Raw genomic sequence first — 57,671 nt, 5'->3', positions numbered from 1 at the left:
TGACCCAGGCCGCTCGCACAGCTTCACGCAGACTGGCCGCCGTCACACCGCACGCCGCCGGAGGCGCAGCATGAGCCGAACTCTGGCCGACCGGTATCGGCGGCTGGCCTTCTATCCGCAGGCGCACCGGGACATGTATGCGCAGGAGATGCTCGGGGTGCTGCTCGACGACGCCCGGCCGGGTCAGCGATATCCGAGACTCGCCGATGTCGTTGTGCTGATCTGGTGTGGGCTGCGCGCCAGGGCTACCGCCCTGGCGCATCCTCTGCGCGGCGACTCTTGGCGGTCCTCGACGGGGACGCTCGGTGTTTTGCTGATGATGCTGCTGGCGTTACGCAGTCTGCGTCCGGTCATCCTGCCGCTGGCGGTCTGGACGCAGTTCGGCGATCCGCCGCCGACGTTCGACACCACCGTCGTCGTACTGGCCGTCGGTTGGTCGGCGGCCGCGGTCGCGGCAATGACTGCCCTGAGGCGTACCGCCGCGTACCTGGCCGCAACTGTCGTGTTCGTCCACAGTGTGCTGCTTACGCGCAAACTCCCCAGTCCGAGGAAACTGCGGTGCTGGTGGTCGCGCAATGGACTGCACTGATCCTCGTGGCGCTCGCGGCCTTCGCCACTGCGGCCGCGCTCTTGCACCGCCGCGAAACCCGCATCGAGCTCCTCGACCTCGGACGCCAAGCCCGACGAGCCGCAGTCATTTCACCACCAGCCAACCAAGAAGGCTGACGGCCCATCGCGGCCAAACTCCAACGCCGACGGCGAACCTCAGCTCTCGCTCAGGGCGGCCACGGTTCACATCGACGCCGGATCCCCTGGCGTATCGGCAGCAGGACGCCCGCCGTCGCGACGATGGGGTTTGCCCGACCGCACTCGCGTATGAAGATGACCCAAGCCCCGACAAGGCCCGCCGATGCGGACCGGCCCTCTTCGGTCGCCGAGTTCAGCTCGGCGCGCCTACTCGTTGCCGACGCCGGCAGCCAGGCGCGCTCATTCCGCTGGCCTCGACAATCCATTGATCATTGGATCGCCAGTCGGCTAGGCCGGGCGCGCCACAGCGGGCGATGCGCCCGTGTTCGGCGGCACCCACATGGCTTCCACGGCGGCCGCGAACTCGACTGACGGCCTCCTGACTTGGACCGATAGCCCATCTCGGCTCAGCCGAGCGCGTGCGATCGACTGCCACCGCGACACCACCAGAATGATCCAGCCAGCTACGCCAGCCAGCAGAGCGACCGCGAACGCCCACCAGCTGCTTCGGTGTTCAGCTGGCCCGGCATAGGTTGTGTCCGCTGCGTCAAGGCCGACCACGAGAAACGCCAGCATGAGGCCGATGAGCACAAAGCCGGCCGCCATCCGCAGGTAGCGAAGTGACCTGCAGCGGGCGCAGAAGGCCCACCTCGGGGCGGTGACGACCTTTCGCGTCGCCGCGCGGACGGCAAGGAACACGACGCCGCCAAGCGGGATCAGCGCCCAGGTCCACGGTGCCGGTGCCGATTCGATCGCGACCGAAGCGGTTAACCCAGCCTTCGCTCCGTGGCGCACGCAGATCGTCGGCTGTGAACCGTACGCAAAGCACGCAACGGGGACAGATGTGCGCATCGCAATTCCTAGCCTTCTCAAGCATGAAGTCAAGGTGCCGAAACAGAACGCTTGGCGCCGCACCGCAATAGTGTCCGGTAACACCGCGATAGTGTCCGGTAACTCAGCTCCGAAGGGCCAGCCGTAGAACGAGGCTTACACGCGGGCGGCCCAGTCCCTGCTTTAGAGGCAGGTATTAGGCCCTCCGCCAGTCGCGACCGACCTTGCTGCAACCATAACTGCCGCGCCTGCCGCACTTCGGTAGTCGACATCGCTAGGCGCCGCACTCCCGCTCCGCTCTCCTGGCGATCGAGCGCAGGAGGCGCGCTGATTGCATCGATATTTCGATGGCCTGATCCGCGGATGGCGCGTCTGTGTCAATCTCATACGTTCGGATTTCCACGATGCCCGGTTCGATGCCTGTGACCTGAACCACCTGACCGAAGTCAGTAAGCAGTGCACCGAACAGCGGCTGTTCTAGAGTCGGGCCAGGAATTGCCATACGTGATGTTGCGCGGGGGTCCCGCATTGCCAGCATCAGCTGTTCTGGCAGGTCGGGGGCAGTGTCGAACTGTTGGGTTTCGGCCGGATATGCGACTTGCCAGACCCAGACGACGTCGGGGCCTCCTGCCAATGCGGATGCGTTCCAGCACACTACATCAGGCTGGGGCTCGTACTCGCCCGTCTGATTGGCACTCACAAGCGCTCCGGGATGCGCAGCGGCCAGATGGGCTCCAAGTAGGGTCGCAGCCGTGAGTTTCGCGGCTGGACTTTCTTGCGTCCGGGTTCCCAAGGCACCGGTATCGAATCGACCTTCAGTCATCGTTTGTCGCCCTTTCGCCCGGAGGCCTACTTCACCGAGCACAGCACCGGCGCGGATCGGCATACTGCTGCGATTCCGACCTCGGCTCCTGCTGCTCCGGCCTCGGCTCCTGCTGTCATTCCGCCACCGATCCCACCGATGGTCGTAAGAATGGCGAGCGTCACGGGGTCTTCATCGAATGGCGCGGGAGTCACTCCTTCTTTCGGGTGCTGTCGGAGATAGCGCCGCGTCGCATCCGACCCCTGATTGAGTCGCTTAGCGATTCGTCGTGTCTCGAGGTAGTCCTCCTCCTCTTCGGGGGTAGGCTCATCCTCAGGCTTGATCACGGTATATACCTCGAGCCCGCGAAGCGCTTCGCTGCTATTTACTATAACTATGCTCTCGAGGTCCGTATTAAGTCCTGCGCTCGGAAGATAGAAGGAGGGTCCGGCGACGGCCCGGCGCCCACGTGCAAGCGGGTCAGCGGTGGCGTCCCTGATTCCGTTTGTAAGGCTTTCTAGCGCCTTGTCTAGATTGGCTGCTTTCTTCACGGATTTCACTTCCCACACCCAGACGACGTCGGGCCCGCCCGCTAGCTTCGAGCAGTTCCAGCAGACGAGGTCAGGTCCTGGCCCGTTGCCCAGTAGGTCACCGCTCACCTCGACATTAGCTCCGAACACTTCTCGCAGTCGTTCCATTCGCAGCGCGACCGCGACCAGGTGCGCGCCAGACGAGCCATTATCCTTTTTGCCTGCCGAGGACGGATTGTATTGGACTTCCCCGTCGTCGATCGCCTTGGCGCCGGTGGGGTCGCTCTTGGAAATGGGCGAGTTGTCGGCATAGGAATAGCCGTTAAGGCTCAACGGGTTCGTCGGATCCAAGACCGGGTCCAGGCTGACGAACCTGCCTGTCGCAGGGTCGTACTGACGGAACCCGATGATCGTCAATCCGGTTGCCACGTCCTTGGGTTTGTCGAGGAAGCCGTGGTTGTCGGGCCAAGTGGGTTGCGCGGTGTCGCGGGGTGCGCCGAATGGCGTAAAGGACCGCCATGTGGGCGTAGCGCCGTTGTGGTCGAGAAGCAGTGTCGGGCTGCCGTTGTTGTTGCTGATTTCCAGGTTATAGGCGGCTGCGGCAGTGCCAGTGCGCACTGCGGTAACACCGTTGAGCTTGTAATAGCGGCATGCGGTGACAGCGCTCGTGGCGGTGTTGAGGGTGAGCTGCTGTTCGGGCAGATAGACAGTCACGGTCCCGGGATCACGTTGGACGAGCAGAGCACCATCGGCATCATAGACAAACGTTGAAGTCTTCGTTACGGGATTGTCGGTGACTTTGGCCAGTTGACCACGGTGGTTCCAGGTCAGAGTCTGGCTGCCGTTGGCGACGGTGGTGCGGCTGATCATGTTTCCGGCGGTGTCGTAGTTGTAGCTGGAGTTCTGTGCGTTCGGGCCGGTGGCGGTCACGGCGCGCAGTGTGTTGGGCTGTCCAGTTCCGACCGCGGGATATGCGTATGTGGATTCCGTGTCGGTTGACTGGCCCGGGATCGCGTGCTGGGTCTCTTTGGCACGGTCGCCGAGGTTGGTGTAGGTCCAGCTGGTCCAGTAGGGGTTGATCCCGCCTACGGTGGCGTTGGTCGCGCCGTCAGTGCCCAGGTCTGCTGCGCAGTTGTCGGTTGCGGTCCAGGCGGTGGTGAGCTGGCCGAGCAGGTTGTGGTCGTAGCACTGGGTTTCGACGGTTGCGCTGTTGTTGTTACGGGTGTCTGTGCTGGCCGTGATGAGCCCGGTCGGTCCGTAGTTGTACGTGACGTCGTCGAGGCGGGTGGTGAGGTGGTCGACGTGGGTGTCGGCTAGTCGCAGCATGTGCTGCTCGTAAACGTTGGTGAGGTAGCTGGCGACGCTGTTGGTGCCCATCTGGACCTGGCTGATCAGCCCGTACTGGTTGTAGGTAGTGCTGTGCACGTAGTCGCCGGAGAGGTTGCCCATGCTGTTGGGCATGTCCATGACGTTGTACGTGTAGTTGACCGTCTCGGCCGGCAGTGCTCCAGTGGTCGCCGGGAAGGCGGTGGTTTTGTGCAGGCCGCTACTGGGCGTGTAGGTGTAGCTGAAGGTGTAGGTGTTGGCCAGGGTGGCGATGCCGTTGCCGTTGGCCGGGTCCGCCGGGATGGTCACGCTCTTCGAGGTGAGCGCGTAGCGGTTGGTGTAGCCGCCGATCGTCGTGGTGTAGGCGTAGGTGCCGTCATAGCTGGTGGATGTTGCGAGTTTGCCGATGCCGTTGGTGATCGTTGTCGAGTCGTAGGTCCATGCCGCGAGTTTGGGCGACGCGCTGGTGGGTCCGTCGTACTCGAACGTTTTACGGTTCAGGGCGTCGTAGGCGTAGGAGACCGTGACATTGTTGCTGTCACGGCGGGTGGCGAGGTTGCCGTTCTTGTCGTAGGTCAGGTGGGTGCTGCCCGCGTCCGGGTCGACGGTGTCGCTGACCTGTCCGAGCAGGTTGAAGGTGCTGGTCCAGACGTTGCCGCCGGCGTCGGTGATGGTGGACTGGTTGCCGCGGCGATCATACCCGTAGGTGATCTTGGTGTATGCGCCGCCGGATAGTTGGTTACCCGTGACCGTGGGAGCGCTGTTGTAGCTGTCCTGCTCGATGGTGCGGCCGCGGGCGTCGACGATGGTGGTGATCGGGGTGCCGCCGGTGATGCGGCCGACCGTCACCGGCGGGATGACGGTGGTGCGGTCTCCGCCGTACACAGTCCGGGTGCGCCATTGTTCGATGCCGAGCATCGTCGAGGCGTCGAGGATTTGGCGGCCGCTGCCGTCGTAGGTGTACAGATCCTGGTTGGGCATGTATTGGTCTTGGCCGGTGAGGTCCAGGAAGGTCGTGGACGCGGCGGCGGAGTCGTAATACTGGTGGGTGGCCTTGATGGTCCAGTCGTGACTGTCGTAGTAGGTGTCGTCGATGAGCCGGCCGCCGCTGGGCGACTGGGTTTGGACCTGGCGTACCCGGAGCAGGGCGTCGAACAGCGACACCGAGATGCGGTAAGAGCCGTTTTCGTTAAGTGTCTTAGTGGTGACCGTTGACGGGACGGTGTTGGAGATGCTGTAGGTGAACGCTTTGTTTGCCGGGTTGGTCAGCGTGTTGTTGCCGGGCAGCCACACGCCGGTGAGCCGGCCAAGGGCGTCGTAGCCTTCGTCGATCTCAAGACTATTCTGGTCAATGATCTTGGTGTTGAGCCCTCGGGCCGGGTCGACGGTGGTCGTGGTGAACTGCCCGAGCGGGTTCGTCGTCTTGATGCTGGTGGTCAGGCCGTTGGTCTCGGTGTACTGGGTTGTTGACGCCGGGTTGTCGTTGGCGTCAACAACGGAAATCGGCCGGCCGAAGCTGTCGTAGAGCGTCTTGGTCAGCGTCAGGTATGTGAAAGTTCCGTTGAAGTCGCTGGCCTTCTGTGCCACCGTCCGGTTGCCAGCGGTCGGAATAATGGTCTGAGGCCAGGTGGTGACGAAGCTGGTGACGTCATAAAAGTTGCGCTGATCGGAGACGATATCGGCCGCAGTCAGGCCGGTTGGTTTGGACAGGCCGTTAACGCCGCTGCCGGCACAGGCAACTGCGTCGATTTCGACCTCGGCCGGCAGGCTGACCAGATTGAGGTCCGTGTTTGCCGGAGCATAGGTGGTGGTGGCGCAGGTGGCCTGGCTGGAGTCGGCAAGGTCGCCGTGGTCGTAGACGACCGTCGGCAACCCTGTGGTGGTGTCGTAGGTCGTCTCGGTCTTGGTCGTGCGCCAGGCGGTGGACGGGCCGGAGGTGATCGCGGTGGTCGTGTATGTGGCCACCGTACGGTTCATCTTCGCAGTGACCGCGGACAGTCCGGTGCGGTTGCGGGTCGCGGTCGCCGGGCCAACCCAATAGTCGGTGGCGGTCGCGGAGAGCACCGGACCGCCGTCGCCGTTGTAGGTAATGGTTTCGCGGACCTTGCCGGCTAGTTCGTTGGTGTCGGGGACGCTCGTGGCGGGACCACCGGTGGGCCAGGTCACCGCCGGGGACAAGGTCACGTTCGCGGTGCGGGATCCCGACGGCAGGGTGTCACCGTTCATGCCCTGGTAGAAGTAGGACTCGGTGAGGGTCGTCGGGTCGGAGCCGCCGCCCACGCGGGTCTGCACCCGCGGGTATCCGCGCCATTGCCCGTAGGTGCGGTATTTGGCTTTGGTGACCTCGTTGTCGTCGAAGTGCCAGGCCGGGTTGCCGACGTAGGTGTACTTGGTGACGACGGTAGGGGTGCTGGTGATGACCGGGTCCTGCTCGTCGATCTCGGTCACGACGTACTTGTTGAACCAGTCGAGCTTCTGACTCGAGGCGCCTTGCGGAGTCCAATACACCGGGTAGCACAGGCTGGTGTTGGCCGAAGTTGTGATCGTCACCGGTGCTGTGCACTGCTGGCTGGTGTAGTAGACGAGGATCCGCTCACCGGTCTCGGTGGTGATCTGGCTGATGCGCAGGTGGTTGATGGCCGAAGCGAGGTCGGTCGTGTCGACTCGGTTGGGTTTGTTCGTTCCAGCGAAGGTCACGGCGGGCAAAGTGATGGCGGTTCCGGCATTTCCGGTGTGCTGGATCGATTCGAGCCACAGAGATGGTGTCGTGCCGTCGCCCGGGTTGGGATATTTCTGCGTCAGCGCATAGGTGTCTACCGAGGTGTAACTGGTGCCGTTCCAAATGCTGGTGGTCAGTGTCGTCAGCCTCAGCCGGGACCAAAACGTGGGCGCGTGGACGTTGCAGGTCGCGCCCGGGTTGCAGTTCTGGTCGGCGTAGGGCACGTCAGGCCAATTGCTGGGCGTGCTCGTGATATTGCCCGGCGCGCAGGCAGACACGGATACGATGCAGCGCTCGGACGTCGTGAACTGCACCCGTGCTGAGGCACTGGCCGTGTATGGGTTGGGGTCGACCAGGCCGTAGTCGGCGTGATCGAGAACCCCGCCGCGGGTGTAGATGACGCCGGTGGTCGCGTTGTTCTGACCGTAGTAGTTGGTTTCCGGCGTGTAGTAATAGGCGATCGCGTTGTGGTGGGCGTCGATGACGTAGTCGAGGTTCCACCGCCATGCCATCGTGCACAGATGATCGGTCTTGCTGTAGCACGGGTCGCTGGAATACGGGCTGTATACCGGCTCGGTCCAGGCCGAGTTGGTGGCGGTTTTGCCGGAGGCCCAGCCGGGCAGGTGGTTGAGCCCGAAGAAGAACTGTGTGCCGTCCTGGGTAGTGACTTTCCAATAGTCACCGTCGTACGTGCCGTTGATGCCGGCCGAGGTCAGCTGCTCGACTTTGGCGCCGCCGTCGTTGGACACCTTCCATTTGGTCGGCAGGCTGCTGTCGTAGACGAGGTCACCGGAGTTCCCGCTGAAATTCAGGTGGACGACCGGCCCGGCCCAGCAGTTGTCGCTGGTGTTCTTCGCGGTTCCCTGTGGGTTGTCCTTGCAGGTGACGTAGGACTGTTCGATGTAGCCAGGCGTGTAATCCCATCCGTCGCCGATCCACGAGGACTGGCTGTTGGTCGACACCATCTTTCCGTCGACCGACTGGGCGTCGTAGGCCAAGTTCACGTCGGGGGTCAGGTTGCCGGGCACTGGTGGGACTGGAATCGGGTAGTTGTAGGTGAAGTCACCGGCGTTCCCGCCCCCTGACCATGTGCCGGACGGCTGCATGGGCGTTGCCGTGTAGTCACCGGAGTCGCTCGATGTCGCCGTCTGCGTGGCCAGGACGAGTGTGCTGGCAGTTGTCGCTGTGCCGTCGGCGGCGGCGTGAGCGATTCGGGTGGAGCCGACCGCGTTCGTGGGAAGGGTGATTTGCGCGGTCAGCGTCTGCGTCGTCGAGTCGTTGGTCGTGGGGATCGGCGTCTGCACCTGGCAGGCTGGCACCGTCGGGGTAGTCGCCGCGCAGGCCGGCATGACCGCTAGGCGAAGCCGTCGTCCGGTGTCCGCGCCGTAAGCGCCGACCCAGCTGCCGTAATCCACGGTCACCGTCATCGGGCCTCCCGACAACGTCGCGTCAGACGATGTGAGGGCTGCGACGACGCCGAGCACGCCGGCAGCCTGTGCGTGCTCTCGGCCGGCCACGGTTACGTGGACGGTTCCGGCTTGCCCGGCACGGCCCGCCGCCACAGACACCGGAAGGGTTCCGGCTCTCCGTACGACTCCTTCGGCCGCCAGTTGGACGTCGGCAGCCCCGGCAGCCGGCCACGTCACAGCCGGAGCCTTCCACAGGTTCGCCGCATCATTGCGTGGCTGCGGCACCTGCTTGGCGCGAAACGGCGTACCAACCTTGCGGGAGGAGAACTGCTGCACGGCTGGCGCCGCCGGATCGGCGGCCGCTTGCGCCGGGACTGCTCCTAAGACGACTGCACCGGCCGCCCCAACGATGAGCGTCAGCACCCCCATCGTGAGCCGGCGCAAGAGCGTGGTGTGGTGTGGCCGCCGGACGGCGAACCCTGTTGCGTCGAACACGATCGAAGCCGACCTGGCCATGTCTCTCCCCTGAAGATCGCCGTCGGTGCCGGGCGCACGCTACGCGACCGCCGAGGGCCCACACAAGATCTAGCGCGACCAAGATCAGTCGCATAGGGTGGCCGGTCGCGGAGAACCAGCGGGGGTGCTGCCCAAGATGACAACCCTGTCATTTTGGTGTTCACAGAAGGCATGCGGATTTCCCGGGAACCCTCCACGGGCCGGTCACCGGCGGAGGGACATCCCTGGGCCTTCCTGCCGACGTCGCCCACGGCTGGTCTTCGGCTCCAAAGCGACGAAGGAGGAAACCATGAACCGCCCACCTCGCCATCGGTCCCGGCTCAGACCGGCAACCGCACGTGCCTGCGTGCTGGCCATCACCGCGAGCTGCCTGAGCGCACTGGCTTTGTCAACGCCGTCCGCCGCAGCGGCGGCGACCCTGGCAGCACCGAATCAGCTTCTAACACCAGGCCAGGCGGCCGCCCAGGCAAAGGCCACGGGAAAGCCCGTCGAAATCACCTCCACTACGTCGGAGACTTCGCGGTCCCTGGCCAATCCCGACGGAACCACCACTGTGGATCTCAACACGATACCGGTCAGGGTCCGAAAGAACGGATCATGGACCGCTTTGGACGCAACGCTCCACGCGAACAGCGATGGAACGATCAGTCCCGCCGCTACCACGTCCAGTCTCGCTCTATCCGCAGGTGGCAGCGGCCCGATGGCCACCATGACCACCGCGTCCGGCGCCCGCCTGTCGATCTCTTGGCCCGGAGAGTTGCCGGCCCCAGTTCTGTCAGGCGCAACAGCCACCTACAAGTCCGTGCTGCCGGGCGTCGACCTGCTGTTGACCGCCAACACTGCGGGCGGGTTCTCTGACGTACTCGTAGTGCAGGACGCTGCCGCGGCGGCGAACCCGCAGCTGGCTACCCTGCGGATGCCGATCAGCACGACCGGGCTCACGGTCACCGCTGACGCCGCAGGCAACATAAGAGCGGTCGACGCCGTGGGCACCGTCCAGTTCAACGCCCCTGCGCCGCTGATGTGGGACTCCACGACGCCAACCGGATCAGCACAGACCCTCTCCGCAGAGGCCGACAACCTCGGCGGAGCGCCGGAGGCGTCAACGGCCGACGAACCCGGCGCCGCCGCCATCGTCCATCCATTGGATGTACAGGTGGATGCGGCAGCGATCACTTTGAGGCCGCCCGCCGGATCCCTGACGGCCGCGGATAACCATTATCCGCTCTACATTGACCCATCCTGGGTCTCCACCGGGCCGCGCCCCAGCGGCTGGACCTACGTCGACAGCTATCACGACACGACCAGCTACTACAACAGTTCAGACCGGGCCCGCGCCGGATACACAGCGTTTGTCTCGCCGTACTACAAGGCGCGCACCTTCTGGAAATACACGATCCCGACCGCGATCTGGGGCAAGCACATCAACACTGCCATCCTGCAGACCACGGAGGAGTGGTCTGCCAATTCCAGTGCCTACATGATGGATATCAATCACATCGGCATCTCGAACACCACCATCAGCTCATCGACCACCTGGGCGAACCAGCCGGCTAAAGGTGCGCTGATCGCAACTAAGCTCGCTCCTGGTGACTGGCGCTCCGATGACAGCGAAAGCCCCATTGAAGTCGACTTCGACCTGACCAATGAGATCAAGTCGGCGGCGTCCGGGCGCTGGTCGTACGACACGATCGGCCTGTACAACGAGACCGAGACCGACAAGTACGCCTGGCGCAAGTTCGACAACAATCCGGTGCTGTCGATCACCTACAACTCGGCCCCGAACACTCCTACCTCGCTGAGCACCCAACCGGCAACTGTCTGTGGATCCACCACGAACATCATCGGCAACACCGGCGTCACCCTCTCCGCCGCGATTTCCGACCCTGACGGCACCAACAACCCGCTGACGGCGACTTTCACGATCACCGACACCACCCCCGAGCCAGACGTCGCCACTCCGCTGACCACGGGAGGGGGAAGCGGAACGACCGTCTCAGTTAGCGAGCCATCCGCCTTCTTCGCCGACGGCCACTCTTACACGTGGAACGTGAAGGTCACAGACGGCATCGACACCGCCACGAGCACCAACTGTCAGTTCACCGTCAACCACGCCGCACCCGTCGCACCCACCGTAACGTCGACGAACTTCAACCTCACGTCGACCACCGCAGCCGCTGGCAGCGTCGGCCACTTCAGCATCACCCACGCATCGACCGGGACCAAGCCCGTCAAATACATCTACGGACTTAACCGCACGCCACCCACCACGTCGGTCAACCCGGGATCAGCGCAGACCGGCTGGGCCACAACAACCGCAGACAGCAACGGAGATGCGGCCGACCTTCAGCTGACCGTCAAACACGTCGGGCCGAACGTCTTGTACGTGTACGCCATCGACAGCACCGGAAACGCAGGCGCCCTGCAGAACTACTCGTTCAACGCCGCACCGAAGGCCACCGCCGACGCCTACAGCGACTTCAACGGTGACGCCAAACCCGACCTGCTCGTCGTCGGCACCACCAACAACCCCGGCCTATGGCTCTATCTCGGCACCGACAAGGCCGGCCACATCGACCCCGTCGCCATCCAGGCCGGAGCGTTGGGCACCCGCGGCACCGGCTCTATCAACAAGCCCGCGGACTGGACCGGCGCAACCGTCTCCATTGCCGACATCGATGGTAACGGAACACAAGACATCCTCGTCAAACTCCCTACCGCCAACGCGTTTGGCGACAACGTCGAGGTCCTGCTCGGCGGCGGCGACGGCACCTTCGACGTCACTGACGCCGACAACGTAAAGCCGCTCCAGCTCAACAGCGTCGATGGCACGGATCAGGACCAAACCGTCAACCAGATCATCGTCCTGCCCGACAACCAGGCGGACCTTAGCGCCGGTGGCGCCAACGCCCCCTACCTGAACGACCTCTACGCCGTCGTCAACGACACCCTCTACCTATATCAACCGACCGCACTCGACGGCCTGTCCTACAGCGCGCCAATCCCGCTGAGCAGCGGGTGGGCCAGCCGCCAGATCACCGCCACCCGATCCACCAACGGGCCAGCGCTGTTCGCCCGAAACACCAGCACCAGCACCCTCACCCGCTGGGAAGGCACTCCTTACAACACCACCAGCGGAGCAGGGATTCCGGCAGGCAACGCGACGGGAAGCAGCAGCTACACCATCAGCGGAACATGGTCCACCACAGCCGCACCCTTGGTCATCGGCGCGGACGTCAACCTCGACGGCAACCCCGACCTATGGAACACCACCAACGCCAACCAGACCGGCCTCAACGCGAACATCTACGCCACCGGCACGACGTTCGCGACTGCGGTCACGAACACGGGATTGACCCAGGCCACCCTCGTCGGCGAGTGGGACCTCGGCGAGCGAACCGGCAGCCAAGCCAACGACAACAGCCCCTACAGCAACACCCTCACCATGACCAGCGGAGCATCATTCATCCCGACTGGGCACAACACCAACGACGCTGGGGCCATGAGCTTCACCGGCGCTTCTACCCAGCAAGCCACCACGAGTGTCCCCATCTTGCGGACCGACCAATCGTTCAGCCTGTCCGTCTGGGTCTACCTGACCGACACGTCGACCACCACGGCTCGTACGATCCTCGAGCAGCAAGACACCACGTTCGCCGCGTTCTTCATTCAGAAGCGGTTTAACACCTGGGCCTTCGGCCGTGCCGCATCGCCGAGTACCGGAGGCGTCGTCCTCGCCCAAACGACAACCGCCCCGGTCCGCAACGCCTGGGTGCACCTCGCCGCGACCTATGACGCCACGACCGGCAACATGGCGCTGTACGTCAACGGCGTCTCCGCCGCAACCCACGCCGCATGCGGCTGCAACTGGAACGCCACAGGCGGCGTACTCGTCGGCCGAACCCAATGGGCCCAGACCAACGGCGAATGGTGGCTAGGCAATGCCGACAACATTCAGCTGTACCAAGGTCTGCTGACCCCAGCGCAGATCACAGCTCTGTCCACGCAGTAACTGATAACAGTTCCCGAAGCGGTCGAGGATGATCAACGCAGCCGTTGACCATCCTCGACCGCTTCAGAGAAAGGGCACGTTCCATCTGAGATGACCTGGAAAACCAGGTACGCGCAATCGGACCCGACGCTGCGGTCATCATTGACCTCCGCAGCATCGAAGCCATGACAATCAGCTTCGCCGACGAACTACTCGGACGCTTCTACGATTCGCTGGCAAGTGGCGACGTCAAAGCCGAAGCAGTGCAGATACGCGGCCTTAACGACGAAACCCGGGAAACCGTCGACCTCTGCCTCGAGCGACGCGACAAGATTGCCGTCACCGTCGATGACGGGCGACCAGCCCTCCTCGGCCGGACCGAACCACTGGAAGAGACCTTCCAAGTCGCGCTTGCCCTTGGAGAGTTCAAGGCGAACGACCTCGCAGACGCGCTTTCGATCACCGCGCAGAACGCAAACAACCGGCTCAGACGGCTCGTCGAGGCGGCCGTCGTGCGGCGACGCCAGACCAGCGTCGCCAACCGAGGCGGCAAGGAATTCGTGTACACCGCCGCGCCGATCATGTAGTAGTCACTCCGCTCATCGAGCATGCCTGACACCGAACCCGGCCGTCCTAGCAAAGCTCACGCCAGACAACTTGCGACCAGCACGCCCGGCGCGTACAGCGGCCGCGGCAGCGTCAGCCGCCGTGCGGCTCTGCGCGGACAGCACGCTGATGTAGGTGTCGGCGGTGAAGGCGTAGTTGGTGTGGCCGAGCATCTCCTGCACGACCCGGACGTCGGCGCCTGCAGCGAGGGCGAGGGTAGCCGCGCCGTGACGTAGGTCGTGCAGCCTTATCGGTGGCAGCTTCAGCACCTTGATCAGCTCGGCGAACCGGTGGGTGAGCCAGTCCGGGCGCAATGGTCTTCCGCCGGGCCAGCAGAACACGCTGTCGTCAGCGGCTGGTGACGACCACTCCGACGACCGGTGACGTTCCAGCGCCTGGGCTGTGTCACGGTCGAGGGCGATGGTCCGCGTGCCGGCGTCGGTCTTCGGAAGACTGTCGAGGACCTGGCCGGTGATCTCGACCCGCTGCCGGCACACGGTCACCTCCCGGGATTCCAGGTCGACGTCGATCCACCTCAGGCCGAGCAGTTCCCCGCGCCGCAGGCCCGTCAGCGCGGCCAGATGCCACAACGCGTACAGCGGATCATCCGCGACACCATCAAGGAACTCGGCCAGCTGATCGACGCTCCACACGCCAACCACGGGACGCCACCCGTCCAGCCGCCATGCCTCGACCCGGTTACGCGACCACACCGTCGGTCGCGGCCTGCGCGCCGCAGGTAGAACGAGGCCGAGCGCCGGATTCCGCTGGAGCACCCGCTCACGGACAGCGGTGTTCAAGCTGCGGCGTAACGTGGCCCGGATCCGCTGCAACGTCGCCGGAGCCAGGGACTCGGCGTACCGGTTGACCCGCGTGGCCAAGCCATCGAACAGTTGCTGGATCTTGCCTGTGGTCAGCTCCTGCAGCGGGATGCGGCCGATGCCGGGCGACAGATGTTCGATGACGTGCGACCGGTACGTCTGCCAGGTTGTTGGACGGACGGTGCCCTCGATGGAGGCCAGCCACTCATACAGCCAGTCGCGAACTGTGGCGACTTCGCCGAACCGCTCTTGCAGGTCGTGATCGGCAACCGCTGCCTGCGCGGCCTGTGCGGCGGCGGGTGACACGTAGCCGCCGCGGCGCAACCGGATCCGACGGCCGCGTGGGTCGGTCGCCTGCACCGCGAAGTACCAGGTCCCGTGATCTGGATCTGCCAGCCGCGGGCAACGCCTCCCCCGCCGCCGGCCAGTAGCCGGATCCTTACAGCCACACCGCCGGTAGATGCCCGCCGGTTCCCCGGTCTCCATCGCGGCCATGGTTCTCACCGCCTCGCCGAACCTCTGCGGGGGTGTGACAGAAACACTGACCAGGTGATTCACGCTATGGCGGGCACCTTGGGCTGACCGGAAAGGATCCTGGCAAACCGATGTAGACCGACGTCAGTTAACGCCAGGCCGACCCCGGAGGACGGCGGGACCCGTGTGCTCGCCGTGTGCTCGTATGCGATGTACGGGGAAGGTACGCGGTGGCACAGGGCGGCAGGCGCGCCAACTCCGTCATCTCAACCCTCAGCGAGCGCCGCAACGCCGCATACGCCGATCCGGTGACGAAACCGCAGGTCAAAGCTCCTTTGTTGACAGAAGAGTGCGGCGGTCGTAGAGTCTCAAACAGCGGCTCTTGACAGCCGCGCGGCGGAGCATGGGCTGATCTACGCGGACTCTTAATCCGCGGGTTCGGGGTTCGAGTCCCTGGCGGCGCACCACAGGTTCCATTGCGCGAACCACAGACGAGCCGGTCGAGTTTTCGACCGGCTCTGTTGCTCTTCCGGGACCTTGAAGACCGGGATCAGCCGGGTTCCGTGGAACTGGATCTCGGCGACGTGGCTGGCCTCGTCCGAGGCACGCGCGTGGGCGCAGCTCGACGCTATCAATGAGGCGCGAGCGGCGCTTGTTCGCGCGGCCGGTCACCGCGAGCGCCTCCAGGTAGATGATCTCGACGGAATCGGTGGGTTATTCGCATTCCCGCAGGCCAAGCAGCACTATTACGCCGCCGGAACGTACGTGTACCTCAACGGCCTGCACGCCGACGCCGCCAGGGAGGCCACACAGGCACTGGAGCTGTACGAGTCCGCCGACGCCGAGGGCCGTGCCTTCGCCGACGAGGCCGGCACCCGAGCCGAACTCGCGCTCGCCCGCATCCACGAAGGCCAGCTCGACGGTGCGCGGGACGCCCTCGACCCAGTTCTCGACTACGGCCGTGAACTGCGGATCGGCGGCATCGTCGCGAGCGTCGGCCGAGTCCACACCGCACTACGCGACCGTCGGTACAAGGACTCCACCATCGCCCGCGGCCTGCGCGACGAGATCGAGTCGTTCAGCCAGCGTCCCGCAGCAGCACTGACCGCCTGACGCGCGACTGGATAGAGTCAGCGCGTGTACCCCGTGCGGATCGAGGGCGAGCGGATCGTCCTGCGCGAGTTTGAGGAACGCGACCTCGACGCCTCCATGGCCGTCGTCGGCGACCCAGACGTGACCGACTCGCTCAGTTTCGACACGCGCACCCGCGAAGAACAGGCCGAACGGCTCGCCGCTGACATCGCACGAGCACAGTGCGAGCCACGGCCGGAATAACTACCTCGCCATCGCCGACCGGCCGACCAACGAGCTGATCGGCTTCATCCGCATCGGGCTCGGCGGACACCGCAGCGGCGAGCTGGGCTATGCGCTGCGTAAGGACCGTTGGCGACAGGGATACGCGTACGAAGCAGCCAAGCTCATGCTCGCATTCGGGTTCGAGACACTCGGCCTCCACCGAATTCAAGCAGCGTGCGGACCTGACAATGCCGCGTCTCAAGCGATGTTGCAGCGGCTCGGCTTCGAGCACGAGGGCCGCATGCGTGATCACGTCTTTGCCAATGGTTTGTGGCGGGATTCCCTCTTGTACGCGTTGCTTAATGAAGGACACGATCCGTCGCCTTAGCTTTCCGTTCAATGTGAGCTGGGCTTTTGTCCCTCGAGGTAGGAAATGAGAAGCGGCCATCGCGGCCCTCCGAGTAAGCTTCCCCGCTCACTCGGAGGGCCGCGATGGCCGCTACCAGCAGTATCACCCTGCCCGATGTGGGTGACCAGAGTGAACTTCGACGGTTCCGCAACGACGAGTACGACTGCTTCAGCCGCTGGCCCGATGCGCTGTTCGAGTTGTTCGACGCGGTCAGCTGCCCGATCCTCGATCGCGCACCTGCCCTGGTCGGCACAGCAAGGCGCGGACACTGCAGCGCGTTCGCGGCCCTAGCCGACGGCGTCATTGACGCCGACCAGCCACGTGACACCCTTGCGTCAGCCCGTCCCACCGGCTGGCGCCCCGACTTCGCCGTCGACGCCACGACCTGGCCCCGCTGCGACGCCGAGTGCTGACCCGGCCGCGGCTGCTACTACGTTAGGGCCGCGCGTGTGCTAAGGCGTGCAGTAAGTCACCTTGATAGGGACGCTGAAGCGGAATATTGCAATCCGGGTCGTCCAAGGATTCGAGAACTTGCCGGGCGACCGATGCGACTGCGCGCGCCAGCAGTGGCGGCACCGCGTTCCCGATTTGCTTAAGCATCTGCCACTCGCTGGAGTGGAATACAAAGCCGTCATGGAAGGACTGTAGCCGGGCAGCCTCACGGACCGTGATCCATCGCTCAAAGCGGGGATGCACCCACTCCGACAAATCTCTGTGCATTTGCGCCAGAATCGTGTATGCAGGGCGATCAACCGGAAGCCTCCGCCACTTCTCGGGGCGAAGGCCGTTCCAGACATCCTTTGGTAACGTATCGCCCTTGGCGCCCGGCTTCAGCAGTGCTATCAATTTCTTCCGGCGATCTTGAATCTCTTTAGTGTGATGATTATGTAGTCGGCGCTTGCCTCCTGCAGAGGCGCTCTTTGACGCGGCGCTGTACCAGCGTCCATCGCGGTCTAGGCGCATTTCATCCAAAATCTCGCGGCGCACAGTGGGGCGCGGATATGGCAACGACTCGTAGTGGACAGCTGTCTCTTCTGGAAGGTCTCTTAAAGCATCCCACACAGTTTGTACGGGCTGTTCTTCATTCTTAAGTCCGCCGGCGAGAAAATCCCCAACCGGAATATCGAGACGCTCGCCGTCTCGTACGCCGACAAAAATGGCCCGCTTCCGGACTTGAGGAACACCGTAATCGGATGCCGCGAGTATTTGGACTCCGGAATTGCTGTAGCCCGCCGCCGAGAACGCTTCTAGGACCTCGCGCTTAAATCTGCCCTTTCCGAGGAGAAGCATGTTGGGCACGTTTTCCATAATGAAGATTCGTGGGCGCAGTGTTTTCAGCACCCGGATGAACTGTAAGTAGAGCTCATTCCGTGGATCGTCAAGTACACGAGTGCCAATCTGGCTATACCCCTGGCACGGCGGACCACCGAAGAGCATGTCGATTTCATTGGGCGCCACAGCGGCGAACCGCTCTCTTTCGTTCGACCAGACTTCGGAGTCGGGAGCCAAGAAGTCGTGCACATCGCCTTCAAATAATGCGACTTCTGGAAAATTCGCACGATACGTCTGGGCCGCAAAGCGGTCGAATTCGACTGCCGCCTTCACATCAAAGCCCGCCAGGCGTACGCCCTCACAGAACCCTCCACAGCCAGAAAACAGTGACACTGCTGTATATCTTGCCACTCGCCACTCCTCTTCGACGCTGCCGTAAAACTACAGGTGGGCTCTGACGGAACAGGGACCACCGGTGAATGTGACTTATAGTCTACATAACGTGTCAACATCGAGGGCGATGTGACTTATGTTCCGTGGTCTCATCGTCTACAGCGGGCTAACTTGCTTCCGTGACCGAAGATGAGCCGACGAGCGACCTGCTGGCCGCGTTCGGGCTCGCCGTGCGCAGGGCGCGCACTGAACTTGGCATGTCCCAAGAGCGCTTGGCGGCGATAGCTGGACTGGACCGAACGTATGTTAGCGGCCTGGAACGCGGCAAGCGTAATCCAACGCTGACAACGCAAAAGCGCCTGGCCGCGGCGCTCGGCGTAAGCATCGCGGACCTAGTCATTCGTGCGGAGGAGACCCCCTAGTGCCATTTCGATTTAGCCAGGTCTCGACGCAGGCTCTTCCCAGGGCTGAGCGTTTAGTCGAGGACTTGCGTAGTGCGCCCGTACGGGGAAGGGACACCCAGTTCCGCCTTGCTCAGCAGAACATGTTGGCTTACACGTTCGACTCGAGTGTCCCCGGGTGGGGGCCCCCTGGATTGAACGGAATGCCATTTGCCGAGGTTGCGAAACAGCCCGTTCTAAACGCAATGGATGAAGGCCGCCTGTTCTTTGGTCCGGACTTTATCGTCAAGTCAAATGCTGAGGCGAAGGTAACCGGCGACATCTATGAAGTGGTAACGTCTGCGATTCTCTGGGAGACGGCTGCGCATTGGAACAATTTCATGTGTGGTAACGGCTGGCCGACATCTCCTCGCTATGCAAGGCCGTCAATTTTGCCATCTGCTAGACGACAGATTGCCGTCCTCAACCTGCCGAGGCGTTACGACTGGGTACGACTACTCGTGCCAAATGCGCGCGAGGAGATCGGAAGGATTCGGGAGAAGCTCGCGAAGCAGTCGCTTACGATGCCTACATCTACGCCGGACATCGCAATAGTCGTGTTGCCGGATGAGTCGCAACAAGACCTGTTCTGGCGATCGCCGTTGACTAATTTGTCAAGGCAATCACAGCAGGTCTTGGGCACTGCCCATAGACGAGTTGAGGGGAAGGTCGAGCCAGGAGAGATCATCTTGGCTATGGCACTCAAGAGCAGCCTCCGCTCTGATCGACTTTACCAACCGCTCTATGAGGCGAACGTGATGCAGTTTTTGTTGGAAGGCCATCTCAGAGCTCCACGCGTTGAGTTTGAGGTTCATGCGTTGACCACTGATGGCACGGGGGCAGAACGAATTTATCAAGCTGCGTCAATTCATTCCGCCGGAACAGATCAGGCGCACAGGGCCGTTCGCGAGCTCTACAAACCTGCTAATGCTACCCAGATAGTACAACGGTTTATTCAGTTTTTGAACGGTCGTATGGAGTTGGTGGCGGCCACCCCTGGAGCTCGGGAGGGCATGCAGCTGCCTCGGCCCCGTGGCGTGCCTGAACTGCGCGAAAAATGAACCTCTCGGGTCTGTTGACCACCTAGCACCGCACCACCATGCCCTGAAGGGAGCAAGTATGGGAAGGTCCAGCGAACTTGATGGCGAATCCGGATGGAGCAAGGAAGGAGCGGATTGGTTCAACAGCCTGTCTGTTGAAGAGCTTGTCGACATCAAGTGGTTATCGGATTATGGGGTCCAATGCGAAGAGGATGAACAGAAGCTTGAGAAGCTAAGAGAAAGCTACGAAAAGGCAACGGGCCACAAATGGGACTGATGCAGTGACGGGTGAAGGTGTCGCCTGAGCTGACCGCCGAGAGAGGCAGCGGGGTCCTCCCCGGAGGACCGTGCGGTGCCGCGGAACTTCCACTCCGGCAGTACCGCATCAGTGCTGTGCGAGCCGCCCCGTGGAAACGTCTTCGGGTTCAGCGGACGTTCGCCCGACATGGGGGCGGCGAGTTCACGCCTCTGCAGCGCTGTCGGCGTCCACGCCTATGCGCTTGCGGGTCAGGACCCTGCGTGAGACGACTGCATGATGCACAGCGGACGCGCACTCCCTTGCCGACTGATGCTCCCAGAAGCGCAGCACAAGCCACCCGGCAGCCGTAAGCTGTTGGTCGGTGTCCCGATCGCGCTGCACATTTCTGGCGATTTTCTCCCGCCAGTATTCGGGGTTCGTCTTCGGGGGGACGAAGTGGTCCGGGCATCCGTGCCAGAAGCATCCGTCAATGAATACAGCGATACGTGTTGGACCGAACACCACGTCAGCAGTCCGGCGCATGCCAGGAAGTGGTTTAGCTGCCACGCGGTACCGCAAGCCGGCCGCATGAAGCAGCGAGCGCAGAGCCTTCTCCGGAACGGTGTCGCGGTTGCGGTTGCCCAGCATGCTGCGCCGGTTCGCGGCGGATGAAGCCCACGAACCTTCCGGGGGCGCCCAACTCGCATCTGCTGACGGGTCACTCATGATCTGCCGGATTCTACATCCGTCGCATACGACAGGCTGACCAGATCGACGTTGGGCTGACGGTAGCAGCGATTCTATATATGATCTTTTGTGTATCTATCTAACTGATCGTGACAGGGTGCGCCGCAGGCATTGACGGCGACTAGGCTGTTGGGCTAGGCGCGGCTGCTTGGGCTGGGGCCACGTTACGCTTCAGTGCCTCTTCGTGCAGGGGCCACCGGAAGCGGGTGGCCCGGCGACCTGTGCAACCGACTCGTGTTCGGTAACTGCGGTGCCCGAGTGCTACAGAAAGCGAACGGCTTTATGCTGGTGAAGGCTTCGCCGTGCTTGACCGTCTCGTCGACTCGACAGGTCGTACGGGCAACGGGCCGCCGATGATCAACAGATGGCGGTTCGCGTTCTTGTGACCACGGCGCACCTAGCATGACGAGGCCGTATAGTCGATTGACTATACGGCTTTGATCATTGTGGGGCCAGTGTGAGGCCGCCCCAGCTATCACGGTCAACGCCATCACCAGCACTCTAACCGGGCGGTCCGGCGCGGCAGCGGACTTCATTCGCCCAGCGCCGCCCCCGCTCGTCGACGTCTTCCCAGGTCAGGGACGCTCGCCGGGATCGCTCCCCATCTTTGTCTCGGCCCCACCGGTCCGTCCTGCGGGTGAATCGGCGGACATCTGCGACAACATCACACGATCTGGCAGTCCTTCGAACGACCGGCTTGCCTGAGCCGCCATCGAAGGAGTCTGACATGAAGACCCTGCTCGACACCCCCGGACACGACGACAAGAACCTGTTCAAACGCTGCGGCTGTGTCAACCCGGCAACGGGTCGCCGTAGCGGCAGCCTCTGCCCACAGCTGACCGATCCTGGGCACGGCGCCTGGTACTTCGCCGTCAAACTCCCCACGCAACGCGGCCGACGCCAGCGCCTACGCCGCGGCGGATACGCCACCTGTGCCGAAGCCCGCACCGCACGCGATCAGGTCCTCGACCAACCGTCGGGTCTCGCCGCAGGCAAGGTGTGGACGCTTGAGCGCTGGCCGCGCCAATGGCTGGTCGACATCAGTGACGTCCTGCGACCCACCACCGTCAACAGCTACGCCCAGCACGTTCGCCTCTACCTCGTACCAAACCTCGGGCATTTCGTTCTGGCCGACCTGACCACCCGGCAGGTCCAAAGCGCGCTGAGGTCTTGTCAGGACGACAGCGCCCCGATGGCGAGCTCATCTCGGCCGCGACTATACGGCGGACTCTCGCAACGCTGCGGTCCGCCCTCGGCGCAGCCGTTCGCGACGGACTCATCACCAGCAACGTCGCCGCCGCGGCACGACCACCACGTCCCAGCTCGAGCCATGCCGTGCTCTGGACCGAACGACGCGAACGCAACTGGCGCGTCGACGGTATCCGGCCCACCGTCGCCGTCTGGGACGTCCGCCACGTCGCCGAGTTCTTCACGCACACCCAGCAAGACCCGCACATTCGCCTTGTGGTGGGTCGCTCTCCTATGCGGACTACGTCGCGGCGAACTGGCGGGCCTGCGCTGGTGCGACATCGACGTGGAAGACAAGACACTGACCGTCGCCCGGCAGACCATCTGCATAGCCGGACGCATCCATCGACAGCCACCCAAGAGCGTTACCAGCAAGCGAACCGTCACGCTCGACGACGGGACGATCGCCGTCCTCCAGAAGCATCGAGACCTGCAGGATCAAAAGTCCTTCGCCTGGCGGCACGACAGCGAAGGCCGCGTCTTCACCACGATCGCCGGCCGTCCGATGCGACCCTCCACGATGAGCCACCAGTTCCTCAAGGCCGTCCGAACTAGCGGACTTCCACCCGTCCGCCTGCATGACCTGCGGCACGGAGCGGCAACCTTGGCCTTCGCAGCCCAAGCCGACTTGAAGTACGTCCAGGAGCGGCTCGGCCACTCCAGCCCGGTCACCACCGCCAAGATCTACATCAGCGTGTTGTCCGACATCGACAACCGACAGGCACAGGCGACAGCCCGCATGATTCTCGATGCAGCTCAGCGACGGCCCGAGGCCGGCAGCTCTCAAGCTTGAATCCAGCACGACGGCCGTGTCGGTGGACTACTACTCGCGGGCTATCGGCCTGTGCGCCACCGCTGATGAACGGGCCTCTGCGCACAGGGCGTCGTCGTCAACGGGCCGTTCAATGGTCATGCCGGATGTTTACAACGCCATCGCCTCGTTTCGCCCAATATGTCGCCCGTTTTCGCCCTTATAGATCAGTCCGAGGGCTAGACGGTAGGTCACTGCACCGGCGCGACTCATGATTGCCGACGCGAACGAAAGAACACGGCTGTCAGGTTGGATTTGAAGGGCAGCCTGTTCGGATGCGTCGGTCGTCTCGAGCGGAGCGAGCCATTGTTCTGGAGCAGGAGTGAGTCGAAGACTTAGTCCCTCACCGCCAGGTCCAAGCATGCCTGTCGCAAGTTGCTGTGTATCGGCATCAACTAGTACTAGGTAGAAGTGCCCCGGATGCTGGTGAGCCGAGGCAGGCAAGTTAAGCGTCACGGTCGCCAGAATGGCCTGACCAGCCGTGCCCAGTTTGCTGCAACTCCCGCAGTTTAGCCCAATCTCGGCACAATCCTGGCTCAGCCCGTTCGTCTGGGTCAGGGAAAAGGTGACGTTGACGTCTACGTCGTCCGCCCCGAACGGCGGCTGGTTGGCGATGGTGTAGGTCGCTTGCCACGCGGCGAGCACGATGACGATTGAAAACACGGCCGCAAGGACTCGTCGACGCGGATGCCATTTCATTGCCGTTCGCATTCATACTCCCCGAGCTGATGGGCCGCACCTGTTCGGCACCATCATCGCCGAAGTACCGCTGCTGGACATGCGCACCTTCCACGCACTGCTCGCCGTCGCCTCCTGGACCGCCGAATACGGCAACCTCGACAACCCCGAAGACTGGGCCTACCTGTCCCAATACTCGCCGTACCACAACGTCCAACCCGGCCAGAAATATCCACCGCTGCTACTGATCACCTCCACCCGCGACGACCGCGTCCACCCCGGCCACGCCCGCAAAATGGCTGCCCGCCTCACCGAACACGGCTACGACGTCACCTACTACGAAAACACCGACGGCGGCCACGCCGCCGCGGCCGACCACCAGCAACAAGCACACAACGACGCCCTCAAGATCCAATTCCTGTGGCAGACCCTCGCAACCCAGGGGTGAACGCGGTAGGAGCGCTTCGCAGATCCCGGTCACACCGGAGGCTTAGTGCGTTATTCATGAGACGAGCGTCGATGTGGGATGCGCGCGCTTCCACTCCTCGAAATGCAGCAAGGCGAGCCAGTGGCCCTCCACGAACGCCACATGCTCGGAGCTCACCCCTCGGCCGCCATGCGATCGGCGCGTCGGGTCGGCACCCATCAACAACAGCAGCGTGGTCATGTCGGCGTGGAACTCTGCACCGGTTTGCCGAACCGCATCGATCTCGACGTCCAGCGCGTGGTGCAGCAGGGTCAGGCCGTCATGCTCCTCGTGCACATCCGCGCCGGCCTTGAGCAGCTCATAGAGTTCCTTGGACAAGCCCATCTCGACGGCCTGATGGGCCGGACTGACGTCCACCGCCTTGCTCCTCGCTGTGACTCATCGGGCTGACGTCGAGCGAGAGCCGACAGCCGCAGTGATCAAGATGTAACCTGTCGCATGTGGACACAACGGCCGGTCGCGCGTAGATCACCGGGGTTGTGTGGACCACCGTAACAAGCGGAGACCGGCCGTTGCGCGTCGAGAATATGACCGGCCTCGCCTCCGATCAAGTAGACCACCTCGTCGAGCAGTTGACCGATGGCGGAGTGTGGCGGGCGCACCGCCATCGCGCCCTGGACCCGCACCGATCGGTGCTCGTCGTCCTGCTGTACCTACGCCACAATCTTCCCCAGCGCCTGCTTGCCGAGCTGTTCGGCTGTTCCCAGCCCACGATCTCCCGTCTGATCACAATGCTGATCCCGATCCTCACCGACGTGTTATCGCCGCTGGCTGAACGGGTCGCCGAACGCGAGCTGCGTTCCACGGTGCGCGTCGACGGGTTCCTCGCGCCGATCGGCGACCGGCGCGCCAACACGTACACGTCTGGCATGTACTCCGGGAAACGACATCGCTGCGGGTTCAACATCCAGGTCGTCGCCTCCTGGCGCGGCCGACTGATCATGACCGGTGACCCGATGCCCGGCGCGATGCACGACGCCCGCGCCTGGCGAGAATCCGGCCTGGCCGCGCGATTCGCAGGCCGTCTGCATGCCGACGGCGGACCGGGCGGATTCGCCGACACCGCTTACACCGGCACGGGCCTGCTCGTCCCCGAACGGCGCACCGGCCAAGACCTGCTCGGCGTCCACGCTCGCGAGTTCAACAAGCTGATCGCCTCCCAGCGAGCCTGCGTGGAACGGTGCATCGCCCACCTCAAGAACTGGCGAATCCTCGCCACCGGCTACCGCCGACTGACCGCCAACTTCGCAGCGACGCTCGCCGCGATCACGAACCTGGAGATCTACCGGACATCGACGTTCGCCTCATGAATTATTCACTTAGCCGCGCCAACGGAGGCCGAGCCAGGGACCCGTATCGCAATCGGTGCTGCTGCTGGAAACCCGTACAACTGCAAGCGCTGAAAATCACCAAGCGCTCCCGCAAAGGATCAACGCCTGCCCCGACATGGATCACGTGCGTACAACCGTGACGCGACGTCATTGCCACTGCTCATTCAGGCGACGCAGACGCTCGTCAAGCGCCAGGACCTCCTCAGGAACCGGCTCCGGGAAACAGGGCACCGCTTCGGCGATCTCCTCGACCGCTTCCTCGCCTATCTCCCGCGCAACCGCATTCCACAGATCCATACGGACCCGGGACAGGCGCGGGCCCACGAGCCACTCGGTCATGAACCGGTCAAGCGTTTGAGCATCGGCGGTGCCGCTGCCGATATGTGAGCCGATCCGGTCCAGTGAGATCACGATGTTCTCCAAGTCCCGGGCGGCCTCGATTGCGCGCGTCAAGGGAATGGAGACGAACCGCTCGGCACTGTCAGCTTCCATACGGGCAGGACATCATAGTCCCTCCGGCGCGTGCGAGGCAGGGCAAGCCACTGCCGCGGGTTTGCGTTCTTGCCACTGTCGGCTGGGTTTAGTTAAGTGCCTCCGTGGACGCGGAATACGGGCTGACCGATGAGCGGCTGTGCTGGCTGGCGGTGCGTGACCAGATCGGTGCCAAGACGCGTCCGTCCATCTTTCTGCGCATCTTCGGCGCTGGCCGTCTCGGCGTGGTCGCGGACATGGCCCAGGACCTCGCCGACGATCGGCATCAGGCGTACGCCTTCGCCGTTGACGACGCCGCTCGGGAACTTGGCCCCGACGACCGCCGGATTCTGCGTAAGCACGGTGTCGTGCCGGACTCGTTCATGGCACGCGTACAGGAGCTCTACGAGGTCGAACGGCGGCGTCAGCGCTAAGGCAGGATCGCGCCCGTCCGCGAAACCTGCGGCCGCACACATATCGTGTCGCCGAGTCGATCTGGTGGGGAAATTGCTCGCACGCCGGAGGCCCGGCGTCAATCGATGACGTCTGTACAGGGCTTGCATAGTAGTGTACTGGTCGTCGCGGACGAGGAAGATCACGAGTGCCCACGGGGCACCAAGATTTGAGCCGGTCGATGACGACCGGCTCTTCTGCTTTCCGGAGATCTTCTAGACCGGGCGCAAACCTGATCCGCGCGTCGGCGAGGCTCCCTCTGGCCGGCGCGGATCACAGTTCGCGGCCGGGAGGCGTTCTCGTGATGGAGCACTCCCCCCGGCCGTTGAGCTCTTCATCGGCGACCTGCCGCGATGAGCAAGCCTGTCAGAAGGTTCGTCCCCTGGCCGAGTAGTCGTTGCCCCAGATCTTGGGATTTTCTCCCAGCGGGTTCGTGGACATACGCCCTGCAGCCATGTTCGCGGCGAAGCTGTTGAGCGTGGACGTCGCCGCCGAGACGACCGCCTTCAGACAGTCGTTGTTGGGTGTGCTCGAATAGCCGAAGCAACCGTTGATCACCTGCATGGTGTTCGCCATCGTGCCGGATTGGCCGCACATCACTGCTTGTACTTCGCTGTCGGAGCATGCGCCGTTCCCACCGCTCCCGACGAGGCCGAAGCTCGTCGCGATGGCGATGTACGCACCGGATCCGTCGCCGCCGCCTTCCAGTTCTTGTGCCGCTTCGACAACATCTTCGGCGTTCACGTACTCGCAGTCGTTGCCGCTGCAGAACTCGATGTCGACGCAGTCCTCGCCGGTGGCGCACATGGCGACGTCATAGGAGTCGGACAAAGCTCGGCTGTATCCGTTGCATCCCTCGTACTTCTCGGAGCTTTCGCAGGTGAGATACAGCGCCCTGATGGTGTCCCAGCCGCTGCTGGAGAGGTCGAATTCCTCCATGGTGTCGATGACGTCGCGGGTGAATTCGAAGGGGTCGTCGGATGCCCCGGTGATCGGTACGCCGTTGAGGTAGATGCCGTCGTCGGCGATGACGAGTTCGTTGCCTCCCTTCATCTTGATGGTCGTGTCGGAGCTGGTGAGTCCCTCGTCGCCGCGGCATGTTCCCATCGCCCCGCAACTTCCGAGGTTGTCGCCGCTGCTGTTGGTGCAGGCGTATCCGCCGGCTTGGCAGCTGGCGCTGATGTCCATGCCGCTGGCGCTGCATCCGGAGACGCCCGCGCTGCATTGGGTTTCATATAGTCCGCTCGGATCGGACTTGGCCAGCGGGCTGTTCGACGCGTACGCGTACCCGTTGAGTTGTTGGGGGCTGAGGTAGTTGGCGATCGGGTCCGCGGAGATGAACCGGCCGGCGGCCGGGTTGTATTCGCGGGCGCCGACGGTGGTGAGCGCGATGTCGGTGTTGTCGATGCCGCCGATGAAGCCGTGCTGGTCGGGCCAGGCTGTGGCGCTGGGTGACCGCAGGTTGCCGAACGGGTCGTAGCGGCGCACGGTGGCGGTGAGGGTGTCGCCGTTGACGATCCATTGGCCGCTGCCGTGGTGGTCGGCGGCCAGCCATTGGATGTCGCCCTTGCCGACGCGCAGGCCGACGACCCCGGTGCCGTGGTCGTAGTACCGGGTGGCTTCCACGGCGGCGGTGGCGGCGGTGTAGGTCAGCTCGTAGCCGGCCACCCAGGCTGTCAGGTCGCCGTTGGGGTCGGCTCGCAGCAGCCGGTTGCCGTCGGCGCCGTCGAAGAACTTCGTTGTTCCCTCGGTGCTGGCGATCGTCGCGACCCGTCCGTCCGGTGTCCAGCTCAGCGTGTCGACGTCGGTGCCGCGCTGAATTCTGGTGGTGTTACCGGCGGCGTCGTAGGTGAACGCTGCCGATCCTCCCCCACCGGAGGCGGGCGTCACGGTGGTCACCTGGTGCGGGTTGTCCGTGCCGGCCTTGGGGTAGGCGTACTGGTTCTTGACCGAGCCGCTGGGGCTCCATTTCGTCTCGGCGATCCGGTTGCCGGTCAGGTCGTATTCGTAGGTTGACCAGTACGCACCTGGTCCCCCGACGGCGGTCGACGACGGAGTCGAGGCGCAGGCGCTCGTACCGGCTTGTGCCCAGGCCTGGGTCAGCCGCTGCAGGTGGTCGTACTGGAAGCACTGCGTCTCCGGGTCGAGGGCCGGGGAGCTGTGCTCGGGGTTGTCGGTGATGGACCGGACGTTGCCCGAGTCGTCGTACTTGTAGGACAGGGCCGCGACTCCGTTGTTGCCGCTGGTCTCGGAACCGGCGGAGTCCTTGTCGAAGTAGAACTCGCTGAGCCGGCCGGTGCCCTCCTCGTAGATCCAGGTCTGCCAGGCTTGCCCGGTTGTGCCGCCGACGGCGTCGGGGTCGCCGAGCTTGCGCTGCAGCAGCTGCCCGTACGGGGAGTAGACGGCCGCGTCCACGTAGACATGGCCCTCGCCGAAGTCGTCGCCGCTGCCGGTCACCCGGGTCGGCTGGCCCATCGCGTCGTAGTAGTAGTTCATGCTTTCCTCGGCGAGCCCACCGGCCGCGCTGGCGGTCGACGTCAGCGGCGCGCCGTTCGCGTAGTAGGTGAAGGACTCCCAGTAGGTCCCCGCCAAGGCCCCGGCTGCCGCCGGCAGGTAGGTGTAGATCTGCTGCGGCTTGCCGTCGAGGGTGTATTTACGGACTTCGGTCTTCCAGGCCTGGCCGTCGATCCAGTGCGTCGAGGCGTACGCGTAACCGGTGCCGCGGGTGGTGCCGTCGTAGGTCCGTTCGATCGTCAGTTTGCCGGTGTTCGCGGCACCCTGCCAGACCTTGGTCGGCCGGCCGATCTTGTCGTACGCGTACGAAAGCTGAGCGCCGTTGCCGTCGGTCGTGGAGGTGAGCTGTCCACCTGCGTTGTACGCCCGCCGGGTGATCCCGGTGTCCGGGTCGTCGACGGCCGTCTGCCGTCCCTGCAGGTCGTACTCGAATCGCCAGATGTTTTTGGCCGGATCGGTGACCTGCCGGAGGTCCCCTCTCGGCGCGTACGCGTAGGTGGTCGGGTCGAAGTCGCCGGTCGCCCCACGGTCGTGGTACTGCCGCAGTTCGACGGTTCGTCCCTGGGCGTCGGTCAGCGTCGCGGTCGACGTCCCGCCCTCCGGCGCGATCGTCGTGGTCATCCACTGTGCGGTGTTTCCGCCGTAGCGGTAGCTGGTGCGCCACTGTTCAATGCCTTTGACCAGGAAGATCTTGTCGCTGACCCGGCCGGCCGTGTCGTAGGCGTACTCGGTGCGGGACACGTCGTTGGTGGCTGAGATCCACACCAGTTTGCCGGTCGGACCGGACTGGTTGTTGAACACCGGCCCCGACTCGACCTTCGCCCGGCCGTACGAGTCGTAGACGGTCTGCGAGATCAGCCGGCCGCCGTAGGTTTGGGCCTGCGTCTGGCGTTCCCGGGACAGCGAGTCGTAGAGCGTGATCGAGGTCAGGTAGGTCTCATCCGGCAGCAGTGCCTTCGTGGTGACCGCCGACGGTTCGGTCTGCGAGACCTTGTAGCTGAACAGTTTCGTCGCACCGACGGTCTGCGGATCCCGGCCGGGCGTCCAGACCGCGGTCGTGCGGCCGAGCGGATCGTAGGTCAGCGTGCTCACACCCGTGTTCGGCGCGACCGTCTTCGTCACCGCACCCCAGGCGGGTTCCATGGTGGTGGTCGTGACATGGCCGACGGCGTTGGTGACCGTGGTCTGCGTGACCGGTCCGGCCCCGGCCGGCGTGTACACCGTCTTGGTGACGGCTCCGAGAGCGTCGGTCTTGGTGAGGGCCCGGCCGAGCGCGTCGAACGTCGAGGTGCCCATGGTGGCGTACACAGCGGCGCCATCGCTCCACGAGTCGAGGGTCTCGGCTTTGGTCATCAGACCCTTGGCCGGCGCGACCGTGTAGGAGGTGTTGCCGTCGTAGTAGGCGCGTATCGAACTGATCAGGTCCGCCGGAAGGTTCGGTGTCGCGGTGCAGGTCACCGACACCACCTGCTGGGTCGCCACCGCGCCGTAGAGCCACGCTGTCGCGTTGTCGGCGTACGTGGTTCGCTGGCATTTCTCGTCGCCGGTCACGGCGAGATCGCCGGTGTCGTCGACGGTCACGACCCGCCCGTGGGCGTCGAACGTGTTCTGGCTGCGGGTCTTGCGCCAGGACGAACCCGCCAGCAAGGTCCGCGTGTCGGTTCGCGCGGCGCCGGTCAGGAACGCCTCGACCTTTCCTCCCTCATAGGTACGCACAGCGGTGCGTGAATGCCAGTACCAGGTCGTCGTCGAGCCGATGATGGTGGTGTCGTCGTAGGACGCCGTCTCCCACACCATTCCGGCCAGTGACCGATGATCCACTGCCGTGTTGCCTTGCGAATCGGTCACGCTCACCGACCGGGTGCCGCTGGGCTGCTTGTCCCCGTCGAAGCCACGGAAGTATCGCGTACGCGAACGCTGCTGCGGGCCGACGTCGGCCGGGTCGCCGACGCGGGTGGTGACTTCGGCGTACCCGCGCCACTGGTTCCAGTCGCGGTCGTCTTTCGGCACGAACTCGGCGTCGTTCCAGCCCCACAACGCCGAGGTGCCGCCACCGGCCGTCGAGTAGTCGTAGAAGCGCCACACCACCGGGCCACCGCCGACGGCGTCGGCCTCGGCGATGGACCGGACGACGTACTTGTGGAAGTACGCGTCGACCGGCTCGCGCAACCCCTCCGGGGTGTACTTGACCGGGTAGCACCGGCGGCTGTTCGCGTGGTGGTCGGCGGGGATGTCGCCGGGGCCGCAGTCCGGCTCCGAGTAGTTGATCGTGGTGACCCCGCCGGTCTCGTTCTTGATCGAGGTCAGCCGGGGCCGCCAGATCGCCGGCCACGCCTCGCCGAGGTCGACGCGGTTCTCGTAGAACGTGCCGCCGAACTCGACCGGCGGCTCGCTCGCGGTGCCGCCGACGTGGCCGCTATGCCGGACCGCGGCCAGCCACAGCACGACCTGTTCCTCGTCGCCGTAGTCCTTGAACTTGTGGGTCAGCGCCCACGAGTCCACCTTGCGGAAACTCGTGCCGTTGGCGACGTAGGTGGCCACGCCGGTCAGCCGCTTGGTCGAGAAGAACGCGGGCGAGTACGTCTCACAGTCGGTACTCGACTCGCAGTTCAGATCCCATGGCGTGTCCGGCCAGTTCGCCTTCTTTGGCTTGTTACTGACGTCGCGGCAGTCGGACAGGCAGCGGTCGGCCGTCGTGAACTCGACCTTCGCCGTGGGACCGGCAGTCGATCCGTCCCGCAGGCCGTACTCGATCTTCAGCAGCCACGCTTCCCGGACGTACGTGGCGGTGGAGTCGGTCGCCACCGCCGGGGCGTACCGGCCGGTGGTCGTGCCGTAGGTGTACCGCAGCAGATTGCCGTGCACGTCGACGCTGTAGTCCAGCATCCACCGGTACGCCTGGTCGCACCGCGAACCCTCGAAGTCGCCGGACTTGTAGCACGCCTCACCGGAGTGATTGCCGAACACCGGCACGGTCAGCCGGCTCGACGCGGTCGACGCGAAGTAATGCTTCATCCCGTCGGTGGTAGTCACCACCCACCGCTCGGTCGACGCCGCTCCCGAGCCGGCCACACTGCCCACCCGCTCGATACGCCAATTGGCATCGGCGGCGGAGCGCCACTTTCCGGTCTCGTCGTCGCGCACCAGGGAGCCGCTGGTGCCGTTGAGCGAGATCGTCAGCGACGGCGAGTCGCCTTCCCAGCACAGGTCGCCAGTCGGGTCGTCGCCCTGATTGCCGTCCTCCTCCGATTCGGCGCCACACGACACATAGGTGCGTTCGATGAAGCTCGGCGAGTAGCTCCAGCCGTCGCCGATCCAGGACGCCTGGTTGTTGGTCCCCGACGTCCGTCCGTCGTGCGACGCCGACGAGTACGCCAGACTCACCCCGGGCGTCGGCCCGGCTGCCGGTGGAATCCGCATGCCGTAGCTGTAGGTGAACCCACCCGACGAGCCGCCATGGGTCCACGCACCGGTGTGCGGCAGATCGGTGGCACTCCAGTCGCCGCTGCCCGACGCACCGACCGCGTTGGCGGCACTGCCGGTCCAGTTGGCCGCGCCGTCCTGGAAGGCCGACGCGGTACCGGACACCGGTTCCACCGCGGTGGAGTCGAACGGCTGCGGACTGCGGGAGAACCCGTCCTCCGCGGCGGCCGGGGATCCGGTCACGATCAACGTCGCGACCAGCACCGCAGCGATCGGCCCGGCGCTGAATCTGGTGAACCTGCTGGTGAACATGGGTCGGCTCCTCATCAGTCCACGCACATCGGGATCGGGGCGGCGGGCGAGATCTGCTCGATCACGTGAGCGGGAAGAACTCCCTGCCAGACGAGGACGTCGTCGATGGCGCCCTGCAGACGCTGCGATCGCGCACCGGCCGCGGTGCCGGTCGCGCCGATCACCAGCGGTCCGGTCGCGTTCCACGGGCTCGCCGGACGGGACTTGGTGCCGACGAGGCCCCCGCTGACGTAGAGCCGCATCTGGGCTGCGGCGATGTCGTACACCCCGACCAGGTGATACCAGGTGCCCACGACCGGCGCCGGCCCGCCGTACAGCGCCCGCCAGGTGGTGTCGGCGGTGTCGGAGTTCATCATCAGGAACCCGAACTTCTGCTCGCTTGCGCTGTATCGCAGCCGCATGCCGGTCGCCTGCTGCCCGGCGGCCGACACCACGGTCTGATCCACCGCCACTGTGGTGAGCCGCACCCAGGCCGAGACTGTGAACGAGTCGTCCGTGGCGAACACCGGTCCGGCGGTCGCCGCCGACCCCGATCCCGACAGCTCCAGCGCGTTGTCCGGCTCGCACTTCGCCCCGTCGGTGGATCGCGTCTGGCCTTCCAGTACGACGTTGTGACTCTTGCCGGACGTGTCGGTGCCCATACCTCCGCTCAGGCGCCACCGGCCGGTCAGCTCCGCCGGCGGGTACCCCATCATCGATGCGAGATCATCGGCGTCGATCGGACCACGCCAGAGGCGTACGTCCTGCAGAGAGCCTTGGAAGTGCCCGCTTCGGACCGTCATGCCGTTAGACACGGACTTTCCGCAGCCGATCAAGAGACCCGCGGTCGTAGGGGCCATCGCGCCGCTCGAGAACTGCGAAGCGAGCTTGCCGTCGAGGTACAAGCTGCGGATCTGCTTGCCATCGTCGTAACTCACCGCCACGTGGTGCCATGTGCCCGGCAGGACGTTGCCGAAGAGTGCGAGGTACGGCGTGTGGCTGGCATTGAAGTACTTCAGGCCGAACTGCACTGCGCCGGAGCCTGCCGAACGCGTGTGAAGGTCGAAACCCGCGTTGTAGGCGTCGTTGACGGTCGATAGCAGCGTGTCCATGTTCGTCGTGTCAGCCTTGACCCAGGTGGCAGCTGACCAGGACTTCTCCACCGGCATCGCGAGGCTCGGCGACTCGAGGCAGGACTGCCCGTCGAGTACCACCGCACCCTGCGGCCGCTGGTATCGGTCGAAGCCGACCGTGACACCAGCGGGAATGGTCAGCGTTCGGCTGTAGCGGGACGAGTCGGTACCGCCGTTGCGGAACTCCCACCTGGCCAACTCCGCCGCCTCGGGAAGGTCGCGCATTGCCTGGTGCTGTCCGGTGCTGCTGAGCACTCCCTGCCAGATACCGAGACCGTCGATCGCGCCGTCCAGATAGTTCGACGTGGTTCCGGCCGACGTGCGTAGACAGCCCACCCCGAAGGTGCTGGCACCGTTCCAGGGGGTGAAGGCGATCTCCCGGTGGGAGGAACCGATGGAGGACACGCCGACGGTCGCCTCGAGATATTGCGCGTCGGCGTCAGGGTCGAAGGTCGCCGTCAGGTGCACCCACTGGCCGAGTGGCGCGGGATTGTTGACGCCGACTCCTTGCACCTCGTCGCTGGCACCACTGCTTGTTCCCAACAGGAAGTAGAACCTGTTGTCCGTGGCGTCGTACTCGATCTCGAACGCCGAGTGCAGCGAATTGCCCTGCGAGAGGATCTTCGTGTACGGCGTGGGCGCGGAATCGACCCGCACCCACAGCGCCACGCTGAAGGCCGCGTCGGTACGCACCGGCGCGGCACCGGTCAGGCAGGAACCGCCGTCGAGTTCCAGGGCGGAGTTCGCCCGGCCATCCCGATCCGGGCCGTACGCCCTCGTCCCTGCGGCCGCCGTCAGGCTGGAGGTGCTGAGCAGGGCGTCGTTGTACGCGTCGCCTTCGAAACGCCACATGCCCTTGGGAAACGCCACTACGTCGTTGCCGACGAAGAAGGTGTAGGTGGTTTCCATCGAGCGGTTGCCCGCGTTGTCCACGGCGCGGACGTAGAGCACGTGCCGTCCGGCCGAGGCGACTCTGGTGATCGTGGGCGACGACGCCGCCGTGGTCGAGCCGTACGTCGATGTGTTCCACGAGTATTCGTAGGCTTGTAGCCCAGACGACACACTGTTGACGACGGGATCCGAGGAGGCGAGCGTGAGCGTCACGGTCGAGCCTTCGGCGTAGGGAGCGGCCGGGGTGGCGGTCACCGTCGGCTTGGTCGGCACGGTCGCGTCCACCTTGAAGTAGCAGGGGTCGGTCCAGCCGGAGTTGACCGCGGACGACTGGCGTGCCTCGGAGCGAGCCGCGTAGGTGTACGCCCCGTCGGCCAGCGAGCTGGTCAGCGGCCAGCTGACCGGGGAGTACGCCGCGACCGGGTCCGGCGTCCGGTAGGTGTACAGGTCGGTGTCGGAGCCCTGCTTACGGACACGGATCCGCGAGTACACCGATTCGGACTCCGACGACTTGGCCCGCAGGCCGATGGTCGGCTTCCGGGAGAGCACCCATTGCGTCGCCGCCGTGCTCGGGACGCAGCCGTCGCCGTCGATGGTCAACCGATCCGGCTTCGGCGGATAGATGTAGTAGGTGACCTCCAGGCGTACGGACTTGGTCTGGATACGCCGCCAGGCGTTGCGGTCGCCTTCGCTGGAGGACCGGAAGCCGAACGAGATCGTGGCGTTGTTCTCGTCGGCGGCCGACTGCACCCGCTTTTTGACGTTGGAGCCGTCGAAGGACACCCATTCGTTGGCGGTGCCCGAACATCCGCCGGAGGCGTTCGACGACGGCACGTCCTTGGTCTGCAACTGGCTGCCGTACAGCCAGTCGACGCCGTTCCAGGAGACGCCGTTGGAGATCTGCTTGGTCCGCCACAACTGCAGCCCGTACGTGCCGCAGCCACCGGTGTGGGTCTGCAGGCCCTTCACTACAGCCTTGTCGATGTACTTGCCTTTGAGCGTGCCGATGTTCAGCGTGATCACCGACCGCCACAGGCCGCAGCCGTCACCGCAGTCGCTCCAGGTGTTGTAACCCACCCGCATGCCCCCCGATCGGGGCCAGCTCGTGTCACCGGTCCAGCCTTTGCTCGGCGCGCCCGCGTACACGTTGGCCCAGGCCTTGCGCGTGGAGGTGAACGGCGGGTCGATGTAGACCGGGTAGGTGAGCGAGCCGTCGGCGAGCATCCGGGTGTCGGGCTTCAAGGTGATGCCGGTCTTGGTCACGTCGACCGCGACGGCGCCGATCCGGCTGGGGTCGTCCGTCGTGGCCTCGGCCGCGGTGGTCGACTCCTCGGTGGCCTCGGCGGCCGAGAACGTCGCCACCGTCGAGCCGGTCTGCGATGAGTCCCACATGATGCCCTGGCCGGCTTCGAATACCACGTCACCGGCGGTGTCGACGACGTCGATCCGGCCGGTCTCCGGATCCTCGACCACCGACAGGCCGTCGGTCTGCACCCCGACGGTGATCTCGGAGAGGATCGGATCGTCGGCCGCCTCGGGCGTCTTGATCACCAGGACCCACGAGAAGCCGACCGCCTCGGCCTGCACCGCGAGATCCACGCCCGGCCGGACCTCCGGGTAGGTCGCCACCGATCCGGTGAGGACCGGTGCCGGCAGCGCGCCGAGCGGCCAGGTCAGCGACAGCGAACCCCGGCCGGGATCGGTCGCGGTAACAAACGTGTTCTGACCTCCGGCGCCCGCTGTTATCGCGATGACCGTCGCGGCTGAGGCCGCGGAGCCGTTCGCCTGCGCGACGAACGTCGGGTCGATGTCCACCCATGCGCCCGTGGCGTTCTTCACCCAGTACGGCTCCACCGCGACCTGGGCATCCATCAGGCCCGTGGGGGTGGCGAACACCTGGCGGTCGATGTCGCGCAGGCTCATCACCTCGACGTTCACCCCACAAGCCAAGGCATATTGGTACGCCGTGAATTCGTCGTCGGCGGCCGGTGGGCCGTCGAACGCCGGGCACGGAACCGCCGGGAGCTCTTCATCGCCGGGATCGGCCGACACCGGCGACGGAATGGCGACCAGCGTCGCAAGCACCATCGCCGCCGCGGCGGCCGCGGCTTGCCAGGAACGAAGCCAGGTATGCACATGTGACGGGGCAGACACGGGGGCACCTCACAAGACCGTCGGCCGTCAGTGGTGACGCCAGCGGCGGACGCCGCAGGACCGCCTCAAGCTAGGTCGCACCGCTTGCAGGGGAATAGAAGAAATCTTGAATCCGCTGGCTATGCGGATCCACGGGAGGCTCGCATCGCCTCACGTAGCCGTCCGAACGGTGAGAGTGTGTCGTGGTGGGGATGGATGGTCGGCTCATCACCCTGTGGCCGGGTGTGCCGACGGGTCCATCGATTCGGAGTGGAAGAGCGCACGCTCCGTGCGATCGTCCGAACCGCACTCCGAGACTCCGCTCACAGAGTTGAGCATTCCTGCCGGAAATCGGCCAGCCATCCTCGTGCGCTCAGTTGATTCCCGTCGATGACTTCCAAGGCGAAGCATGGATTGCGGACAGCCGAAAGAGTCGAGCGGCGGGGACGCATGATCAATCTCAAGTACCGGTCGAATCGTCGTTTGCACTGGACACGCCGGATCTATCGCAGAGCCAATTCCGTGATCAGTCCAATCGCATTCTCGTTCACAATGGACGACTTCACCGTCGTCGAACGTGCGCTGACGCCCCAGGCCGGGGACCGGATCCTGACCCTGGCGTCTGCCGGTGACACCCCGCTCAACCTTCTGCGGTTTCAGCCGGCCGAGATCATCGCCGTCGACATCGCGCCGCCCCAGCTGCACCTCACGAAGCTCAAGATCGCTGGTGCGAGGGAGCTGACGCTGTCCGACTTTCGCCGCCTGATCGGGGTGTCCCCGCCGGGCGACGCCGAGGTGATCTACCAGAAGGTGCGAGGGTTGCTCGAGCCTCAGACGCAGTCGTTCTGGGACGATCACCTGGATCTTCTCCGGCGCGGCATCATCTGGCAGGGCTCGGTCCGGCGGATGTCCACCTTCTGGGGCCCGCTGGCCCGTCTTCGGGTGCGTTTGTTCCGGCCCGGTCTGACGGTGGCGGACAACCCCTATCTGGCACCGCTCTTGCTGGGCAGCATGCCGCCGGAGGAGCATCTGCCGCCGTATCTGACGGAGTCCGGCTATCCGCTCATCCAGCGCCACCTCGACCGGTTGACTGTGGTCCACAGCGATATCCGGGAGTTCCTGCGGCAGCAGCCGGCCTCGACCATCGACGTGTTCGCCCTGTCCAACGTGACCGACTGGCTGCCCCGTGGGCAGCAGTCGGACTTCCTGGAACTGATCGTTCGGGCGGCTCGTCCCGGTGCGCGTGTGCTGATCTGCGGGCATCGCCGAGTCGCCGAGGTTCCGGCGCATCTGCGCGGGCAGTTGGTCCCCGATCGCGATCTTGAGACCGAAGTGCGCCGGGCCGACCGGGTGGGCTATTTCCGCAGGATATGCGTTCTTCGCGTACAGCCGGGAGCTGAGCAGGACGAACGGAGGGGCCGTGGATAGGTTCGAGGTCACCAGCAGAGTGCCGCACGCTCAGCGCGGCGCCGTACTGGACCTGGTGCACGACATCCTGGTTCGTGAGCACGCGCTGTCGCCGCGCACGTGGAAGGAGCTCACGGAGGCGTACGACGCGGGCAACGTCTGCCTGGCGCTGTCGCATGACGAGGTCGTGGGCTGGGTGTTGTGTCTGCCGCGCGGCCGCAGAGCGCAGGAACTCGCCGGGGCCTACGTCGCGCCGGAACTGCGCGGCAGCAGGATCACCAGCGCGTTGCTGCGGGAGGCGCTGGGCCGGCGGCTCTTCACCGTCTGCGTCACCAGTGATCCCAAGCTGACCAAGTATCTGCGGTGGTGGGGCTTCCAGACGTGCAGCCCGCGACGCCTGGTCAAGATCACCGGATGGAGCATGCTGCGGGACCGCATATCTCCGTCGCGGTTGCGCTTCGGCCGGTCCTACGTGCGCGTCGCCGCTCTGCAGTTGCTGGTGTTCGATCGAGCCGTCTCCGGCCGGTGGCTGCCCACGGCGAAGCCGCCATCTTCCCGGCCGAGGCAGAAGGGCAGGCAAGGTTGAGCACGTCAGAGGCGTACTTGTCCTCCCCGGACTACGACGCGGACATCGCCGCCACAGCGTCGATGTGGTCGGGGCCCGGCGTTCTGGAGACGGCCGGCACGTTCGTGCTGCTGACCTACTTCACGATTCCCTGCCTGCTCGCGGTTCAGCCGGCCGGAGCCGGTTCCATTCGCACGGCGATCGACGGGCACCGGGAGCGCGCCTTCCTCGAAGGCCTCGTGGGCCTCGGCGTCACGGGTGGGCCCAGCGGCATCGCCAGGGCCGACGTCCGGGCCGGATTGGAGCGGCTGCGTACGCGACATGTGGGTTATGCCGGGATGCGCGCGGAGTACATGGACTTCGTGGGCGCGCTGCTGGCGATCGCTCCGTTGCGTACGCGGGCTCTGCTCGGTGAACCGGTGGAAGCGTCGGCCGTACGCCGCTATCTGCGGTACATGACGCACGCAATGGCCCTGCTGGGCATCGGGCTGACGGACGTGTCGTCGCTGGGGCGTACCGCGGAGCGATTCACCGTCTCGTCTTCGGGCCGGTCCGCACTGGGCGACGATCTCCTCCGGCATTACCGCGAGCGTCACCAGGCGTACTTCGGCGCGACTGTCGATGCGCTGTTCCCGGCGACGCGGGAGATCGTGGTCGCGGCTTTGGCGGACGCACATGCCTGAGCAGACCGGCGAATGGCTGGACGACGAGCACCTTGAGGCGATCAGGATGTGCGCCCTGGACGAGGTCGCCGCCTGGTCGGACGCCATGGCGCCGCAGCTGAAGCAGATCATCGAACAGCAGCTGGCCGCGACGGGCAAACGCCTGCGCGCCCGTCTGACGCTCGCCTTCGCCGACGGGCTCGGTGGGGACCTCACGCGGGCGTACGCACCGGGCGCGAGTGCCGAGATGTATCACCTCGCCGCCCTGATCCTGGACGACATCGAGGACAACTCGGCGTTTCGGCGCGGAGCGCCGGCTGTGCACACGACGACGGCGACGAGCACGGCGATCAACGTCGCGGCGACGATCCGGTCGCTGGCCTACCATCCGGTGCATCGGAGCACCCGGCTGACCGTGCCGGAGAAGTACGCCATCCACCAGCGGCTGGACCGTGCCGCAACCCACCTCGTACTCGGGCAGAGCATCGACATCGGCTGGCACAACGACTGGTACGCGTCGCCCGACGAGTTCCCCTACGACGACATGGTGATGTGGAAGACGGGTGTGCTGTTCGAATTCGGCGCCTGGGCCGGGACGTTCGTCGCTCAGGACAGCCCGGCGATATGCGATTTCGCAGCGCGCTTCGGCCTGCGGGCGGGCACCGTCTACCAGATGGCCGACGACTACCTCGACCTGCTCGCGCCTGCGCCCGGCGGCGATGTGACGGGCGAGGACCTGCGGGACGGCAAGATGACCCTCGCGGTACGCGAACTGGTGGCGGCGCTGCGTACTCGCGGCGATCATCGGCTCGCCCGTGAGGTCGTCGACTGCCTTTCGGCCGGCAACACCGGGGGCGTCGACACGGCGTGGTTGCAGGAGCTCTTCCACACACATCAGGTCGCGGACGCGGTCCACCGCAAGGTGCGCGCCGCCGTTGCGGATCTCCGCGACATGAGTGGTGCCGTCGACGGCCGGTTGCGTGGCCATCTCAACGCATTCATCGACTTGCTCGTGCCCTCGGCCGCGAGCGCTCCCACGGTGTAGGCATGGAGGTTTCGATGGGCTCTTCCGAAGCCGGAAATCCGTGGCGGCGAGTCTCCGGCGTACGCCAGGTCGTGCCGCTGACCGTTCTTGTGTGCCATGCCATGTGGCATTGGATCGCGCGGCCCTACAAGGCCGGTCGGCCGGCGAGGCGGTTCAGCGGGCTGTGGTCGCGTATGCGTTCGTCGGCCGGCTCCGCCGTCTACGACACCGTGATCAACCACTTCATCAAGGGCTACGCCGAACTCACGCACAGTCGACCCAGACCGGAGACCGGCGCTCTCGTCATCCTGTTGTATCGCCTCATGGCGGCGTTCGACGACGAGTACGAGCGCCGCATCCAGGTCGGCGGGTCGATGGGATTCGACGACGTCTTCGCCGCGGACCAGGTCCAGGATCACCTCAAGGCGCTGTCGGCGTTTCTGGCCGCGTACGAGGAACGGCAGGCGATCCGCCAATTCTTGGAGACCTACACGGCCGAGAACTACGACCGGTACCTCGCGCTCACTCGATCGGCGGACAGTGACGTCTCCGCGGAGAGTCACCTGGCGATGATCGAGCTCGACTCGGGCGGTTTCCTCGTCTGCACGGCCCAGGTCATCGCGATCTTCAACGGACACCGTGTCAGTCCCGAGGTGCTGGCGCAGTTCGCACACCTCGGTGTGGTGGGGAAGCTCGCCGATGACATGGTCGACGTCTGGGCCGACATGCGGGAAGGGTCCGCCAACGCGCTGGCGGGAATGGTGCGCTCCACACCGGACGAGGCGCGGATCCTGTCGGACCAGGCGCTGCACCGCCGACGCGCCTCCTATCGCTGGTGGAAGAAGCACTGCCCGGCATCGTTCGCGCGCTTCACGGAGGTGCTCGCGCATCATCGCGACGAGGTGACGTCGCGCTCGCTCGGGCTGGCAGGTGATCTCATGCTCCTGCCGGCGGCGTGGGGTGGGCCCGAGACCCGCAAGGCGCAGAGCGAGCGGGCGGAGATCCGCGTATGAAGCTCTGGTGGGTCTTGCGCAACGTCTTCCCCGGCCCACTCGTGCGGCTGGTGTTCCGTCCCGCCCTGCACGGCGCCGCAGGTCTTCCATCGGGCGGCGCCATTCTCGTCGTCAATCACCTGTCGCGAACAGATCCGGGCTTCCTGCAGCTGGCGATCAATCGCCAGCTCGTGTTCGCCGTCAACGAACGCTTCTTCCGCCAGCCGGGCGTGACGGGATGGCTGCTGCGGCGTTTTCTTCTCCGCTGCGAGTCGGTCTCCGTCCAGCCGGGCGGCGCGACCGCGGCGCAGAGCTTGATCGATGCCGCGACCGCCACGGTCCGGTCCGGCCGCCTCTTCTGTGTGTTCCCGGAGGGAGGCATCTCGCGCGACGGCCACCTGCACAAGGGGCACACAGGTCTCGGGCGGGTGATCTTGGCTACGGGCGCAGCCACCATCCCGATCGCGATGCTCAACACCGACGACATCCTGCCGCCGGGCCGATGGCGGCCGAAGTTCAGGCGAGTGCATATTCGCGTCGGGCGGTCCATCGACTTCGACGATCACGGATCGTCGTCTCCGGACGACGCACGATCGGTCACGGATCGCGTGATGCGCGAGATCGAGGAGTTGTCCGGCCGGGCGTACGTGGATCGTTATGTTCACTGAGGAGCGCCGGCCGGCCGCCGACGCGTTCTGGCGGCGGCTGGCGGGACCCCGCGTCCTCCTGCGGTCGGGCTCCTTCGGCGTCCGCGTCGCTCGCCACGCCGTCCGCCGGCCGTATCGGCGGGGGCTGCCGAGCGGCGACGACCGTCTGATCCGCCGGCGTATCCGCGCCGCGGTCTACGACTCGGTCGTTCACCTGCTCCTCGACGCGTACGCCGAGATCGAAGGCGTGTCCCTGCAGCGGCGAACCGGCCCGATCCTGGTCCGCCTCAACCGGATGTTGGCCGCGTTCGACGACGCGTTCGAGTCGAGGCTCGGAGCCGGCTCCTCGCTGAGCTTTCCCGACGTCTTCGCCGACCATGTCGTGCAGGAGCGGATGCACGAGGCGATCGCCTACCTGGTCGATTACCCGGAGGGCCCGGGGATCCGCGAGTACCTGAACGAATGGGTGAACTCCCAGTACGCGGCGTATGTGGCGCTGGCGACGCGGGAGCGTGTGCACGAGAGTCTCGATGATCAGCTGGAGCTGGCCCGGGTCGACTCCGGCGGACTTGCCACCTGCTTCGCCAACTGCGTCGGTCTGGTGCAGGGGGCGCGGCCCAGCGCGGCTCTCATCGATCAGTTCACGAGTCTCGGCCTGCTCGGCAAGGTCGCGGATGACGTCGTGGACTTCTGGGACGATCTCCGGAGCGATCGCATCAATATCGTGCGCGGAATCCTCCACCGATCCCCGGCGGAGGAGGCGCTCGTCCTTCGCCGCGCCGGTTCCATGGACAGCACCGCCATCAGCTGGTGGCGACATCACTGCCCGGCGACGTATGTGGCGCTCTCCGCTTTCCTGGCCGACTACCGCCGGTGCACGACTGCCCCGTCGATGACGATTGCCGCCGACCTCATGCTGCTGCCGGCGAGATGGGGCCGCACGGTGATCCGCGCCGCGCCGGTGGGTCTTCGCAACTGACAGTCACAGCACACCTGCGAATCGGCAGTACGCCGAAACGCTCGCAGCCATCGCCTACGGTGTACCCCGCATACCGCCCGCAGTTCCGGGCGGGAAGGGGGCGTCTTGCGGTTCGGTGTCTTGGGACCGGTAGTGGCGTACGGCCTCGGCGGCGCTGTCGAGCTGGGACCCGCCCGTCAGCGCACAGTGCTGGCAGTGCTTCTGGCCGAGCCGCAGGCCCCGGTCACCTCTGAGCAACTCGTCGACCGGGTGTGGGGCGATCGGCCGCCCCAGCGGGCCCGGCTGACGCTGCACAGCTACTTGTCGCGACTGCGGGGCGTCCTCGCAGCGTCCGGCGGCCCCGCAGTCGTCCGCCGAGCAGGCGGTTACCTGCTGGACGTCGAGCCCTCGACCGTGGACCTGCACTGCTTCCGTGATCTTGTTACGGCGGCCCGGGCTGCAGACGATGCCACCGCGATGGGTCTGTGGCGCGACGCGCTCGCACTGTGGCGGGGCACGCCCTTCGACGACGTGGACAGCGATTGGCTCCAGGCCATCTCAGCCTCCCTGGAGCTCGAGCGGTGGGCGATGATCCTCGACCGCAACGACGCCCTGCTGCGCAGCGGTCACCACACGACGGTGCTGGCCGAGCTGGCCGCGGCGATGGACGACCACCCGCTGGACGAACGGCTCGCCGGACAATTCATGCTGGCGCTCTACAGCGGCGGCCGTCAGGCCGACGCGCTCGCACATTACCGATCACTCCGTCAGCGGCTGGTCGAGGAGGTGGGCAGCGAGCCCAGTCCCGCACTGCGCGAACTGCACCGTCAGATCCTGCGGCAAGAGCCCCAGATCGCCGTCACGACAACATCCGAGCAGCGGACCGCACAGACCGTTACCGGCCCGGTCATCGCCGCGCCGAGCCAGTTGCCGGCCGACGTCCCCGGCTTCACCGCGCGAGACGTGGAGCTGGCGACGTTGACTCGGCTCGCCGCTGAGGTGCCGGCCGCACCGCTGGCCACCATCGTCGGCCCGGGTGGCGTGGGAAAGACCGCGCTCGCTGTCCACTGGGGGCACGCCCATCGGGCTGGATTCCCGGGTGGGCAGTTGTATGTGAACCTGCGCGGCTTCGACGAACGCGAACCGGTGACGCCCTGGGAAGCGCTGGGGCGGCTGCTCATGGCTTTGGGGTGGCGGCGGGACGCGGTGCCCGACGACGTCGACGCGGCCGCCGAGTTGTTCCGAGCGTCGACCGCCGACCGCGGCGTCCTGGTGATCCTGGACAACGCGGGCAGCGCGGAACAGGTCCGGCCGCTGCTACCCGGAAGTGGCTGCTTCACCATCGTGACGAGCCGGGACCGGCTCACCGGGCTCGTCGCGCTCAACGACGCCCGGCCGGTACGCGTGGGTGCGCTCGGCGGCGAGGCCGCCACCGAGCTGCTGTCCCGCATCCTAGGCCCGGAGCGCGTCGCGGCTGATCCGCAGGCGACCGAACGGCTCGCCGGCCTGTGCGGGCAGCTTCCGCTCGCGCTGCGGATCGCGGCCGCGCACATCGTCGGCGACCCCGATGTCGCGATCGGCGATTACGTGGACGAGCTGGAACGCCGCGACCGCCTCGACGTCCTGCTCATCGACGGCGATCCCACGGCGGCGGTGGCGGCCAACCTCGATCTGTCCTACCGGACGCTCACCGCGCACGCTCGCGATCTGTACTGCCGCATCGGCGCGCTGCCCGGCGAAGACTTCTCGCAGGATCTGCTGACGGCGGTGTCGGGACTGTCTGAGGAGGACACATCGCAGGCGCTGCGCTACCTGGTCGCCGGTCACCTTGTCGAGCAACACCGATCCCGCCGCTACCGTATGCACGACCTGGTGCGGCTGCACGCGGCGCGCTCGGCACGGCGAGATCTGCCGGAGCCCGACCGCGATGCGCTGATCACCGGGTTCATCGAGTGGCACCACGACCGCGCCTATCTACCGATCGAGGACGAGGAGTCCAACGTCTTCCTGGCGTGCGAAGCGCTGCGCGACCATCCCAAGTTGTGGCGGCTCGTGGTGCCGTTGCGCAACACCCTCAACGAGTGGCGCTCGGTTGCCCGGGTCCGCGAGTTCCTCGACGTGGCAGGACGTTTGGCGGAACAGCACGGCGACGGCCCCGGCTTGTTCCGCATGACGGCGATGACGGCGTCCGCCCTGCGGTCGGAGGGTGACAGCACCGCCGCCGTCGAGGTGGGCACGAGGGCCGTCGCCCTGGCCGGCGACCTCAGCGACCGGGAGAAGGTCACCGCCCACGGCAACCTCGGCATATTCCTGTTCGACCACGGGGACTTCATCGGCTCCGCCAAGGCGTTCGCGGAGGCAGTGGGCCGCGCCGCAGCGTCGGGGAACACGCGGTCGCAACTCATCTTCGTCAGCAGTCTGATCCAGGTCCTGGTCCGGCTCGGCCGGATCGAGGAGGCGGAGAAGTATCTGCGAGACGCCGAGGCACTACGGGCGGACGCGCTGACCTCGGAGGAGCAACACGTCCGGCTCTGGCTGTCCGCCGCGGAGATCCAAGTCTTCCGGGGCGAGTTCGACGCGGCGATGAACGCGGCCGACACGGCACTCGCCATCGCCCGCGAGGGCTCGTACGGACACCTGGACATGTGGTGCATGCAAGTACGCGCTCAGATTCAGCTTCACGCCGGGCGGCCGGAACCGGCCCGGCGGGCATTCGAGGAGGAGCTGGCGGACGCCAGGGACCGCAATATGCATTCCTTCGAGCCGGAGATCTTGCGTGACCTCGCCGAGGTCCTCGTCGACCTGGGCGAACACCATCGAGCCCGAGACCTGGTCGCCGAGGCTCGCGCGAAGTGGCCGAAGATCGCCCGGAGCCATGAACCCTTCGCAGATCTCGTGCTCGCCGGTGCCCACAACGGGTTGGGCGAGTTCGAGGTCGCCGCCGGTCACGCGCAGGCGGCGGTCGACGCGTACCGGACGATGCCGTGGCCGGCCCGGCTCGAACTGGCTCTGCTCGCGCTTGCGGACGCCCACGCGGGCCTCGGCGACACCGAAGCCGCACAGCGGAGCCGCGCTGAGGCCGATCAGCTGGCGACAGTGATCAACCGGCCACGAAGGGAACGGTTTCGGAAGCTGCGACCAGATCGCCTGTCAAGGCGCTGACGGCTCACCGGCGGCAGGATCAGCCGAACTCAGCTCAGCTGGTGGCCGATGGTGCTGTCGACGTGCTCCGGGATCTCGCCCTCATGGCGATCCCCGGTGGTGGGGGTCCCGGACGGTTCGAACATGAGGATCGCCCCGCCGGGTGAGGACGGTTTGTGTTCGGTGCCCTTGGGCACCACGAACGTGTCGCCCTTGCGCAGAATCACCGTGGTCTCGTTGCCGTCGGCGTCGCGGAGGGCGACGTCGAACCGGCCGTCGAGCACGAGGAAGAACTCGTCGGTGTCGTCGTGGACGTGCCAGACATGCTCGCCTTCGGTGTGCGCGATCCGTACGTCGTAGTCGTTGACTCTGGCCACGATCCGGGGGCTGTAGACCTCGTCGAAGGTGGCCAGTGCCTCGGTCAGGTTCACGGGTTTCGTCTGCATGGCACCGATTCTCTGACGGTCCGAACGGGGATTTCTTGTACGATCTTGGCCCCCTGCGCGCAAGCACGTCTGGCTGAACCGGTGGAGCGGTGTCAGCCGAAGGGGGCAGCTCTTGAGGGGGACGTCGCGAATCGAGGCCCGTTGTTAGGATCCGAGCACTCTTCGGCTAGGGAACACGGGGATTTCAGACGTGGGATATACGTTTCGTGAAGCCGCTTTCGTCACCGCCGCGGCAGTCCTGATTCACGCGGGCAGCCCACCGGCGACCGCCACGAGCCCGTCCTTGAAGGTGACGACGCTGGGCCGGGACGGCGTCGCCGTCGCCACGACCGTGACGCTCGTCAACATGACGAGCCACGACTGGTATCAGGTGGCCAGCGACACGACCAAAGTGCTGCCCGCCGGCCGCTACGCCGCGCTGGTCGACATCTGGAACACCAGGGACTCCACCGACACCATGGCCGCGACGATCGTCTCGGTGACCGCCCCGAAGTCGATTGTGATCGACGCGCGGGCCGGCGTACCGCTGCGGGTCCGGCTGGACAACAGCCCGGACTCCACGACTTACTCCCAGCGGTTCAGCGCGCAGGTCTGCGTCGCCGGAAGCAGCATGGGCGCCGGCGGGTGGAACGTGCCGGGCAGGTTCTTCGTCATCCCGAACACCTCCACCGAGCTGCGCTTCGCGTACATGTCCACGTGGACGCGTTCGGACGACGCGGAGGCTTACATCGTCAACGGCGAGACCGCCGGGCTGCCCCGATACGGCATCATGAGGTCCACGTCTTCGCTCGCGACGCTCAACGCGCAGGTACGCAAGGGCCCGTCGGGCGCGGCGTACAACACGCTGGCGCTGCAGCCCAATCAGGACAACGGTTTGAGCTGTTCGAGCTCGCTCTACCTCAGCCTGAAGAACGCGCCCGCGCCGTACACGATGATCACCCATGTCTCGCCGGGGCAGTGGCTCGTCCGCAGTGAGTCCGACATCGACTTCTGGTGGGACCGGCGTACGTTCACCGCCGGGCAGCAGGTCACCGACGTCTTCAACCGCGCCGCCTGGGGCCCGGCCCACATCGTGCCCGCCGTAGCGGGCAAGAACATCACCTTCGACGGCCAGCACATGTTCACCGACTGGTATCAGCTGGGCTCGCAGGCGAGTGAGAAGACGGTGTCGACGCTCACCCTCAACGGCGCGACCGTCGCGACGCGTACGAGCACGTCGTGGGGGGACGACAGTCCTCAGCAGTTCTTCCCCATCACGACGGCGGGCTGGTACACGCTGACCTCCACGGCGACGCGTTACCACCCCGACTTCACCTACCCGGCCGACCTGTTGTCGCCGAAGGTGACCACCAGCTTCCGGTTCTACGCCAAGCCGGGCACTTCGACGATCGCGCCGGTGCTGCTGACCCGGTTCCTCCCGGGCGGGCTCGACCTGTACAACCACGCCGCGCCGTCGAGCACCACGCCGGTTTCGCTCAACTTCGACCGGCAGCGGTGGCTGATGGACTTCCCGTTCCCGACGGCGACCGTGAAGACGGTCACGGCCTGGGCGTCGTCCGACGACGGGACGACGTGGCGGGCGGTTCCCGTCACCGTCTCCGGGGGCAGGTGGTCGCTGTCGGTGCCCAACCCCGCGTCCGGCTACGTGAGCCTGCGGGCGCAGGTCGCCGACGGTGCGGGCAACATCGGGACGACGACGATCTACCGGGCGTACGGCATCGGTTAGTCGAGGCGGGCGGCGGGTCCCGGCGCGGGCGATCGCATCGCGTCGGCCGCCGCCTGTCCGGCCGGCACGTCGGGGATCCGGGCCAGCCGGCTCGGCCACCAGATGTGCCGGCCCAGGTCCAGGTTCAGCGCGGTGACCAGGACCGAGCGGACGACGATGGTGTCCAGCAGGACGCCGAAGGCGACGGCGAAGCCGATCTCGGCGAACGCGGTCAGCGGCAGGGTGGCCAGGACGGCGAAGGTGCCGGCCAGCACCAGTCCGGCTGAGGTGATCACCCCGCCCGTCGCGGACAGCCCGACGAGGGCGCCTCGCCGGGTGCCGTGCCGCGCCGACTCCTCGCGTACGCGGGTCATCAGGAAGATGTTGTAGTCGATGCCCAGTGCGACGAGGAAGACGAAGACGAACAACGGCAGCGACGTGTCGGCGCCGTCGAATCCGAAGACGTGCCGGAACACCAGCGCGCTAGCACCGAGGGCGGCTCCGAAGGACAGCACGACGGTGGCGATGAGCAGGATCGGTCCGATCACCGCTCGGAGCAGCATCATCAGGATCAGGAAGACGACGAGCAGCACGATCGGGATGATCAGGTTCCGGTCCCGTTCGGCGGCTCGCTGCACGTCGAGGTTGATCGCGGTGTTGCCCCCGACCAGTGCGTTTGCTCCGGGGACGGCGTGCACCGCGTCGCGTACGCGGTCGACCGTCGTGTACGCCGCCGAGCTGTCGGCCGGATCGGTCAGCGTTCCTTCGAGGTACGCGGTGCCGTCGCGTACCACCGGCGGGGTGACGCTGGCAGGATCGATGCCGGTCGTGCCGGCGAGCGCTGTGCGTACCGCATCTGCTTGAGCGGCGGAGCTGACCACGACGACCGGGTTGCCGGCGCCCGCCGCGAAGTGGCGGGAGACGATCTCCTCGCCCGCGACCGAGTCCGGGTTGCCGCGGAAGGATTGGGCGTTGGTCAGACCTGTGGCGTCGAGTTGCACGATGCCGAGGGTGAGCGCGGCGAGCACGAGGGTCGTGACGATCCAGGTGAGCCGGGCCCGGTGGGCGATGCCCGCGCCGATCTTCGCCCAGAATCCGGTCGTGGTGGGTTCGCGGGAGCCGAAGGCCGGCCGCTTCGGCCAGAAGACCCAGCGGCCCACGGTCGTGAGCAGCGCCGGGAGCAGGGTGAGCATGACGGCGAGGCCCACGAGGATGCCGATCGCGGCGACCGGTCCGAGGCCGCGGGTCGCGTTCGTCTCGGCGAACATCAGGCACAGCATGCCGACGACCACGGTCGAGGCGCTGGCGATGATCGCCGGTCCGGCGCGGTGCAGCGCGACCGCCATCGCCTCGTGCCGGTCGGAGTGTTTGCGCAGCTCTTCCCGGTATCGGGCGACCAGGAGCAGCGCGTAGTCGGTGCCCGCGCCGAACACGAGGACGGTCAGGATGCCCGCGCTCTGCGCGTTCACGGTGAGGCCGGCGTTCTTGGCCAGCAGGTAGATCACCGCTTGGGCGACGGTCAGCGCGACTCCGGCGGAGATCACCGGCAACAGCCACAGGACCGGGCTGCGATAGGTCAGCAGCAGGATGATCACGACGACTCCGATCGTGCCGTAGAGCAGCGTGGAGTCGATGCCTTCGAAGGCTTTGCTGGAATCGGCGGCGATGCCGGCCGGGCCGGTCACGTAGACCGCCATGCCGTTCGCGCCGTCGCGGGCCGTCGCGGTGATCGCCTCGACCGCGGTGCCGGCCTTGTTCCAGCCTTCCTCGCCCAAGTTGAGCGGGATGATGATCTCGGCGGCCTGGCCGTCCCGCGCGGGGATCGGCCCGACGACCTTGCCGTCCAGGTCGCTCAAACCGGCCCAGGTCTGGGCGTCGCCAACGATCTTCTGCTGGTCGGCGGGTGTCAGCCCGGCCGGTCGCTCGTAGACGACCACCGCCGGGATGGTGTTCGGCGAGGCGAACGCGGCCTGCGCGTCCAGCGCCTTGGTGGACTCGGCGCTGCCGGGCAGCCAGGACTTGGCCTCGTTCTGCTCGACGTCGGTCAGCTTGCCCGCCAGTGGTCCGGCCACCGCGACGACGATGAGCCAGAAGATGATGAAGGCGTACTTCGCCCGGCGATGCGTGATCAAGCCGACGATGGATCTCGTCATGGCTCCCCCGTTGAGGCGCTCAGCCCCTTCCGCCGAGGCTACGCCGCCGAGAGCGGTGATCTTGGGTAGAGTCGGGTCTATGGCCCAAAAGCATGTCGCCGGTGGCGTGGTACACGAGGTTCCGGACGATTTGCGAACAGTCCTGGTCGCCGATGACGCGGCGTTGACCGCCTGGGAAGGGCTCACGCCGCTGGCCCGCAACGAGTGGATCTGCTGGACCATCAGCGTGAAGAAGCAGGAGACGAGAGAAGACCACGTCCGCCGGGTGGTGTCCGAGCTCAAAGAGGGCATACGCCGGCCTTGCTGCTGGATGGGCTGCGTTCACCGCACCGACAAGCCCGTCAGTCCGTCGGTGCAGTACGTGCTCAGCAGGCGGTCGAAGAAGTGAATGTCCGGGCCGGTGTTTGCCTCCGCCAATCCTGGACATGTAGTGTCCAGATATGCGGATGAGCGAGGGCGTCGAGTGGGCGCTGCACAGCTGCCTCAACCTGACCTGGCTCCCCGCCGGGCAGGCGATCCCGGTGGCCAAGCTCGCGGCGTTCTACGACTTGCCGGCCGCGTACTTGAACAAGCAGCTGCAGGCGCTGGCCCGGGCGGGGATCGTCACCTCGACCCCCGGTCCGCGCGGCGGCTTCCAGCTGGCCCGCAGCCCCGAGACGATCACCCTGCTCGACGTGGTCGTCGCGATCGAGGGGCCAGACGAGGCGTTCCGCTGCGAACAGCTGCTCAAGCAGGGTCCGGGCGCCGACCCCCGGGTCGACTACCGGCAGGCCTGCCTGGTGGCACAGGCGATGAGCCGCGCCGACCTGGCCTGGCGCAAGGAGTTGGCCGGCCAGACGCTCGCGGGTCTGCAGGCCCAGGTCGAGCGCCGCTATCCGGCCACGCCCGACAACACCCGGAACAGGTTCGCCGCGCTGCGCGCCTGACTTCAGCCCGCTGCGACGGGCTCACTCTTGGAGGTAATTCTAGATGTCCGATATCCAGGAAAAGATCAACCATGTCGTACGCGGACCGGTGTGGCGACCGGGCGTGGCCGGGTTCGACGAGGCTCGCCTGCCCTGGAACCGGGCCGTCGAGCAGCCGGTGGACGCCGTCGTCGAAGCCGCCGACCCGGCCGACGTCGCCGCCCTCGTCCGCTACGCCGGCACGAACGGGCTCACCGTCGCCCCCCAGCCCAACGGGCACGGCGCGACCGGACGCACCGACGGGACGATCTTGCTGCGTACGCGGAAGCTGGACGCGCTCGACATCGATCCGGTGAACCGCCGGGCCCGGATCGGCGCCGGCGTGTCCTCCGGACGGCTGCAGCAGGCGGCGGCCGCGTACGGGTTGACCGGGTTGCCCGGCAGCTCCCCCGTCGTCAGCGTCACCGGCGTCGCCCTCGGCGGCGGGCTGAGCTGGTTCGGGCGTACGCACGGCTGGGTCGCCGACAGCGTACGCGCGCTCGACGTCGTGGACGCCGAAGGCCGGGAACGGCACGTCACCGCCGACAGCGATCCCGACCTGTTCTGGGCGCTGCGCGGTGCGGGTGGCGACTTTGCCGTCGTCACCGCACTCGAACTCGACCTGCACCCCGCACCGCACCTCTACGGCGGGCGCATGATGTGGACCGGCGAACACGCGTTCGCCGTGCTTTCGGCGTATCAGCAGATCGTGGACAATGCGCCCGATGAGCTGACGCTGTGGTTCACCCTGGTCCACTTTCCCGGCGCGGACCCGATGGTCACCGTGGACGCCACCTACCTCGGCCCGGAGGCCGAAGCGCGCGACCTACTCGCGGAGCTGGACCGGCTGCCGCAGCCGATCGCAGACAGCCGACGCGTCATGGCGGTCGACGAACTGGGCGGCATCACCGGCGAACCGACCGAACCCAGCGCCGGACTGTCCCACGCGGAGCTGCTCACCACGCTCGACGACGCGCTGCTGGCCGAACCGATCGCACCGCTGCTCAGCGTCCAGGTACGCCACCTCGGCGGCGCGTTCGCCCGGCCGTCCGACAGCCCGCACGGGCCGCTGACCGAACCGTTCGCGCTGTACCTGTTCGGGATTCCGCGCGATCCCGAAGGCGTGCTCGCCAAGCAGGCCGCGCTGGCGGCGTCGCTTCCCACCAGCGGCCGCAAGCCGTTCACCTTCCTCAACCCGGCCGAGACCGTCGCCGACGCGTTCGCACCCGAGGTCGTCGAGCGGTTGCGGCGGATCAAGAGCAACGTGGATCCGGGCGGGGTGTTCCGCTCGAACTTCCCGGTCTGACGGCCATGCCGGATCAGGGTTCCGGGTCGAATCTTGAGCGAAGATTCGGCCGGAAACCCTGATCCAGCGCGGCCAACGGCGATCCGGCCCGATCAAGCGCGAACGGGTGCGGGCCGCCGGACGAACGCCGCCCGCAGGCGGGAGCCGTTGATCGGCACGGCCGCCGCGGCGAGCACGACGGCGCAGCTCGCCTGGAGCACGACGAACCAGATCGGCAGCGCGCCGACGAAGACGTCGACAGCGACGATCGCGGGCGGCACGATGACCGAGATGATGCGCATACGCAGGTAGGCCCAGCGGGCGCCGCGCACTGCGAAGCCGCTGAACACGTAGGTGACGATCGCGCTCGCCAGCACGGCGATCGAACGGCCCCACATGAACCCGGTCACCGCGTGCCCGGTCGCGGACAGCAGGGCGACCAGGCCGAGGACGGCGGCGGCGAGCAGGCCGTAGACGGCGACGAGGATCCGGGCGGGGCGCAGAAGCGTGGTGAAATCCATGCCGACGACGCTAGGAAGGTCAAGATCGCCGCGGTATGCGTCGAAGCCCACGAGACGGTGGGTCTAGACCCACTGTCCGGTAGATCATGATCGTGACACGCTGTGAACATGCAGCTAGTGCGAGGCTTCGGGCGGTCGTGTGCGGTCGTCGCGGTCACCCTGCTGGTGCCGGCGACGTGGGCGACGGCGATCGCGGTCATGGTCTGGTGGCGCAACCCGTGGACGTGGTTCGCCCCGGTCATGCTGGCGGTCGCGGGCACGGCGGGCCTGTCCGGCCCGGTCTGCCGCTGGACACGGGCGCTGGTCGCCCGCTGGTCAGGCGTCGTCATCCCCGCCGGGCACCGCAAGGCTCCGCCGATCGTGCAGATGGCCAACGGCTACTGGTGGAACGGATTCACCTACGCGCGCAGCAGCCGTCAGGCCCAGCAGGAGCAGGAGCTGCGGCTGCGCTGGCGCGACCCGGCCACCTGGCGGGACGTGCGGTTCACGCTTCTGGCCCCGGTCACCGCCGGGATCGCCGCGCTGGTCCCGGTGCTCGGCCTGGTCATGCTGGTCGTCGGGCTGATCTCCGTGAGCACCATCGGATACGCCGCCGCAGCGCTCGGACTGGCGACGACGGTGGCCGCGGCACCCCACGCCTGGAAGGCGCTCCAGCCGACCGCCGTACGCTTCCTCGGCCCCTCGCCGTCCATGGCGCTCGCGGATCGGGTGCGGGAGCTGACGACCCAGCGAGCCGACGTCACCGTCGCGCAGGCCGCCGAGATCCGCCGCATCGAACGCGACCTGCACGACGGCGCTCAAGCGCGCCTGGTCGGACTCGGGCTGTCGCTGGCCACGGCGGAAAAGCTCATGGAACGAGATCCGGAACAGGCCAAGGAGTTGATGCGGCAGGCGCGGGCAGGCGCGGCAGCATCGCTGTCCGAGCTGCGGGAACTGGTCAAAGGCATCAGCCCGCCGGTGCTGACCGAACGCGGCCTCGTCGACGCCGTCCGCGCGCTCGCCCTCGACTGCCCGCTGAAGGTCACTGTGGACGCCGACAGCGCACTGCGGATGGATCCGCCGGTCGAAGCTGCCGTGTACTTCGGAGTCTCCGAAGTGCTCACCAACGCCGTCCGGCACTCCGGAGCGACGAAGGCCCGGGTTTCGCTGGCCCGCCGCGAAGCCGACCTCGTCGTCGAGATCACCGACGACGGCCACGGCGGGGCCGACCTGCGTGCCGACGGCGGCCTGGCCGGACTGCGCCGACGCCTCGCCGTCTTCGACGGCACCCTCGACCTGGACAGCCCGGTCGGCGGACCGACCCGTGTGACGATGGTGGTGCCATGCGCGTCCTGGTAGCCGAAGACCTCTACCTGCTCCGCGACGGAGTCGTACGCCTCATCGAGGCGTACGGGCACGAGGTCGTCGCGACCGCCACCACCGGCCCGCAAACCCTCGACGCCCTCCGGCATTGGCGCCCCGACGTCTCCGTCGTCGACGTACGCATGCCCCCGACCCAGACCGACGAAGGCCTACGCGCCGTCCTCGCCGCCCGCGCCGAGATGCCGGGCCTGCCCGTGCTCATCCTGTCCCAGCACGTCGAGCAGCTGTACGCCCGCGAACTCCTCGCCGACGGCCAAGGCGCGGTCGGCTACCTGCTCAAGGAAAGCGTGTTCGACGCCGACCAGTTCATCGACGCACTCGTCCGAGTCGCCGCCGGTGGCACAGCCATGGACCCCGCCGTCATCGCCAAACTCCTGACCCGGCGACAGGACAAACACGGTCTCGACCGGCTCACCGACCGCGAACGCGAAGTACTCGCCCTGATGGCCGAAGGACTGTCCAACCAAGCCATCGGCAGACGGCTGTTCCTCAGCGACAGCGCGGTCAGCAAATACACCACGTCGCTGTTCGCCAAGCTCGACATCGGCGACGACACCGACACCAACCGCCGCGTCATCGCGGTCCTGGCGTACCTGAACCGGGACACCGCCTGACGGCGACACGACACCCGCCGCCGGGCCGCCGCGCAACCAGAGTGTGGGGAATCCGTCCAAGGTTTCCCCACACTCCGGCCGGCCGAGGCTCAGGCGCTGACCTCCTCCTCGACCCTGGCCGGTGCCACTAGGGCCGACTTGCGCGCCCGGCGTCCGGGCATCCACCAGTTGGCCTTGCCGAACAGTTCCATCACCGCCGGGACGAGGACCATCCGGACGATGGTGGCGTCGATGAGCACCGCGACCGCCATGCCCAGACCTCCCTGCTTGAGGGAGACGTCGGGGCCGAGGAGGGAGGTCGTGAAGATGGCGATCATGATGGCGGCTGCCGCGGTGATGACCTTGGCCGTCCGGGCCAGCCCTCGGGCGACCGCAACCCGCGTGTCGCCGGTGCGCTCGTACTCCTCCCGGATCCGCGAGATCAGGAAGACCTCGTAGTCCATGGAAAGGCCGAACAGGAGCGGGAACATCGTCACGGGGATGAAGGTCGTGACTGGCATCTCGGTGGGGAATCCGAGGGCCGGTCCGAACCATCCCCACTGGACGACGGCGACGATCACGCCATACGCGGCCGCGATCGACAGCACGTTCATCACCGCGGCCTGCAGCGCGATCGTGACCGAGCGAACCAGCGCGATCAGCAGGATCAGCGAGAGGACGATGACGATCGCGATCATAGGTATCAACCGGGAGCTGACTCCGTCGGCGTAGTCGATGGTCGCGGCGTTCGGGCCGCCGAGGTAGACCTCCTTGCCACCGGATGCCTGGGGCAGGACATCTTCGCGGAGCCTGTGCACCAGCTCGGCGGTTGCCTCATCCTGGTAGCCGGTCGTCGGGAAGGCCATGAAGAGGACGGCCTGCCCGTCGTTGCTGACCTGGGGCTGAGTTGCGTAAGCGATGCCTTCGGTCTGGCCGACCGCCGCAATGACAGGCCGCAGATCAGCGCCGGAGGAGTCGACCTCCGCGGCGAAGATCAGAGGTGCGCCGTAGCCCGGTCCGAAGCCTTCGGAGATGATCTCGTGGGAGGTGTAGCTGCTCCGGTCGTGGGGCTGGACACTGGCGTCGGGCATGCTCAGGCGCATCGAGAGCACGGGTGCGGCCAGCACCAGCATGACCGTTCCGGCCAGGAGTGCGGCGGCAAGCGGCCAGCGCTGCACCACGCCCGCCCACCGCTCGGCCAGGGTGCGGCGATCGACCGAGGGGGCGCCGGCGGCCGCGCGCCGACGAGAGGAGCGGCGAGGCAGCCGCAACGAATTGATCTTGTAGCCGATGAAGCCGAGGAACGCGGGCAGCAGGGTCACCGCGGCAATCACCGTGACCAGCACGGCCGTCGAGGTGGCGACCGCCAGACCGGTCATCATCTGGTCGCCCATGACGACCAGACCCAGCAACGCGATCACCACGGTCGTGCCGGCGAACAGCACAGCGTGGCCCGCGGTGGTGATGGCCTTGACGATGGCGCCCTCGGGCTCGTCGCCGTCCTCCAAGGCGTCCTTGTAGCGGGTCACGATGAACAATGCGTAGTCGATGCCGACACCGAGCCCGATCATCGCAGCGAAGATCACCGCGAAGTCCGGCGCGGGAACCAAATGCCCCACAAGTTTCATCAGCGCGACTCCGCCGAGGAGTGCCAGCAGCGCGGTCACGATCGGCAGACCCATCGCCACCAGCGAGCCGAAGGCGATGAACAAGATCACGGCCGCGGCCAGGACTCCGATGCTCTCGGCCGGCCCCTGCGGGGGCGTCTCGGCCTTTTCTGCCTTCTCTCCGCCCAGACCCAGCGTGATGCCGTCGGCGGAGGCGGCCTTGACCGTGTCCACCAGAGGCTTGACGTCGGCCTTCGCCGCATCTGGGTCGGTCAGCGGGATGGTCGTACGGGCGATACGACGATCCTGTGTCACCAGTTTCTCGTCCTCGTATGGCGAGATGATCGGCCCGGTGAGCGAAGACGCGTCCAGGTCGGCGATGACCTTTTCGATCTTTTGCCGGACGGCCGGATCGTCGATTCCCTTCTCCGCCTTGATCGCGAGAGTGAGCGTGTCGCCTTGCCGCTCGGGGAAGTGCTTCGCTATCAGCGCCTGAGCCTTGGCGGAATCGGAGTCGCCACCGGAGTAGTCGTTGTCCGCGGCCGCACCGAAAGTGAAACCCACGAACGCCGCGACGATCACGCCGACGATCCAGGCCGACACCACAAGGCGGCGGCGTCGATAACAGAACCGGGCCAGCCTTGCCAGAGCTCCATCCGTACGGGGAGCCTCGGTCATCATCTTCTCCTACTTCGTACTGGGTGTATTGGAACGCTGCCGCTGCTTGACGGCGCAGGAAATCGCAGGCCCGGCGGGCTGACGAACGGTGTGGGTGGGATCAGCAGCCATGACGCCTGTCACGCGGCGCTTCTCGACCTGGGTGAGGATGATCAATCACAAGCTGATCGTCATGCCGACGCGGCTGCCGTCGCCTCCGACAGCGGATGGCGACGCGTACGCAATTGGGCGTAGTCGGCTGCTGCCCTGCTACGCCGACCGGCGTAGGGAACCGCGCAGCTGCGCGGAGCATTGCCCGGGCTGCGAGAACCTAAGATCACGACATGGAACACCGCACCGTGTCGTTGAGCCCGCGGCTGGTGGCACAGGACGTCGCGCTAGCGCTCTTCATCACCGTGATGCAGGTGCAGGGCACCGTTGCCAAAGTCGCCCTCGAGGGCGCGCCGCGTCCGCTCGCCGACCTGGGTTACCTCGGGTACGCGCTGCTGGTGGTCAGTGGCCTGGCCGTTG

At 66.0% G+C, this 57,671-nt stretch carries 44 protein-coding genes, 1 tRNA gene and 1 pseudogene (2 of these 46 running past the window's edge); 31 read left to right on the top strand and 15 right to left on the bottom strand.

The window, feature by feature from the left end; all coding sequences use genetic code 11:
• The 3 genes in view from AB0H43_RS13120 to AB0H43_RS13110 are tightly spaced (each overlapping or abutting the next) and all read left to right on the top strand, a layout consistent with a single transcriptional unit that may run on beyond the window.
• Positions 1–74, top strand: partial view of a PadR family transcriptional regulator gene (locus AB0H43_RS13120; RefSeq protein WP_359999520.1) — the 3' end only. 274 nt of this gene lie to the left of the window's left edge; 74 of the gene's 348 nt are visible here — the last part of the coding sequence; its start codon lies beyond the left edge, outside the window; its stop codon occupies positions 72–74.
• Entirely contained in the window at positions 71–589 is a 519-nt protein-coding gene (locus AB0H43_RS13115; RefSeq protein ID WP_359999519.1) for a hypothetical protein, read from the top strand. The genes AB0H43_RS13120 and AB0H43_RS13115 overlap by 4 nt, the downstream gene beginning before the upstream one ends.
• On the top strand, positions 559–726 hold the full coding sequence (locus AB0H43_RS13110; protein WP_359999518.1) for a hypothetical protein: 168 nt from the start codon (positions 559–561) through the stop codon (positions 724–726). Before AB0H43_RS13115 ends, AB0H43_RS13110 begins: the two co-directional genes overlap by 31 nt.
• A 309-nt stretch (positions 727–1,035) precedes the next feature.
• On the opposite strand, the gene AB0H43_RS13105 is transcribed toward AB0H43_RS13110, so the two are convergent.
• The 3 genes from AB0H43_RS13105 to AB0H43_RS13095 all read right to left on the bottom strand — a co-directional run bounded on the left by AB0H43_RS13105 (position 1,036) and on the right by AB0H43_RS13095 (position 8,859).
• The gene (locus AB0H43_RS13105) at positions 1,036–1,599 is read right to left on the bottom strand and encodes a hypothetical protein (protein ID WP_359999517.1); all 564 of its coding nucleotides are present in this window, start codon (positions 1,597–1,599) and stop codon (positions 1,036–1,038) included.
• 253 nt (positions 1,600–1,852) lie between these two features.
• Positions 1,853–2,278 (bottom strand): hypothetical protein, encoded by a 426-nt coding sequence (locus AB0H43_RS13100; RefSeq protein ID WP_359999516.1) that lies wholly within the window; start codon positions 2,276–2,278, stop codon positions 1,853–1,855.
• A gap of 149 nt (positions 2,279–2,427) precedes the next feature.
• The gene (locus tag AB0H43_RS13095) at positions 2,428–8,859 is read right to left on the bottom strand and encodes an RHS repeat-associated core domain-containing protein (protein WP_359999515.1); all 6,432 of its coding nucleotides are present in this window, start codon (positions 8,857–8,859) and stop codon (positions 2,428–2,430) included.
• A 367-nt stretch (positions 8,860–9,226) separates the two neighbouring features.
• Between AB0H43_RS13095 and AB0H43_RS13090 the strand changes: the two genes are divergently transcribed.
• Both AB0H43_RS13090 and AB0H43_RS13085 read left to right on the top strand, forming a co-directional pair.
• Positions 9,227–12,892: a LamG-like jellyroll fold domain-containing protein gene (locus AB0H43_RS13090; protein ID WP_359999514.1), complete on the top strand. Its 3,666-nt coding sequence runs from the start codon at positions 9,227–9,229 to the stop codon at positions 12,890–12,892.
• A gap of 164 nt (positions 12,893–13,056) precedes the next feature.
• Positions 13,057–13,458 carry a hypothetical protein gene (locus AB0H43_RS13085; RefSeq protein WP_359999513.1) on the top strand — a complete coding sequence of 134 codons (402 nt, stop codon included), beginning with the start codon at positions 13,057–13,059 and terminating at the stop codon, positions 13,456–13,458.
• A 12-nt stretch (positions 13,459–13,470) separates the two neighbouring features.
• On the opposite strand, the gene AB0H43_RS13080 is transcribed toward AB0H43_RS13085, so the two are convergent.
• Positions 13,471–14,658, bottom strand: a complete 1,188-nt coding sequence (locus AB0H43_RS13080; RefSeq protein WP_359999512.1) for a site-specific integrase — start codon at positions 14,656–14,658, stop codon at positions 13,471–13,473.
• A gap of 505 nt (positions 14,659–15,163) precedes the next feature.
• On the opposite strand from AB0H43_RS13080, the gene AB0H43_RS13075 reads away from it, so the two are divergent.
• From AB0H43_RS13075 to AB0H43_RS13060, 4 genes and pseudogenes are all read left to right on the top strand, one after another.
• Positions 15,164–15,239 (top strand) — tRNA-Lys (locus AB0H43_RS13075).
• 70 nt (positions 15,240–15,309) lie between these two features.
• Positions 15,310–15,885 carry a hypothetical protein gene (locus AB0H43_RS13070; RefSeq protein ID WP_359999511.1) on the top strand — a complete coding sequence of 192 codons (576 nt, stop codon included), beginning with the start codon at positions 15,310–15,312 and terminating at the stop codon, positions 15,883–15,885.
• Between the two features lie 24 nt (positions 15,886–15,909).
• A pseudogene (locus AB0H43_RS13065) lies at positions 15,910–16,456 on the top strand (GNAT family protein).
• Between the two features lie 137 nt (positions 16,457–16,593).
• Complete coding sequence (locus tag AB0H43_RS13060) at positions 16,594–16,890, top strand: hypothetical protein (protein ID WP_359999510.1); 297 nt, start codon at positions 16,594–16,596, stop codon at positions 16,888–16,890.
• A 22-nt stretch (positions 16,891–16,912) separates the two neighbouring features.
• On the opposite strand, the gene AB0H43_RS13055 is transcribed toward AB0H43_RS13060, so the two are convergent.
• Positions 16,913–18,160 carry a DNA cytosine methyltransferase gene (locus tag AB0H43_RS13055; protein WP_359999508.1) on the bottom strand — a complete coding sequence of 416 codons (1,248 nt, stop codon included), beginning with the start codon at positions 18,158–18,160 and terminating at the stop codon, positions 16,913–16,915.
• 161 nt (positions 18,161–18,321) lie between these two features.
• Here AB0H43_RS13055 and AB0H43_RS13050 point away from each other — a divergent pair, with 161 nt between their 5' ends.
• The 3 genes from AB0H43_RS13050 (at position 18,322) to AB0H43_RS13040 (ending at position 19,899) form a co-directional block, all read left to right on the top strand.
• Positions 18,322–18,564, top strand: coding sequence for a helix-turn-helix transcriptional regulator (locus tag AB0H43_RS13050; protein WP_359999506.1), 243 nt, complete (start codon positions 18,322–18,324; stop codon positions 18,562–18,564).
• Between the two features lie 182 nt (positions 18,565–18,746).
• Positions 18,747–19,643, top strand: coding sequence for a Cfr10I/Bse634I family restriction endonuclease (locus AB0H43_RS13045; RefSeq protein ID WP_359999505.1), 897 nt, complete (start codon positions 18,747–18,749; stop codon positions 19,641–19,643).
• A gap of 58 nt (positions 19,644–19,701) precedes the next feature.
• Positions 19,702–19,899 carry a hypothetical protein gene (locus AB0H43_RS13040; protein ID WP_359999504.1) on the top strand — a complete coding sequence of 66 codons (198 nt, stop codon included), beginning with the start codon at positions 19,702–19,704 and terminating at the stop codon, positions 19,897–19,899.
• A gap of 183 nt (positions 19,900–20,082) precedes the next feature.
• Here the strand turns inward: AB0H43_RS13040 and AB0H43_RS13035 are convergent, their stop codons facing one another.
• Positions 20,083–20,586 carry a very short patch repair endonuclease gene (locus AB0H43_RS13035; protein WP_359999503.1) on the bottom strand — a complete coding sequence of 168 codons (504 nt, stop codon included), beginning with the start codon at positions 20,584–20,586 and terminating at the stop codon, positions 20,083–20,085.
• A 748-nt stretch (positions 20,587–21,334) separates the two neighbouring features.
• Here AB0H43_RS13035 and AB0H43_RS13030 point away from each other — a divergent pair.
• On the top strand, positions 21,335–22,648 hold the full coding sequence (locus AB0H43_RS13030) for a site-specific integrase (protein ID WP_359999502.1): 1,314 nt from the start codon (positions 21,335–21,337) through the stop codon (positions 22,646–22,648).
• 129 nt (positions 22,649–22,777) lie between these two features.
• Here AB0H43_RS13030 and AB0H43_RS13025 read toward each other — a convergent pair whose 3' ends face one another.
• The gene (locus AB0H43_RS13025; protein WP_359999501.1) at positions 22,778–23,311 is read right to left on the bottom strand and encodes a hypothetical protein; all 534 of its coding nucleotides are present in this window, start codon (positions 23,309–23,311) and stop codon (positions 22,778–22,780) included.
• Position 23,312: 1 nt separating this feature from the next.
• Between AB0H43_RS13025 and AB0H43_RS13020 the strand changes: the two genes are divergently transcribed.
• Positions 23,313–23,792 (top strand): prolyl oligopeptidase family serine peptidase, encoded by a 480-nt coding sequence (locus AB0H43_RS13020; protein WP_359999500.1) that lies wholly within the window; start codon positions 23,313–23,315, stop codon positions 23,790–23,792.
• A 54-nt stretch (positions 23,793–23,846) separates the two neighbouring features.
• On the opposite strand, the gene AB0H43_RS13015 is transcribed toward AB0H43_RS13020, so the two are convergent.
• The gene (locus AB0H43_RS13015; RefSeq protein ID WP_359999431.1) at positions 23,847–24,188 is read right to left on the bottom strand and encodes an ankyrin repeat domain-containing protein; all 342 of its coding nucleotides are present in this window, start codon (positions 24,186–24,188) and stop codon (positions 23,847–23,849) included.
• Positions 24,189–24,343: 155 nt separating this feature from the next.
• Between AB0H43_RS13015 and AB0H43_RS13010 the strand changes: the two genes are divergently transcribed.
• Complete coding sequence (locus tag AB0H43_RS13010) at positions 24,344–25,141, top strand: transposase family protein (protein WP_359999430.1); 798 nt, start codon at positions 24,344–24,346, stop codon at positions 25,139–25,141.
• A 168-nt stretch (positions 25,142–25,309) separates the two neighbouring features.
• Here the strand turns inward: AB0H43_RS13010 and AB0H43_RS13005 are convergent, their stop codons facing one another.
• Entirely contained in the window at positions 25,310–25,654 is a 345-nt protein-coding gene (locus AB0H43_RS13005) for a hypothetical protein (RefSeq protein ID WP_359999499.1), read from the bottom strand.
• Between the two features lie 104 nt (positions 25,655–25,758).
• On the opposite strand from AB0H43_RS13005, the gene AB0H43_RS13000 reads away from it, so the two are divergent.
• A complete protein-coding gene (locus tag AB0H43_RS13000; RefSeq protein ID WP_359999498.1) occupies positions 25,759–26,067 on the top strand; it encodes a hypothetical protein in 309 nt (102 codons plus the stop codon).
• 385 nt (positions 26,068–26,452) lie between these two features.
• On the opposite strand, the gene AB0H43_RS12995 is transcribed toward AB0H43_RS13000, so the two are convergent.
• Entirely contained in the window at positions 26,453–32,335 is a 5,883-nt protein-coding gene (locus AB0H43_RS12995; RefSeq protein ID WP_359999497.1) for an RHS repeat-associated core domain-containing protein, read from the bottom strand.
• A 14-nt stretch (positions 32,336–32,349) separates the two neighbouring features.
• On the bottom strand, positions 32,350–36,492 hold the full coding sequence (locus tag AB0H43_RS12990; protein ID WP_359999495.1) for a LamG-like jellyroll fold domain-containing protein: 4,143 nt from the start codon (positions 36,490–36,492) through the stop codon (positions 32,350–32,352).
• Positions 36,493–36,861: 369 nt separating this feature from the next.
• Here AB0H43_RS12990 and AB0H43_RS12985 point away from each other — a divergent pair, with 369 nt between their 5' ends.
• The 8 genes from AB0H43_RS12985 to AB0H43_RS12950 all read left to right on the top strand — a co-directional run bounded on the left by AB0H43_RS12985 (position 36,862) and on the right by AB0H43_RS12950 (position 45,888).
• Positions 36,862–37,899, top strand: a complete 1,038-nt coding sequence (locus tag AB0H43_RS12985) for a DUF3419 family protein (protein WP_359999494.1) — start codon at positions 36,862–36,864, stop codon at positions 37,897–37,899.
• Positions 37,892–38,464 (top strand): GNAT family N-acetyltransferase, encoded by a 573-nt coding sequence (locus AB0H43_RS12980; RefSeq protein ID WP_359999493.1) that lies wholly within the window; start codon positions 37,892–37,894, stop codon positions 38,462–38,464. Before AB0H43_RS12985 ends, AB0H43_RS12980 begins: the two co-directional genes overlap by 8 nt.
• Positions 38,461–39,126, top strand: coding sequence for a hypothetical protein (locus tag AB0H43_RS12975; protein ID WP_359999492.1), 666 nt, complete (start codon positions 38,461–38,463; stop codon positions 39,124–39,126). The genes AB0H43_RS12980 and AB0H43_RS12975 overlap by 4 nt, the downstream gene beginning before the upstream one ends.
• Positions 39,119–40,150, top strand: a complete 1,032-nt coding sequence (locus tag AB0H43_RS12970) for a polyprenyl synthetase family protein (RefSeq protein WP_359999490.1) — start codon at positions 39,119–39,121, stop codon at positions 40,148–40,150. Before AB0H43_RS12975 ends, AB0H43_RS12970 begins: the two co-directional genes overlap by 8 nt.
• 14 nt (positions 40,151–40,164) lie before the next feature.
• A complete protein-coding gene (locus tag AB0H43_RS12965; protein WP_359999489.1) occupies positions 40,165–41,142 on the top strand; it encodes a hypothetical protein in 978 nt (325 codons plus the stop codon).
• A complete protein-coding gene (locus AB0H43_RS12960; RefSeq protein WP_359999488.1) occupies positions 41,139–41,789 on the top strand; it encodes a lysophospholipid acyltransferase family protein in 651 nt (216 codons plus the stop codon). Before AB0H43_RS12965 ends, AB0H43_RS12960 begins: the two co-directional genes overlap by 4 nt.
• Positions 41,779–42,747 carry a hypothetical protein gene (locus AB0H43_RS12955; RefSeq protein WP_359999487.1) on the top strand — a complete coding sequence of 323 codons (969 nt, stop codon included), beginning with the start codon at positions 41,779–41,781 and terminating at the stop codon, positions 42,745–42,747. The genes AB0H43_RS12960 and AB0H43_RS12955 overlap by 11 nt, the downstream gene beginning before the upstream one ends.
• A 105-nt stretch (positions 42,748–42,852) precedes the next feature.
• Positions 42,853–45,888 carry a BTAD domain-containing putative transcriptional regulator gene (locus tag AB0H43_RS12950; RefSeq protein ID WP_359999486.1) on the top strand — a complete coding sequence of 1,012 codons (3,036 nt, stop codon included), beginning with the start codon at positions 42,853–42,855 and terminating at the stop codon, positions 45,886–45,888.
• Positions 45,889–45,917: 29 nt separating this feature from the next.
• Here the strand turns inward: AB0H43_RS12950 and AB0H43_RS12945 are convergent, their stop codons facing one another.
• The gene (locus tag AB0H43_RS12945) at positions 45,918–46,313 is read right to left on the bottom strand and encodes a cupin domain-containing protein (RefSeq protein ID WP_359999485.1); all 396 of its coding nucleotides are present in this window, start codon (positions 46,311–46,313) and stop codon (positions 45,918–45,920) included.
• Between the two features lie 190 nt (positions 46,314–46,503).
• Here AB0H43_RS12945 and AB0H43_RS12940 point away from each other — a divergent pair, with 190 nt between their 5' ends.
• Positions 46,504–48,039, top strand: a complete 1,536-nt coding sequence (locus AB0H43_RS12940; RefSeq protein ID WP_359999484.1) for a hypothetical protein — start codon at positions 46,504–46,506, stop codon at positions 48,037–48,039.
• On the opposite strand, the gene AB0H43_RS12935 is transcribed toward AB0H43_RS12940, so the two are convergent.
• Positions 48,036–50,171: an MMPL family transporter gene (locus AB0H43_RS12935; RefSeq protein ID WP_359999483.1), complete on the bottom strand. Its 2,136-nt coding sequence runs from the start codon at positions 50,169–50,171 to the stop codon at positions 48,036–48,038. The genes AB0H43_RS12940 and AB0H43_RS12935 overlap by 4 nt on opposite strands.
• Before the next feature lie 79 nt (positions 50,172–50,250).
• Here AB0H43_RS12935 and AB0H43_RS12930 point away from each other — a divergent pair, with 79 nt between their 5' ends.
• Genes AB0H43_RS12930 through AB0H43_RS12920 form a run of 3 tightly spaced genes read left to right on the top strand, consistent with a single transcriptional unit; the run spans position 50,251 to position 52,421 of the window.
• On the top strand, positions 50,251–50,559 hold the full coding sequence (locus AB0H43_RS12930; protein ID WP_359999482.1) for a YdeI/OmpD-associated family protein: 309 nt from the start codon (positions 50,251–50,253) through the stop codon (positions 50,557–50,559).
• Positions 50,560–50,611: 52 nt separating this feature from the next.
• Positions 50,612–51,097, top strand: coding sequence for an Rrf2 family transcriptional regulator (locus AB0H43_RS12925; RefSeq protein ID WP_359999481.1), 486 nt, complete (start codon positions 50,612–50,614; stop codon positions 51,095–51,097).
• A gap of 43 nt (positions 51,098–51,140) precedes the next feature.
• Positions 51,141–52,421: an FAD-dependent oxidoreductase gene (locus AB0H43_RS12920; RefSeq protein WP_359999480.1), complete on the top strand. Its 1,281-nt coding sequence runs from the start codon at positions 51,141–51,143 to the stop codon at positions 52,419–52,421.
• 92 nt (positions 52,422–52,513) lie between these two features.
• On the opposite strand, the gene AB0H43_RS12915 is transcribed toward AB0H43_RS12920, so the two are convergent.
• Positions 52,514–52,921, bottom strand: a complete 408-nt coding sequence (locus tag AB0H43_RS12915) for a hypothetical protein (RefSeq protein WP_359999479.1) — start codon at positions 52,919–52,921, stop codon at positions 52,514–52,516.
• Positions 52,922–53,029: 108 nt separating this feature from the next.
• Here AB0H43_RS12915 and AB0H43_RS12910 point away from each other — a divergent pair, with 108 nt between their 5' ends.
• Both AB0H43_RS12910 and AB0H43_RS12905 read left to right on the top strand, forming a co-directional pair.
• Entirely contained in the window at positions 53,030–54,259 is a 1,230-nt protein-coding gene (locus AB0H43_RS12910; RefSeq protein ID WP_359999478.1) for a histidine kinase, read from the top strand.
• Positions 54,244–54,897 carry a response regulator transcription factor gene (locus tag AB0H43_RS12905; RefSeq protein ID WP_359999477.1) on the top strand — a complete coding sequence of 218 codons (654 nt, stop codon included), beginning with the start codon at positions 54,244–54,246 and terminating at the stop codon, positions 54,895–54,897. Before AB0H43_RS12910 ends, AB0H43_RS12905 begins: the two co-directional genes overlap by 16 nt.
• Positions 54,898–54,986: 89 nt before the next feature.
• Here the strand turns inward: AB0H43_RS12905 and AB0H43_RS12900 are convergent, their stop codons facing one another.
• Positions 54,987–57,161, bottom strand: a complete 2,175-nt coding sequence (locus AB0H43_RS12900; protein ID WP_359999476.1) for an MMPL family transporter — start codon at positions 57,159–57,161, stop codon at positions 54,987–54,989.
• A gap of 323 nt (positions 57,162–57,484) precedes the next feature.
• Here AB0H43_RS12900 and AB0H43_RS12895 point away from each other — a divergent pair, with 323 nt between their 5' ends.
• Positions 57,485–57,671, top strand: partial view of a sensor histidine kinase gene (locus AB0H43_RS12895; RefSeq protein WP_359999475.1) — the beginning only. It continues 1,058 nt past the right edge of the window; only the first 187 of its 1,245 coding nucleotides appear in the window; the start codon lies at positions 57,485–57,487; its stop codon lies off the right edge, out of view.

The organism is Hamadaea sp. NPDC050747 (genome assembly GCF_040654195.1).
In the GTDB taxonomy this organism is placed as follows: domain Bacteria; phylum Actinomycetota; class Actinomycetes; order Mycobacteriales; family Micromonosporaceae; genus Hamadaea.
The sequence above is the reverse complement of the archived record's forward strand: the minus strand, read 5'-3'. Positions and strand labels throughout refer to the sequence as shown.

Bases quoted from the DNA above. Each gene is read 5' to 3' on its own strand.
- AB0H43_RS12905 (WP_359999477.1), top strand. From the start codon at position 54,244: ATGCGCGTCCTGGTAGCCGAAGACCTCTACCTGCTCCGCGACGGAGTC.
- AB0H43_RS13020 (WP_359999500.1), top strand. From the start codon at position 23,313: ATGACGATTGAAAACACGGCCGCAAGGACTCGTCGACGCGGATGCCAT.
- AB0H43_RS12910 (WP_359999478.1), top strand. From the start codon at position 53,030: ATGCAGCTAGTGCGAGGCTTCGGGCGGTCGTGTGCGGTCGTCGCGGTC.
- AB0H43_RS12925 (WP_359999481.1), top strand. From the start codon at position 50,612: ATGCGGATGAGCGAGGGCGTCGAGTGGGCGCTGCACAGCTGCCTCAAC.
- AB0H43_RS13085 (WP_359999513.1), top strand. From the start codon at position 13,057: ATGACAATCAGCTTCGCCGACGAACTACTCGGACGCTTCTACGATTCG.
- AB0H43_RS13045 (WP_359999505.1), top strand. From the start codon at position 18,747: ATGCCATTTGCCGAGGTTGCGAAACAGCCCGTTCTAAACGCAATGGAT.
- AB0H43_RS12970 (WP_359999490.1), top strand. From the start codon at position 39,119: ATGCCTGAGCAGACCGGCGAATGGCTGGACGACGAGCACCTTGAGGCG.
- AB0H43_RS13105 (WP_359999517.1), bottom strand. From the start codon at position 1,599: ATGCGCACATCTGTCCCCGTTGCGTGCTTTGCGTACGGTTCACAGCCG.
- AB0H43_RS12920 (WP_359999480.1), top strand. From the start codon at position 51,141: ATGTCCGATATCCAGGAAAAGATCAACCATGTCGTACGCGGACCGGTG.
- AB0H43_RS13040 (WP_359999504.1), top strand. From the start codon at position 19,702: ATGGGAAGGTCCAGCGAACTTGATGGCGAATCCGGATGGAGCAAGGAA.
- AB0H43_RS13005 (WP_359999499.1), bottom strand. From the start codon at position 25,654: ATGGAAGCTGACAGTGCCGAGCGGTTCGTCTCCATTCCCTTGACGCGC.
- AB0H43_RS12955 (WP_359999487.1), top strand. From the start codon at position 41,779: ATGTTCACTGAGGAGCGCCGGCCGGCCGCCGACGCGTTCTGGCGGCGG.
- AB0H43_RS13030 (WP_359999502.1), top strand. From the start codon at position 21,335: ATGAAGACCCTGCTCGACACCCCCGGACACGACGACAAGAACCTGTTC.
- AB0H43_RS12915 (WP_359999479.1), bottom strand. From the start codon at position 52,921: ATGGATTTCACCACGCTTCTGCGCCCCGCCCGGATCCTCGTCGCCGTC.
- AB0H43_RS12960 (WP_359999488.1), top strand. From the start codon at position 41,139: ATGAAGCTCTGGTGGGTCTTGCGCAACGTCTTCCCCGGCCCACTCGTG.
- AB0H43_RS12985 (WP_359999494.1), top strand. From the start codon at position 36,862: ATGACTTCCAAGGCGAAGCATGGATTGCGGACAGCCGAAAGAGTCGAG.
- AB0H43_RS12965 (WP_359999489.1), top strand. From the start codon at position 40,165: ATGGGCTCTTCCGAAGCCGGAAATCCGTGGCGGCGAGTCTCCGGCGTA.
- AB0H43_RS12945 (WP_359999485.1), bottom strand. From the start codon at position 46,313: ATGCAGACGAAACCCGTGAACCTGACCGAGGCACTGGCCACCTTCGAC.
- AB0H43_RS12900 (WP_359999476.1), bottom strand. From the start codon at position 57,161: ATGACCGAGGCTCCCCGTACGGATGGAGCTCTGGCAAGGCTGGCCCGG.
- AB0H43_RS12930 (WP_359999482.1), top strand. From the start codon at position 50,251: ATGGCCCAAAAGCATGTCGCCGGTGGCGTGGTACACGAGGTTCCGGAC.
- AB0H43_RS13115 (WP_359999519.1), top strand. From the start codon at position 71: ATGAGCCGAACTCTGGCCGACCGGTATCGGCGGCTGGCCTTCTATCCG.
- AB0H43_RS13035 (WP_359999503.1), bottom strand. From the start codon at position 20,586: ATGAGTGACCCGTCAGCAGATGCGAGTTGGGCGCCCCCGGAAGGTTCG.
- AB0H43_RS12935 (WP_359999483.1), bottom strand. From the start codon at position 50,171: ATGACGAGATCCATCGTCGGCTTGATCACGCATCGCCGGGCGAAGTAC.
- AB0H43_RS12995 (WP_359999497.1), bottom strand. From the start codon at position 32,335: ATGTTCACCAGCAGGTTCACCAGATTCAGCGCCGGGCCGATCGCTGCG.